Source organism: Bacillus sp. FJAT-29790, from assembly GCF_019039215.1.
GTDB lineage: Bacteria > Bacillota > Bacilli > Bacillales > Cytobacillaceae > Cytobacillus.
Window position 1 is genome coordinate 211,656 of record NZ_JAHNZZ010000001.1, and the last position, 42,380, is coordinate 254,035.

General features: G+C 38.8%; 37 protein-coding genes, 1 tRNA gene and 2 pseudogenes. 34 read left to right on the plus strand and 6 right to left on the minus strand.

What is annotated here, in order from left to right; genetic code table 11:
• The first annotated feature begins 308 nt into the window (after positions 1 to 308).
• Positions 309 to 1,673, plus strand: coding sequence for a TrkH family potassium uptake protein (locus tag BGM26_RS01025; protein ID WP_217037875.1), 1,365 nt, complete (start codon positions 309 to 311; stop codon positions 1,671 to 1,673).
• A gap of 171 nt (positions 1,674 to 1,844) precedes the next feature.
• On the opposite strand, the gene BGM26_RS01030 is transcribed toward BGM26_RS01025, so the two are convergent.
• On the minus strand, positions 1,845 to 2,195 hold the full coding sequence (locus BGM26_RS01030; protein ID WP_217037876.1) for a DUF3905 domain-containing protein: 351 nt from the start codon (positions 2,193 to 2,195) through the stop codon (positions 1,845 to 1,847).
• A 139-nt stretch (positions 2,196 to 2,334) separates the two neighbouring features.
• Here BGM26_RS01030 and BGM26_RS01035 point away from each other — a divergent pair, with 139 nt between their 5' ends.
• The 12 genes from BGM26_RS01035 to gucD all read left to right on the plus strand — a co-directional run bounded on the left by BGM26_RS01035 (position 2,335) and on the right by gucD (position 12,884).
• Complete coding sequence (locus BGM26_RS01035; protein WP_217037877.1) at positions 2,335 to 2,496, plus strand: hypothetical protein; 162 nt, start codon at positions 2,335 to 2,337, stop codon at positions 2,494 to 2,496.
• Positions 2,496 to 2,639, plus strand: a complete 144-nt coding sequence (locus BGM26_RS01040; protein ID WP_217037878.1) for a hypothetical protein — start codon at positions 2,496 to 2,498, stop codon at positions 2,637 to 2,639. The genes BGM26_RS01035 and BGM26_RS01040 overlap by 1 nt, the downstream gene beginning before the upstream one ends.
• A 315-nt stretch (positions 2,640 to 2,954) precedes the next feature.
• Positions 2,955 to 3,728 carry an IclR family transcriptional regulator gene (locus BGM26_RS01045; RefSeq protein ID WP_217037879.1) on the plus strand — a complete coding sequence of 258 codons (774 nt, stop codon included), beginning with the start codon at positions 2,955 to 2,957 and terminating at the stop codon, positions 3,726 to 3,728.
• Positions 3,729 to 3,743: 15 nt separating this feature from the next.
• Positions 3,744 to 4,517, plus strand: coding sequence for an SDR family NAD(P)-dependent oxidoreductase (locus BGM26_RS01050; RefSeq protein ID WP_217037880.1), 774 nt, complete (start codon positions 3,744 to 3,746; stop codon positions 4,515 to 4,517).
• 19 nt (positions 4,518 to 4,536) lie between these two features.
• Positions 4,537 to 5,472, plus strand: a complete 936-nt coding sequence (locus BGM26_RS01055) for a fumarylacetoacetate hydrolase family protein (protein WP_217040582.1) — start codon at positions 4,537 to 4,539, stop codon at positions 5,470 to 5,472.
• An 89-nt stretch (positions 5,473 to 5,561) separates the two neighbouring features.
• A complete protein-coding gene (locus BGM26_RS01060) occupies positions 5,562 to 6,563 on the plus strand; it encodes a C4-dicarboxylate TRAP transporter substrate-binding protein (RefSeq protein WP_254118888.1) in 1,002 nt (333 codons plus the stop codon).
• Positions 6,564 to 6,888: 325 nt separating this feature from the next.
• Complete coding sequence (locus BGM26_RS01065) at positions 6,889 to 7,428, plus strand: TRAP transporter small permease (protein ID WP_217037881.1); 540 nt, start codon at positions 6,889 to 6,891, stop codon at positions 7,426 to 7,428.
• The gene (locus BGM26_RS01070; RefSeq protein WP_217037882.1) at positions 7,425 to 8,708 is read left to right on the plus strand and encodes a TRAP transporter large permease; all 1,284 of its coding nucleotides are present in this window, start codon (positions 7,425 to 7,427) and stop codon (positions 8,706 to 8,708) included. Before BGM26_RS01065 ends, BGM26_RS01070 begins: the two co-directional genes overlap by 4 nt.
• 52 nt (positions 8,709 to 8,760) lie before the next feature.
• Positions 8,761 to 9,663 (plus strand): fumarylacetoacetate hydrolase family protein, encoded by a 903-nt coding sequence (locus tag BGM26_RS01075; protein WP_217037883.1) that lies wholly within the window; start codon positions 8,761 to 8,763, stop codon positions 9,661 to 9,663.
• 262 nt (positions 9,664 to 9,925) lie between these two features.
• Positions 9,926 to 10,234: a UxaA family hydrolase gene (locus BGM26_RS01080; protein ID WP_217037884.1), complete on the plus strand. Its 309-nt coding sequence runs from the start codon at positions 9,926 to 9,928 to the stop codon at positions 10,232 to 10,234.
• The gene (locus BGM26_RS01085; protein ID WP_254118890.1) at positions 10,218 to 11,393 is read left to right on the plus strand and encodes a UxaA family hydrolase; all 1,176 of its coding nucleotides are present in this window, start codon (positions 10,218 to 10,220) and stop codon (positions 11,391 to 11,393) included. The genes BGM26_RS01080 and BGM26_RS01085 overlap by 17 nt, the downstream gene beginning before the upstream one ends.
• A gap of 21 nt (positions 11,394 to 11,414) precedes the next feature.
• Positions 11,415 to 12,884 carry an alpha-ketoglutaric semialdehyde dehydrogenase GucD gene (gucD, locus tag BGM26_RS01090; RefSeq protein ID WP_217037886.1) on the plus strand — a complete coding sequence of 490 codons (1,470 nt, stop codon included), beginning with the start codon at positions 11,415 to 11,417 and terminating at the stop codon, positions 12,882 to 12,884.
• A gap of 143 nt (positions 12,885 to 13,027) precedes the next feature.
• On the opposite strand, the gene BGM26_RS01095 is transcribed toward gucD, so the two are convergent.
• A complete protein-coding gene (locus BGM26_RS01095) occupies positions 13,028 to 14,773 on the minus strand; it encodes a B12-binding domain-containing radical SAM protein (RefSeq protein WP_217037887.1) in 1,746 nt (581 codons plus the stop codon).
• Between the two features lie 130 nt (positions 14,774 to 14,903).
• Positions 14,904 to 16,598, minus strand: a complete 1,695-nt coding sequence (locus tag BGM26_RS01100) for an L-lactate permease (protein WP_217037888.1) — start codon at positions 16,596 to 16,598, stop codon at positions 14,904 to 14,906.
• A 316-nt stretch (positions 16,599 to 16,914) separates the two neighbouring features.
• Here BGM26_RS01100 and BGM26_RS01105 point away from each other — a divergent pair, with 316 nt between their 5' ends.
• The 12 genes and pseudogenes from BGM26_RS01105 to BGM26_RS01155 all read left to right on the plus strand — a co-directional run bounded on the left by BGM26_RS01105 (position 16,915) and on the right by BGM26_RS01155 (position 30,250).
• On the plus strand, positions 16,915 to 17,646 hold the full coding sequence (locus BGM26_RS01105; RefSeq protein ID WP_217037889.1) for a FadR/GntR family transcriptional regulator: 732 nt from the start codon (positions 16,915 to 16,917) through the stop codon (positions 17,644 to 17,646).
• A gap of 181 nt (positions 17,647 to 17,827) precedes the next feature.
• Positions 17,828 to 18,544 (plus strand): (Fe-S)-binding protein, encoded by a 717-nt coding sequence (locus BGM26_RS01110; protein ID WP_217037890.1) that lies wholly within the window; start codon positions 17,828 to 17,830, stop codon positions 18,542 to 18,544.
• A gap of 112 nt (positions 18,545 to 18,656) precedes the next feature.
• On the plus strand, positions 18,657 to 20,084 hold the full coding sequence (locus BGM26_RS01115) for a LutB/LldF family L-lactate oxidation iron-sulfur protein (RefSeq protein WP_217037891.1): 1,428 nt from the start codon (positions 18,657 to 18,659) through the stop codon (positions 20,082 to 20,084).
• On the plus strand, positions 20,084 to 20,803 hold the full coding sequence (locus tag BGM26_RS01120; protein ID WP_254118892.1) for a LutC/YkgG family protein: 720 nt from the start codon (positions 20,084 to 20,086) through the stop codon (positions 20,801 to 20,803). The genes BGM26_RS01115 and BGM26_RS01120 overlap by 1 nt, the downstream gene beginning before the upstream one ends.
• Before the next feature lie 307 nt (positions 20,804 to 21,110).
• A complete protein-coding gene (locus tag BGM26_RS01125; RefSeq protein ID WP_217037892.1) occupies positions 21,111 to 22,538 on the plus strand; it encodes a LutB/LldF family L-lactate oxidation iron-sulfur protein in 1,428 nt (475 codons plus the stop codon).
• Entirely contained in the window at positions 22,538 to 23,257 is a 720-nt protein-coding gene (locus BGM26_RS01130; RefSeq protein ID WP_254118894.1) for a LutC/YkgG family protein, read from the plus strand. The genes BGM26_RS01125 and BGM26_RS01130 overlap by 1 nt, the downstream gene beginning before the upstream one ends.
• Positions 23,258 to 23,418: 161 nt before the next feature.
• Positions 23,419 to 23,492, plus strand: a tRNA-Arg gene (locus BGM26_RS01135).
• Between the two features lie 349 nt (positions 23,493 to 23,841).
• Positions 23,842 to 24,855 carry a 2-oxoacid:acceptor oxidoreductase family protein gene (locus BGM26_RS01140; protein WP_217037893.1) on the plus strand — a complete coding sequence of 338 codons (1,014 nt, stop codon included), beginning with the start codon at positions 23,842 to 23,844 and terminating at the stop codon, positions 24,853 to 24,855.
• Positions 24,855 to 27,156, plus strand: a pseudogene (locus BGM26_RS01145) (thiamine pyrophosphate-dependent enzyme). Before BGM26_RS01140 ends, BGM26_RS01145 begins: the two are co-directional and overlap by 1 nt.
• Before the next feature lie 1,099 nt (positions 27,157 to 28,255).
• A pseudogene (locus BGM26_RS21870) lies at positions 28,256 to 28,579 on the plus strand (HAMP domain-containing protein); the annotation flags it as partial.
• A gap of 123 nt (positions 28,580 to 28,702) precedes the next feature.
• Positions 28,703 to 29,521: a methyl-accepting chemotaxis protein gene (locus tag BGM26_RS21875; protein ID WP_483297787.1), complete on the plus strand. Its 819-nt coding sequence runs from the start codon at positions 28,703 to 28,705 to the stop codon at positions 29,519 to 29,521.
• 207 nt (positions 29,522 to 29,728) lie between these two features.
• Positions 29,729 to 30,250, plus strand: coding sequence for a methylated-DNA--[protein]-cysteine S-methyltransferase (locus BGM26_RS01155; RefSeq protein ID WP_217037895.1), 522 nt, complete (start codon positions 29,729 to 29,731; stop codon positions 30,248 to 30,250).
• 230 nt (positions 30,251 to 30,480) lie between these two features.
• On the opposite strand, the gene BGM26_RS01160 is transcribed toward BGM26_RS01155, so the two are convergent.
• Positions 30,481 to 31,266: a carbon-nitrogen family hydrolase gene (locus BGM26_RS01160; RefSeq protein ID WP_217037896.1), complete on the minus strand. Its 786-nt coding sequence runs from the start codon at positions 31,264 to 31,266 to the stop codon at positions 30,481 to 30,483.
• Between the two features lie 309 nt (positions 31,267 to 31,575).
• On the opposite strand from BGM26_RS01160, the gene BGM26_RS01165 reads away from it, so the two are divergent.
• From BGM26_RS01165 to BGM26_RS01200, 8 genes are all read left to right on the plus strand, one after another.
• Positions 31,576 to 32,748 (plus strand): pyridoxal phosphate-dependent aminotransferase, encoded by a 1,173-nt coding sequence (locus BGM26_RS01165; protein ID WP_217037897.1) that lies wholly within the window; start codon positions 31,576 to 31,578, stop codon positions 32,746 to 32,748.
• A 433-nt stretch (positions 32,749 to 33,181) separates the two neighbouring features.
• Entirely contained in the window at positions 33,182 to 33,421 is a 240-nt protein-coding gene (locus BGM26_RS01170) for a Spo0E family sporulation regulatory protein-aspartic acid phosphatase (RefSeq protein ID WP_367949254.1), read from the plus strand.
• 293 nt (positions 33,422 to 33,714) lie between these two features.
• Complete coding sequence (locus BGM26_RS01175) at positions 33,715 to 34,869, plus strand: glycerate kinase (protein WP_217037898.1); 1,155 nt, start codon at positions 33,715 to 33,717, stop codon at positions 34,867 to 34,869.
• 30 nt (positions 34,870 to 34,899) lie between these two features.
• Positions 34,900 to 35,196, plus strand: coding sequence for a YciI family protein (locus BGM26_RS01180; RefSeq protein WP_217037899.1), 297 nt, complete (start codon positions 34,900 to 34,902; stop codon positions 35,194 to 35,196).
• A gap of 688 nt (positions 35,197 to 35,884) precedes the next feature.
• On the plus strand, positions 35,885 to 36,700 hold the full coding sequence (locus tag BGM26_RS01185; RefSeq protein WP_217037900.1) for an electron transfer flavoprotein subunit beta/FixA family protein: 816 nt from the start codon (positions 35,885 to 35,887) through the stop codon (positions 36,698 to 36,700).
• A 37-nt stretch (positions 36,701 to 36,737) separates the two neighbouring features.
• Positions 36,738 to 37,766, plus strand: a complete 1,029-nt coding sequence (locus BGM26_RS01190) for an electron transfer flavoprotein subunit alpha/FixB family protein (protein WP_217037901.1) — start codon at positions 36,738 to 36,740, stop codon at positions 37,764 to 37,766.
• Positions 37,759 to 39,054 (plus strand): FAD-dependent oxidoreductase, encoded by a 1,296-nt coding sequence (locus tag BGM26_RS01195; RefSeq protein ID WP_217037902.1) that lies wholly within the window; start codon positions 37,759 to 37,761, stop codon positions 39,052 to 39,054. Before BGM26_RS01190 ends, BGM26_RS01195 begins: the two co-directional genes overlap by 8 nt.
• Positions 39,054 to 39,338 (plus strand): ferredoxin family protein, encoded by a 285-nt coding sequence (locus tag BGM26_RS01200; RefSeq protein WP_254118898.1) that lies wholly within the window; start codon positions 39,054 to 39,056, stop codon positions 39,336 to 39,338. Before BGM26_RS01195 ends, BGM26_RS01200 begins: the two co-directional genes overlap by 1 nt.
• A 389-nt stretch (positions 39,339 to 39,727) precedes the next feature.
• Here BGM26_RS01200 and BGM26_RS01205 read toward each other — a convergent pair whose 3' ends face one another.
• Entirely contained in the window at positions 39,728 to 40,066 is a 339-nt protein-coding gene (locus tag BGM26_RS01205; RefSeq protein ID WP_217037904.1) for a hypothetical protein, read from the minus strand.
• A 230-nt stretch (positions 40,067 to 40,296) separates the two neighbouring features.
• On the opposite strand from BGM26_RS01205, the gene BGM26_RS01210 reads away from it, so the two are divergent.
• Positions 40,297 to 40,818 carry a hemerythrin domain-containing protein gene (locus tag BGM26_RS01210; RefSeq protein ID WP_254118901.1) on the plus strand — a complete coding sequence of 174 codons (522 nt, stop codon included), beginning with the start codon at positions 40,297 to 40,299 and terminating at the stop codon, positions 40,816 to 40,818.
• A gap of 97 nt (positions 40,819 to 40,915) precedes the next feature.
• On the opposite strand, the gene BGM26_RS01215 is transcribed toward BGM26_RS01210, so the two are convergent.
• A complete protein-coding gene (locus tag BGM26_RS01215) occupies positions 40,916 to 42,151 on the minus strand; it encodes an MFS transporter (RefSeq protein ID WP_217037905.1) in 1,236 nt (411 codons plus the stop codon).
• Positions 42,152 to 42,380: the final 229 nt, after the last annotated feature.

Sequence of the window (42,380 nt, forward strand, 5' to 3'; positions counted from 1 at the left end):
GGGGTCTCCCGCTTCCCTCTATTCCCGAAGGAGTCAAGTGCCCTCCGCTCCAATCAACTCAGATTATTGAATATTATCACATTAATAAAGCAACAAAGTTTACTACAACAGCCTAAAATAAAATACCCAAATGTTTAGCTGACAGGTACTTCATCAAACACATAAAACACTTGTACAAGTTTCTTTTCTGTATATTTCTTTTCCCCTTATATAAAAATAAAATAGTTATTTTTTAACTTATTACTTTCAAATGCATGCGATATTCATTATGATAAGGGAATATGAAAAAGATTGAAGGGAAATAATCCATGTGGAGTAGAGTACGAATTTTACTGGAAAAACTGTCACCTGCCCAGGTGATTTCAGGGTATTATTTACTGGCAGTAACTGTTTCAATTCTTTTATTTAGCATTCCAGCAGTCCATAGACCTGGGGTCGAAGTGGATTTTATTGATACAGTCTTTACAGCTGTCAGTGTGGTAAGTGACACGGGTTTGACTGTATTTAATATTTCAGAAACATATAGTGTGTTTGGGTATTTTATTATTATGCTCGTATTGCAATTCGGAGGCATTGGCATTATGGCCATTAGCACATTTTTTTGGATGATTTTGGGCAGAAAAATTGGCTTGCGCGAACGTCGCCTAATAATGGTTGACAATAATCAATTCGCATTATCGGGACTCGTTCAATTAGTTAGAGAAATCATCAAGATTATTCTCCTTATTGAGCTTATCGGGGCACTCATTCTTGGATTTCACTTCTTGAAATACTATCCGACCTGGCAGGAAGCGTTTCTTCAAGGCTTGTTTGCATCAGTTAGTGCCACAACAAACGCCGGGATGGATATAACAGGAGAGTCACATGCTCCTTTTGCAGGAGATTATTTTGTCCAACTGATAAATATTTTACAAATTATTCTTGGTGCCATTGGGTTTCCTGTACTCATTGAAGTGAAGGAATATTTATTTCGGAGAAAGTCCGATCTAAAATACCCTTTCCGCTTTTCATTATTTGCAAAATTGACGACATCGACATATGGAATTCTTCTCGTTTTGGGAACGATCCTTATTTTACTATTTGAATTTAAGCATTATTTTCAAGGTTTGCCTTGGCATAAAAGCTTTTTCTATGCTCTTTTTCAAGCAGCAACGACGAGAAGTGCCGGGTTAACGACAATGGATATTAATGAATTTTCAATGCCGACGCTCTTAGTCATGAGTATTTTCATGTTTATTGGCGGATCTCCGAATTCTGTTGGCGGGGGAATCAGGACGACGACATTTGCTTTGAATATGTTATTTATTTATCACTTTGCAAAAGGAAATCGCGAGATCAAAATTTTTAATCGAGAGCTGCATCAAGATGATATTATAAAATCACTGGCCATAACGCTATTGGCAATTGTAATGTGCTTTATTTCGGTTGTTGCTCTAAGTATTTCTGATAGCCAGCATCAGCTGATTGCGATTTTTTTAGAAGTTTGCTCTGCCTTCGGTACGGTAGGGTTGTCTATGGGGATTACCCCAGAACTTAGCATTTTTGGGAAATGCGTTCTAATGATATTGATGTTTATCGGAAGAATTGGTCTGACTTCCTTCTTATTTATTATTGGAGGCAATAAAAAGCAAGCAAATTATCATTATCCGAAAGAGAGAGTTATTATAGGTTAAATCTAAAATCCGAGGAGCGATCCCCGGATTTTTTTGTTTCAATAATAATAATATATATTTTTCGAGGGCGTCGCGTGCTTGTCGGGGGTGAACACTAAGGAAAGCTCCTTAGAATAAAAATCGCAGAAACAATCGGCTTTTTAATTTCCCAAAGGCGCTTCCTCTTTTTTGTTAGTCGGTTCCCCTACTCACATCCTTTGTAGGGTGCATAAATGGGTATGCTTTGGGAGGTTTTTTACTTTCTAGCAGCGCTTTGTTTTCTGCTGTATTCCAGCCAATATCATTTGTCGGATGAATCCATTCATCACCAGCCATTATGGAAGGATCAGTTTCAGCACTCCAATTTTCTAAAGGAGAATTTACAGACGCATAGAAGCTATCGCCAATCGTTACACCGAAAGAATTTTCAAATGGCGGTTCCATTTTAATGCCAGTATCCTTAAAACTAGGAGCCTCGATTTGATGTGGTAGTGTTTCATCAATTCCGATTGGTTTTGCAGCTTGCTTTTTCCTATTTTTCATTTGTACTCATTCCTTTTTTCTTATAGCTTTTGTTTAATAAAACAATTTATTTATTAAAAATAAGGAAATTATTATATCGAATGAAAGCAGGCAGGAAACGAACAATAAGAAGGTAATTTTGAATTAGGAGGAGTAAGAAATGGCGAAAAGAAAAGCAGAATTTGACGCAGCGGTTAAGCATAGCAAAACCCCGAAGAAAAACATTGATGAGTCTGAGTTCTCGGCAGAATTTAGCCAAGGAGAAAACCCGATGAAAGGGGCTAACAGAAATTCAAAGCAGGGAAGAAAGGGAAGATCTTAATGGATAAAAAAACCGACAAGAAACAAAGGGAAGTAGCTAATGTTGAATTTGGTATCGAATTTGGCGGAATGAATGCGAGTAAGTTGTATGAGATCCCTTTTATGAATCAAGAAAAGAGTAAAAAAAATAATAATAAATGCTAAAACATAAAAATTAAGCCTGACGGATCCGCCAGGCTTGATTTTATTTACTTTTCAGAAGCAGAATATAACGCGGTCCTTTCTGAGCTCGGTTCGAAATAGGCAAGGATCGTTGTTGCCTTTTTCTCGAGCACCCGTGGATTAGCCCTAATAGAAAGTTTCTCTTTCGATTTTTGGATAAGGATAAGTCGAATGTCCCAATTATTAAAAGAGTCAAAATATTCACTTGATTCCATAAAACATCCGTGATATATTTGAATCACAAAATAAAACCAGGTTTACTATAATAAACCAACATCTTAGGAAGGTCTTGATTACATGGAAAAAAAGTACTGGGTACCTGCAATTGAACGTGTTGATAAAATCTTAAACATTATTGCCTATCATCCTGCTGAATATCGATTGATAGATTTCTCAAATGAGCTAGCTATTAATAAGAGTTCTCTTTTTTCCCTTTTAAATACGTTGGAAGTTTTGGGTTGGGTTAAAAAAGAAAAAGATGATACGTATTCGCTTGGTATGAAACTGGGTATACTTAGTGCCTCTTATTTCAGGCAGTTTGATCTTATCAATACGTTTTCTCTGGAAGCGTTGACATCAATTGAAAAAGTGGATGAAACTTATCAGCTTTCAATACTTGATGGAAAGGAAATTGTTTATCTTGCAAAAAAAGAAGGTTCATCTCCTGTAAGAGTAGCCACTGACCCAGGAATGAAATTTCTTGCTCATGCGACTGCAATGGGTAAGGTTCAATTATCCCAATATACGTATGAGCAATTAAAAGGATTGTATCCCGATGAAACCTTGGAGCAGAAAACTAAATACACGGTAAAGAGTGTAGATGAGTTATGGCAACAAATCTTAAAGATACAAAAAGATGGGTTTATCAAAGAATATCAGGAAGCTGTAGAGGACTTTTGCTGCATTGCAGCCCCGATTATTAATCATGAAAATAGAATTATTGCAGCCGTTAGTGTAACGATTCTCTCTACAAATTGGGAGGATAAGCAAGAAGTTGCTCATGAGGAAATCATTAATTTGGCTAATAGAATATCTTTAAAAGCCGGCTTTTTGGCTCCAGTTAATTCTTAAAAGGGAGGAATCTACATGCGACTAAAAAACAAGACAATCTTAATTACTGGTGCCGGTTCCGGAATTGGAAAAGCAGCCTCTATTTTATTTGCTAAAGAAGGTGGGCATATAATAATTAATGATTTATTAAGCGAATCTGGAAATGAAACACTAAACGAAATTAAGGAGTTTGGGGGAAGGGCATCATTCATAAAAGCAGATGTTACAAAAGCAGTTGAAGTGGAACGAATGGTAAGTGATGCTCTTAGCATTGATGGGAAGATAGATATCCTTTTTAATAATGCAGGAATCTCCTGTGTCGGAGCTTTGCATGAAACTAGTGAAGAGTCATGGGATAAAGTAACAAATGTAAACATTAAAGGTGTTTTTTTGCCTAGTAAGTTTGTACTCCCTCACATGATGAAGCGAAAAGACGGCGTCATTATTAATATGTCGTCATGCATTGCAGAAATTGGACTTTCTCAAAGAGCGGCATATTCAGCAACCAAAGGGGCAATTCTTGCTCTTTCAAAATCGATGCAAGTTGATTATGCTCCTTACAATATTCGAGTGAATGCTATATTACCGGGTACCATCCTCACTCCTTTTGTAGAAAATTATTTGAAAAACTCGTATGAAAATGCTGAAGATGCTTTAAATAACATCAAAAAAAGGCAGCTAAGCGGTGATTTGGGGCGACCTGAAGATGTAGCAAAAGCAGCGCTATTCTTGGCATCTGATGAATCTAAGTTTATGATGGGCTCCCCGCTTTATATTGATGGTGGAGTAACATTTGGAAAAATGGCTTAAAAAGAATGGAGAGAAGAAAATGAAACTATTAAATTTTAAAGATCAAACAAATGATCGCTACAAATTTGGGGTAAAAACAGAATATGGTATCTTAGATGTTGAAAAAGCATGGAAGGCGACTGGTCAACCTTTAGATCTTCCACTTTCTTTAGAAAAGTGGTTAGAAGGGGATTCTTTATCGAAAGAGAAGTTCGAATATTTCGTAAAGTCGAATGGAAATAACAGCGTATTTTTACTTGATGAGAAGGATATTGAATTCGGTCCTTGTATTCCGAAAGGTTCGAAAATTATTTGTGTAGGATTAAATTATAGAAAACATGCGGAAGAATCAAATATGGAGCCTCCAGAGTCCCCGGTATTATTTAATAAATTCAGTAATGCTCTCGCAGGACATGGAGAAAAGATAGAACTTCCTGCGGATTCAAATAAAGTTGATTTCGAAGCCGAACTTGGAATTGTCATTGGTGAAAAAATAAAAAATGTTTCAAAAGAACAGGCCTTAGACTTTGTGGCAGGGTATTGCAACGTAAATGATTTATCGGCAAGAGATCTTCAGTTCCGAACTAATCAATGGCTTTTAGGGAAAAGTTGCGATGGCTTCAGTCCGATAGGCCCTTATTTAGTAACAGCAAATGAAGTCGGTAATCCTAATCAATTAAAGATAGAAACAATTGTGAATGGTGAAATCAGACAATCTTCGAATACATCAGATATGATTTTTTATTGCGATGAGATTATTAGTTATATTTCTAAATACATTACTTTAGAGCCTGGAGATATTATTTTAACGGGCACTCCAGAAGGCGTAATATTTGGTCTGCCGGAAAATGAGCAGATCTGGTTGAAAGAAGGAGATGAAGTAACCATCAAAATTGAAAAACTTGGTGAGTTGACAAACCAATTAACATCCTCAATAAAAATAGCGGAGCCAAAATCCTCAGTAGGAAATGTATGATGAATTTTGCGCTCTAGTTAATGACGGTACGAGGGTTACATAGTGAACTCCTGACATGCTTTCTATTATATATACAAGGGGGAAAAGATATGGATAAAAGGTTATCGTTGATATTGATGGTACTACTATTGATAGTTTTTACGGCATTTGCTGGTTGTAGTAAGGAAACAACTAAATCAGAGAGTGATGTATATACAGTTAAAATAGGCTATGAAAATCAGCCAGGTGAGCCATTGGATTTAGCGGCAAACGAATGGAAAAAACTTGCTGAAGAAAAAAGCAACGGAAAAATTAAGATTGAACTTTACCCTAGTTCTCAACTTGGTTCGAAGCAGGATGCAATCGAACAGATGAGGGCAGGTGCAAATATTATTTATATTGCTGATGCGAGCTTCTTAATGGATTTCGTCCCTGATATTGGAATTCTTTCAGCTCCTTATTTGACAGATGATTATGATAGTTTATTTAAATTAACTGACAGCGATTGGTTTAAGGGTTTAGAAAAAGATTTGCAGGATAAAGGTATCCATATCGTGACAACAAAATGGGTTTATGGGGACCGCCATTTGATTACGGATAAGGAAGTAAAAACACCGGAAGACTTAAAAGGGCTCAAAGTTCGAGTGCCCAATAATCCTTTACAGATAAAAATAATAGAAAAAATGGGAGCAACAGCCACCCCTCTACCACTTGGTGAGGTTTATCCGGCCATCGCTCAGGGTGTAATAAACGGTATGGAAAACCCTCTTCCTGTTATATATGGATCTAAAGTTTATGAAAATGCTAAGTACTTAGCTTTAACAGCCCATACGAATATGATTATTCAATGGATTTCTGGACAATCCTATATGGAAAAACTTCCAGAAGATATAGTGAAAGTTCTAAAGGAGACTGGCGATGAAACAGGTAAATTCATGGCCGAAAAAGTTAAAGAATCAGAGAAAAATGTTTTAAAAGACCTAGAAGGTTCTGGAGTGAAAATTACAGAGGTTGATAAAGAATTGTTTAAAGAAGCAATTAAATCGTTATATAAGGAAATGGATAATTGGAGTCCAGGGCTATATGACGAGGTTCAGAAATCTTTTAAATAAATTATAGAACTAACATTATAGATCGATAAAAGTTTTGTGAAAACTAGGTTATGTGGGATATGATCGTATTCCACATAACACCTCTTACATTGGCGAGTCTACTAAGAGACATTCCAATGAAGTAAAATTTATACAAAAAAAACGGAAGATTAAATGTTTCGTCAGCTTTCAAGTCTGAAGGTATTTCTGGGTTTCGAAAAGCAAGATAATTGTTACTTTGTCCATTTGTATAAAGAACTCTCTTAGATTTGTATGTCATGCTGCGTTCACTAGCAATCTATTATTACCATTTAAAATAAGGAATATCCAAATAAGGAGGAATCATATGCTGAAACGACTCGGTGGCTGGATTTCGAATGTAGATAACATTTTCGCTTCTATATCACTTATTTTAATTATAAGTGTGACAGTTATTGGTGTATTTATGAGGTATGTTCTAGGAGATCCATTGAAATGGACAGAAGAAATGACAATGGCCTTATTTGTTTGGTTTACTTTCCTCGGCGCAAGTGTTGTAACAAAGGAAGATGGACATGTTGGAATTGAATATTTTGTAGAAAAACTCAATCCAGTAATGCGAAAAATAGCCTTTTTATTCAGACAGATGGTTCTTATTTCTCTGAACGTTTATGTGTTTTTTTACCTGGGCATTCAGTTGACTGCACTCGCGACAGATAAACTAACACCTATCCTTAGAATTAGTTACATTTACATTGATGTTGCTGTAGTTTTAAGCGGGGTTTTTTCTACCATTCACATTTTATCTCATATGTTTAACATGAGTGATAAAAATAAAGCAGAATCAACATTAATTGAAAAAGATAACGAAAAACAATATGCACCTCAGAAGGAGGCGAAAGCATGAGTATTGCAATTTCTACTATATCATTATTTGCGTTGTTTTTAGCTGGTATTCCGGTTGCATTTGCGATTATTGGTAGCACTCTAATCTATTTTTTAATTTCCCAGCAAGTAGAACCGATGTTGTTAGTTCAAAGAATGATTGCTGGAATAGAATCAGTACCACTACTTGCCATTCCATTTTTCATAGTCGCTGGTGTTCTAATGAACTATACGGGAATTACCCGCAGAATAGCAAATTTTGCGGAAGTAATCACAGGACACCTTCCAGGGGGATTAGCCCAGGTTAGCGTAGTGCTGAGTACGATAATGGGAGGACTTTCAGGGTCTGGATTAGCAGATGCAGCTATGCAAGCGAAAATGATGCATCCAGAAATGAATAAAAAAGGGTACGATCCCGGATTTTCTGCTACTGTCATCGGAGCCTCCTCGCTTATTACACCATTAATACCACCTGGTATCGGGATGATTTTATACGGATATATTGGAAATGTTTCCATCGGAAAGCTCTTTATGGCGGGAGTTGTTCCGGGATTAATGACGTGTCTTTTAATGATGATTGCTGTCCATATCGTTTCTAAAAAACGAGGTTATTTGCCAATAAGAGAAAAAGTGGCACGGCCTAAGGAAGTTGCTATCGCTTCAAAAGATGCTATTCTAGCGTTAATATTGCCAGTCATTATTATCGGCGGAATCCGCATAGGTGTTTTTACCCCGACAGAAGCTGGGGCTGCTGCTATTGTTTATGCTTTGTTAATCGGGTTTTTATTTTATAGAGAAATGAAAATTTCACATTTGATGAAAGCGCTAAAGGAATCTGTTTCGACTTCCGCATCTATTTTGCTAATTATTGCTGCAGGGTCTGCATTTGGGTGGATTCTAACATGGGAAAGAATTCCTCATATTGCAACAGACTATGTAACTCAAGTTGTAAGCACACCGGTGGCCTTTCTATTAGTATTAAATCTATTTTTAATAATACTAGGAATGTTTATTGAAGGAAATGTTGCCATTATTATTTTAACACCATTGTTGATTCCGATGGGCGAGGCATATGGAATTGATCCTGTCCATTTAGGAATGGTCTTTTTGTTTAATATTGGAATAGGAACGATTACCCCACCACTTGGAACAGCGATGTTTACCGTTTGTTCCATAACAAAGGTTAAAATAGAGCATTTTTTAAAAGAGGTATGGCCAATGTACATTGTCTTATTTATCGCTTTAATGCTCATTACATTTGTACCGATGATTTCATTGTGGCTGCCGGGATTATTAAAGTGATTCATTTGTATCCAAACGGTAGGGTTATTAAACTGTCAAAAGGAGAAAAAACATGCGGATTATTCGATATGAAAATGAACAAGGAACTCCGATTTTAGCGGCATTAACCGATGATTCAAAAGTGTTTCCTCTTATTTTTAAGCATTTTTTCGAGTTGGTAGAATACGCAAAGGAGCGTAATCAGTCACCTTATTCTTTTGTTAAAGAAATGACACAAGATGAACTACCTTCGGCAATAAAGTTTGAGGATCTATCATTACTAATTCCGATTGAAGCACCAGAAGTATGGGCGGCCGGAGTCACATATGAAAAAAGTAAAGAAGCAAGAAATTATGAAGCGACAGATGGAAAGTTAGACGTGAACACTTTTTATGATAAAGTTTACGGTGCTGAGCGCCCAGAAATTTTCTTTAAGTCGACCGCTGCAAGAACAGTGGGACCAAATACAGAAGTATATTTACGTAGTGATTCAAACTGGCAAATTCCCGAACCGGAATTGGGTCTTGTGATTAATCAAGAAGGAAACATTTTGGCTTACACGATTGGAAATGATATGAGTTGTCGTGATATAGAAGGTGAAAATCCCCTTTATCTTCCGCAAGCAAAAATATGGAAGCAATCATGTGCCATTGGACCTTCTCTTCTGCTAGCAGAAACAGTTGAAGATGCTTATCAATTTGATATTATTTGTAGAATTTATCGTGACAATAAAAAGGTAGTCGAGGGAAAAGCGAACACTAGCCAATTAAAAAGAAGGTATGATGAATTAATTTCCTATTTATTAAGGGATAATGAGATTTTTGATGGAACCATCCTTTTAACAGGGACATGTATAGTTCCACCAAATGATTTTACTCTAATGGACAGAGATGTAATAGAAATTGAAATCCCTGAAATTGGAGTATTGAGAAACCCAGTGAAAGCACCAGCTAATAAACAGATCGCTCTTTATTAAAGGCTGTTTTCGTAAAGTTTGTTGTTTTTATAAGGGGATTTTTATTTAATAATCTGAGTTGATTGGAGCGGAGGGCACTTGACTCCAGCGGGAGATAGAGGGAACGGGAGACCCCACAGGCGGTAACGCCGAGGAGGCTCCCGTCCCTCCCCGCGGAAAGCAAGTGCCCGCAGCGGAAATCAACGGATAAACTTTGTAGGCTAAAACAACAATATATGCGAAGTCAGCCTTATTAAAATATTGATGAAGGAGCCAAATAATAATGATAAAAAACTATAAAACTATTTTGATGAAGCCGGAAGATTTAGTTGCAACTGCGCTAGAAAACATTCCGGCAAATGCTATTGTAACGGTGTCCTGCAGGGGGAAAAACCTTACTATTGAGCTATTAGAAGATATCGAATTCGGTCATAAGTTTGCAGTTACTCTGATTACAGAAGGAACAGATATTCTAAAATACGGTGAAGTCATAGGAAGAGCAAGTCAAAATATTGAACCAGGTGCCCACGTACATGTGCATAATATTGAAGGAATCCGAGGAAGAGGTGACCAAATTGAAATTAACAAATGATAATAAATTTTGGGGATATCGAAGACCAGATGGTAAAGTAGGTGTTCGAAACCATGTATTAATATTACCGACTATTACATGCGCAACACAAGCTGCAAAGCAAATTACAGAATTGGTTCATGGGACGGTTTCGTTTATCCATCAACATGGTTGTGCTCAAGTGGGAATAGATTATGAGCAGACATTTCGTACATATGTTGGGATGGGAGCAAATCCAAATGTTTATGGAGTAGTCGTTCTCGGACTAGGATGTGAAACGCATCAAGCTAGAAGTGTGGCTGGTGAACTGGCCAAAACGAATAAACCAGTAGAAGTTGTTTCTATCCAAGATCATGGAGGCACGTTAACGGCGATCGCAGAAGGAGCAAAGATAGCCGCAAAAATGGTCCAGGATGCATCTGCCCAACCAAGAGAGCTATGCGACATTAGTGAGTTAATTATTGGGACAGAATGTGGAGGCTCAGATGCCTGTTCGGGTATTTCGGCTAACCCTGCGGTTGGAGCCGTCAGTGATATGATTATTGAGCATGGCGGGACCGCCATTTTAGCAGAAACGACGGAGTTAATTGGGGCGGAGCATTTATTAGCAAATAGGGCAGTAGATGACAGAGTAGCGAAAAAAGCGTATGAAGTCATTAAGGCCATGGAAAAGCGTTCTATTCAAATGGGAGTGGATATCCGAACTGGAAATCCTAGCCCTGGAAATAAAAGAGGCGGCCTAAGTACGCTGGAAGAAAAATCTTTAGGAGCCGCTAATAAAGCAGGAAGTAAACAATTACAGGAAGTTATTGATTATGCTCAATCCCCAAATAAAAAAGGATTAGTTTGGATGGATACTCCAGGACATGATATTGAACAATTAACAGGGATGGTAGCGGGTGGAGCGCAAGTGGTTCTATTTACCACCGGAAGAGGAACACCTACAGGTTCCCCGATCGCACCTACTATTAAAATATCAACTAATACTGGCATATTTGAAAAAATGAGAGAAAATATTGATTTAAACGCAGGAACTATTATCGAAGGCACAGAAACGATCGATTCTGTTGGTATAAGGATTTTTGAAGAAATTGTTAAAGTTTCTTCTGGAAAATTAACGAAAGCAGAAATTTTGAAACAGCATGATTTTGGAATTTGGAGAATAGGACCAACTTTCTAATTAAGAAAAGGGGTAACAACCATGCAAACGGTATTTAAAGAAAAAACCTATAAAAATTTTATTGATAATGAGTGGGTAGAATCACTTTCTCAAAAAGTAATTAAAAGTATAAATCCAGCTAACAAGGAAGAAGTAGTCGGTTATGTTCAAAACTCTACGAAAGATGATTTGGACAATGCAATGAATGCGGCCCACCAAGCGAAAAAAGCATGGCGTAAGCTAGGTCAGGCAGCGAGAGGTCAGTTGTTATTTAAAGTAGCAAACGTATTAGAAGAGAACCTTAACGATATTGCTGAAACTATGACGAGAGAAATGGGCAAAACGCTACCTGAAGCAAAAGGTGAAACGGCACGGGGTGTGGCAATTCTTCGCTACTATGCAGGAGAGGGAATGCGTAAAGAAGGGGATGTTATTCCTTCGTCAGATAAAGATGCACTAATGTTTACAAAGCGTACTCCTTTGGGTGTTGTAGGTGTAATTACTCCGTGGAACTTTCCTGTGGCTATTCCAATTTGGAAAATTGCACCTGCTCTAGTATATGGAAATACAATTGTATTGAAGCCTGCCTCTGAAGGTGCAGTAACAGCGGCAAAAGTTGTGGAATGTTTTGCTAAAGCGGGGCTTCCTAAAGGGGTGCTGAACTTAATTACGGGCTCGGGTTCAGTAATCGGGCAAGAATTAATTGAACACCCACTACTGAATGGGATTACATTTACTGGGTCCGAGACTGTTGGTAAAAATATATCGAAAGCAGCATCAGAGCGAGGCATTAAATTCCAAATGGAGATGGGCGGGAAAAATCCTGTAATCGTCACTAAAGATGCAAATATAGATTTGGCTGTCGAAGCAGTCATTAGTGGAGGATTCCGTTCTTCTGGACAAAAATGCACTGCATCGAGCCGGGTTATTATCGAAGAAGCAGTTTATGAAGATTTTAAAGAAAAGCTAATACAGGAAACGAAGAAAATCACTATCGGTAACGGCTTACATGAAGGTATTTGGATGGGGCCATGCGCGAGTGAAAGTCAGTTTAATACTGTGAAAGAGTATATTGAAAAAGGAAAAGCAGAGGGTGCCTCTTTACTTTTAGGTGGCGAAGAACTAAAAGGCGAAGAGTATGAGAATGGATATTACATTTCACCAGCTATTTTTGAAATAGCCACACCACATTTGGCTATTGCCCAAGAAGAAATATTTGGTCCCGTCATCGCCTTAATTAAAGCTGCTAATCTAGAAGAAGCTATTGAAATCGCTAACAATACTAAGTACGGCTTAAGCGCCTCCATATTCACATCTAACATAAACGCTTTGCTGGAATTTATTGATGAAATTGAAGCGGGTCTTGTAAGAATCAATGCGGAAAGTGCTGGTGTTGAACTTCAATCTCCATTTGGTGGAATGAAAGCTTCAAGCTCAGGTTCCCGTGAACAAGGAGAAGCAGCAAAAGAGTTTTTCACTGCTATTAAGACAATTTTTATTAAAGGATCATAATAGCGGATTAACGTCCGAGTAAGTTTTTTGCCTTTTTCTTTGCTGGGTAGGCGAAGAAGGTTATATAAATGCTAGTTGCTGTTTTGAAAAAATAAAATCAAGCCTGACGGATCCGCCAGGCTTGATTTTTACTTTACTTTACTTTACTTTTCGGGAGTAGAAAATAACGATGTCTTTTCAGAGCTCGGTTCGAAAAAGGCAAGGATAGTCGTTGTCTTTTTCTCGATCTTTCCTTCAGTAAAATATTTGTCTAAATCAAATGTTAGTTTTTCAATTAGTGTGTGCTTATATATATCCTTTTCGTTAAGCCCTAGGTTGGCGAACTCTTTGCCTAAGCGGGCTGGGTCCTGTAAGATGTCCTGATAAATTGAGGATCTTTCGGATTTTTCGTAGCTGGATTCCCACCATGGTTTTCTTGGTTTATATTTTTGCCTGGAAAGATAATCATATTTCATCAGGCCTTCAATCACATCTAAGTTGGTAATCTTGCTATATTCAAGAAATTCATAGAGGCGTTTGTACAAATCCTCTAATTGATGCCCGATTCTGGACCAGCCTTGTTGCTCCCAATAACTTCCGAAATCTTGAAAGAAGTCGAATGGAGATGGAAATGCATGTGAAACAAGATATTCAATCGTAAAATCCATCCGATGAGCATTCCAATATTTTTCAAGGACATCTTCAACTTGTTTAATTTTTATGATGTCATCGAACGATAGGACATTATTTCCGAGCATTTCATATGGGGAGTGATCCATATAAATATATTGGTGCTGTTCTGCTCTCAATCTTAGTCCTGTTCCCCTTAACAATTTTAAGAAGCCAAGCTGTAATTCCTCAGGTCGCATCGCAAAGACATCATTAAATGTTCTTTTGAAGGAATGGTAATCTTCTTCAGGAAGCCCAGCAATTAAATCGAGATGCTGGTCAATTTTCCCACCGTCCTTAACCATCGTAACAGTACGTGAGAGCTTTTCGAAGTTTTGTTTCCTCATGACAAGCTCGTTCGTATAATCATTCGTTGACTGAACCCCAATTTCAAATCTAAATAACCCAGGTGGTGCTTCCTTATTTAAAAATTCGATAACCTCAGGCCTCATAATATCAGCTGTTATTTCAAATTGAAATACCGTTCCAGGCAAATGCTCATCAATAAGAAACCGAAACATTTCCATGGCATAGCTTCTGCTGATATTAAACGTCCGGTCAACGAATTTAATTGTTCTCGCGCCATTCTTCATTAAATATCTAATATCTTCTTTTACTTTTTCTCTGTCAAAATACCTAACACCTACTTCAATAGAAGAAAGGCAGAATTGACAGCTAAAAGGGCAGCCACGGCTTGTTTCTATATAAGTAACTCGTTTAGAAAGATGAGAGATATCCTCTTCAAATCTGAAAGGGGATGGCAGATCGCGGAGATCCAGCTTGTTTCGCTGTGGGTTTATTTTGATCTGGCCGTCTTTTCGAAAGGCAACACCAGGAACAATTTCAAACTGTGTTTGTTCTGTGAGCTCAGTTAATAATTGTTTGAACGTTTCTTCTCCCTCGCCAATGACAATAAAGTCGAATTCATCTACATTTTCCATCCAATCCTGAACATCGTAAGACACTTCCGGTCCGCCAACAATAATCTGAATGGAAGGATTAATTTTTTTAATCATTTTACAGACTTTAATCGTTTCTTCAATATTCCAGATATAACAGCTAAAGCCAATAATAGCAGGCTTTTTCCGAATGAGGTCAGTCACAATGTTCATGACTGGATCATTAATCGTGTACTCTGCAATTTCAATATCGAACTCTGGCTGTGCATATGCCTTCAAATAACGAATGGCTATATTTGTATGAATATATTTAGCATTTAACGTCGAACAAATAATTTTCATTATAGGAACTCCTTTAAAGAGTATTAAAACAACAACATATTATTATAACCTATTGTAGACAAAATGGATAGTAAAGAACCCCCTCACAGAAAGAAGCCCACTCCGTAAAAAGGAGCGGGCTTCTAATAGATTAAGGTATCATCCAAGAAAAAACAGTATGCTGAAGGTATGTCATAATACAGATAAGTAAAACAAGGAATAGGCTATGTTTTATTGTAAAGCGGAATAAATCTGCTTCTTTTCCAGCAAGGCCCACAGCTGCACATGCCACAGCAATTGATTGTGGAGAAATCATTTTCCCTGTTACGCCACCAGAAGAGTTTGCTGCTATTGCTAATACTGGATCCATACCTACCGAAGTTGCGGTAATTTTTTGTAGTGCGCCGAATAATAGGTTTGCGGAAGTATCCGAGCCTGTAATGAACACGCCTAGCCATCCAAGTAATGGAGAGAAGAATGGGAATAGCATCCCGGTTTTAGCAAGGCTCATTCCAAGAGTCGTACTCATTCCAGAGGAATTCGTAACATAAGCAAACCCTACGACTGCACCGATCGTAATAATCGGATATTTCAACTCATTTAGTGTTTCGCCGAAGGTAATGGCAAAGTTTTTCCATGAAATTTTAACAATGAATTTAGAGATAAATGCTGAAATTAAAATCGCTGTTCCAGCTGCCCCAAGAATTTCAAGTTTAAATATAGCTCCGACCGTGTCTCCGGCAGCATTAATAATTTTATTATGTAGACCGGGTACTTCTGGTAAGAAGGTCAGTGAACTTCCGATATTGTTGATGCTATTCAAAATGACATTTGGTCCCTCATATTGACCTATCAATGCCTTTTTCACAGCTGGAATTCCCCATAAGGAAATAATGCCAGTTAGGATAAGGAAAGGCGACCATGCTTTAAAAATTTGTCCGCCAGTATAAGAAACCTCTTTCTGATAAGAGATTTGCCTAGCAGCAGTAGCTGCCATTTCTTGCTCGGCAGGGAATCGATAAATCGTTTTTGGCTGCCAAAATTTTAAGAAGATAGCTAATGCAAACAGAGACACTATTGCGGATAGAATATCAGGAAGTTCAGGTCCCAGAAAGTTAGATGATAGATATTGGGTAACTGCAAACGAAACACCCGACACAAGGATCGCCGGCATAATCTCCCATGCTTTTTTAAATCCTGTCATAATGACTACTAAATAAAAAGGAATAAATACAGATAAGAAAGGAAGCTGCCGTCCAACCATTTTTGAAATTTCCATAGCAGGAATACCTGTCGGACCTTCCACCGCAATAATTGGGATCCCGATCGCCCCGAAAGCAACTGGTGCTGTGTTGGCAATTAAACAAAGCCCAGCAGCATAAAGGGGATTAAATCCTAGCCCAACTAACAATGCGGCTGAAATTGCAACAGGAGCTCCAAATCCAGCTGCCCCTTCAAGGAATGCACCAAAAGAAAAGGCTACTAGAAGAGCCTGAATACGACGGTCTTCTGTTATGGACAAAACAGAGCTTCGGATAATATCAAACTGCCCTGTTTTTACGGTTAATTTATACAAAAATACAGAAGTAATGATAATCCACCCAATCGGGAGAATTCCATAAACAGCTCCCTGAGTGGCTGACATGAATACCATATTTGCCGGCATTTTAAAAGCAACTACAGCAATGACCATAGCGATTAGTAAAGTAGTAATCCCCGCTATATAGCCTTTCATTCTTTTAATTGCTAAAGCCCAGAAAAAATACAAAATTGGGATGAGTGCCACTACAGCAGATAAAGCAAGATTATCTCCAACTGCAGTAAAATTTTGAGTAAATGTCGTCAAACCTATACCCCCATGTTCAATTTAATAGATTTCCTAATCATCAAGTACAGTATCCAAATTACCTCTTCCCATAAAGTAATCGGTTACAATTAATTAAAAACAAGATGATTAGGTCATCAGATGACTTGATAAATTACAGTATATTTCTTTTATTCGAAAAAGACAATCTCCTTTATTGCAATTTGTGAATAATTAAAGAAATTTCTTTAAAAGGAACTGTTTACTATACGACTATAATTTGTTGTAAAGTGTTATAATCTGAATAATAATAAGCGTATTCAGAAATAGTTGGGACGGAAATACTGGGGGGAATCAATTGAAGTACAAAAAAATTAAGCCAAAAAAAATATATGAAGAAGTAACTGAAACCATTTATGAAATGATTCGTACTGGACAGTTAAATCCTGGTGACAAGCTGGATTCTGTTCAACAACTCGCAGAGAATTTTCAAGTTGGGCGCTCGGCCATCAGAGAAGCTTTATCAGCTCTAAGAGCAATGGGACTAGTTGAAATGAAACAGGGTGAAGGAACATATATAAAAGGATTTGGTTCCGAGCAAATTACTTTCCCGCTTTCGACAGCAATCCTAATGAACATAGAGGATGTTGCAAACTTGTTGGAAGTAAGGAAAATCATTGAGTCTGGTGCAGCTGCCTCTGCTGCAAAGAAAAGAACGTCTGAAAATCTGAAAGCAATGGAATCGGCATTAGAGGAAATGAAAATTGCGAATGGCAATGAGGAGTTGGGCGAACATGCGGATTTTCAATTTCATCTAGCAGTTGCGGAGGCATCTCAAAATCTGCTACTCTCCAGTCTATTAAATCATGTATCAGGATTAATGCAAGAGACAATGAAGGAAACAAGGCGACTTTGGCTTTTTTCCAAACGAACAACAACAGAAAAATTGTATGACGAGCATATGAAAATTTATGTAGCGATATCTAATCAGGATGAAAATAAGGCAAGCTCAGCTATGCTTGAGCATTTGGGGAATGTTGAGGAAATCCTCGGGAAATATTTTGAAGAAACAAATAAAAATGAAAAATAAGATGGTATTTGCGCCTGATTATAGAGGCGCAATTTTTTTTCAAGAACAAGTATTACCTAAATTTACACAATAATAAGATTATGATAAAATTTAATAGTCGTCTGATGACCGGTTGACTAGTGGTTTATTTACATTTAAAGTAGAAAATATGAAACTGCTTTTTAAAGAGAGGATGAATTCTATGAAAGTAACTCTTTTTGCTACATGTTTAGTGGACATGTTTCAAAGTAATGCGGGAAAGGCCACAGTAGAATTATTAGAACATCTAGGCTGTGAAATTGATTTTCCAGAATCACAGGTTTGCTGTGGGCAGCCTGCTTATAACAGTGGTTATGTGAAGGAATCAAAAGAAGCGATGAAAAGAATGATCGACACATTCCAGCATGCTGAATATGTCGTATCGCCATCAGGTTCATGTACATATATGTTTCACGAGTATCCGAATATTTTTAAAGATGATCCTGTTTGGGAGCCAAAAGCGAAAGCGCTTGCAGACAAGACATACGAATTAACTCAATTTATTGTTGATGTTTTACAAGTTGAGGATGTAGGTGCAAGGTTTGATGGAAGAGCAACGTTTCATACTTCCTGCCATATGACGAGATTACTAGGTGTAAAAGAGGCACCAATGAAGCTATTAAGAAATGTATCGGGGCTTGAATTCACTGAGCTTCCAGGGAAACATAATTGCTGCGGTTTCGGAGGGACGTTCTCTGTGAAAATGGCGCAAATTTCTGAACAAATGGTAGATGAGAAGGTTCAGCATGTGGAAGAGACGAAGGCAGAATATTTAATCGGCGCAGACGGGGGCTGTCTGATGAACATTGGGGGAAGAATCGAACGGAAAGGATTGCCGATTAAAGTGTTGCATATTGCGGAAGTTTTAAACAGTCGCTGAGAAATATAAGACGGACAGTTCAAGAGTAAACGAGCTTTAAAATGTCCGTTAACGATGAATAATTACGAAAGACCTTAGCTCGTATATGCTTTTGGAAAAGGGGGAATATCAATTGTCTATGAAAATAGGAACCGATGATTTTAAGAAACGGGTAGATGACGGGATTCAAAATGCCTTCATGAGAGGCGCCGTTTCTGGAGCACAGGAAAGGCTTCGGACTAGACGGATTGATGCAGCTGAAGAACTTGGCAACTGGGAAGAATGGCGATCACTCGGAGAGGAAATTCGTCAACATGTTTTGGAGAACCTTGACTTTTATTTATATCAACTAAGTGAAAATGTGGCAAAGAGAGGCGGCCATGTTTTCTTTGCTGAGACTGCCGAAGAAGCGAGCCAGTACATTCGTGAAGTCATTGAAAAGAAAAACGCTAAAAAAGTTGTAAAATCGAAATCAATGGTTACAGAAGAAATCCATTTGAATGCTTGTCTAGAGGATGCTGGCTGTGAAGTAATTGAGACGGACTTAGGAGAATATATTCTACAGGTTGATGACCACGATCCGCCTTCACATATTGTGGCGCCTGCATTGCACAAAAATAAAGAGCAAATAAGGGATGTTTTTACGGAAAAGCTAAACTATAAAAAGTCAGAAAAGCCTGAAGAATTAGCTTGGCATGCACGGGAGATGCTTCGCCAGGAATATTTATCAGCTGATGTAGGAATTACAGGCTGCAATTTTGCTGTGGCTGAAACCGGATCGATTTGTTTGGTGACAAATGAAGGAAATGCAGATCTTGTGACAGCTTTACCGAAAACGCAAATCACTGTCATGGGTATGGAGCGGCTAGTTCCAACATATGAAGAGATGGAAGTCCTTGTAAGCCTTTTAACTAGAAGCGCCGTTGGTCAAAAGCTAACAAGCTATATTACCGTACTGACAGGTGCAAGAGATGAAGAAGATGTTGATGGGCCAGAAGAGTTTCATCTAGTCATTGTTGATAATGGGCGCTCAAATATTCTCGGCGGGGAGTTCCATTCGATTCTTCAATGTATCCGCTGTGCTGCATGTGTAAATGTTTGTCCTGTTTACCGACATGTAGGCGGACATTCATACGGTTCTATTTACTCAGGTCCAATCGGAGCAGTCCTATCCCCACTATTGGGCGGATATGATGATTATAAAGAACTTCCGTATGCATCGACTTTATGTGGTGCCTGTACTGAGGCATGTCCAGTAAAGATCCCGCTTCATGAGCTGTTACATAAACATCGTCAAGTTATCGTCGAAAAAGAGGGCAGAGCGCCGATATCCGAAAAACTAGCGATGAAAGCTTTTGGTCTCGGAGCCGCGTCCCCATCTCTTTATAAACTGGGCACTAAAATTGCTCCTGCAGCGATGAATCCATTCACTGTCGGTGATAAGATTTCTAATGGACCTGGGCCATTAAAGGCTTGGACAGAAGTCCGTGAATTCCCGGCACCGAATAAAGAGAGATTCCGCGATTGGTTTAAAGATCGTTCTAAAGGAGGCGACAAATAATGAAAGGTACGATCCAAAATCGAGATTTGTTCCTGAGCAAAATTGCAGGACGTTTAGGAAGAGAAAAAGTGTCTGCAGGAGTTGAGAGACCAAACTGGAACTTTACTCCACAGGACGAAGTCTTAAAGGGGGCAAATTTAGATGAACTGCTCGAAGTGCTTAAGGCACAATGCAAGAATATACACACGGATATCTTTGTTACCGATAAATTGGGATTATCCAAAGCGGTAAAAAATATCGTTTCCGACTATGGCAGTGGACCAGTTGTGACTTGGAAAGATTCTCGCTTCGATGAGTATGGCCTATCTCCACTATTCCAACAATTATGGCCTGAAGAAAACGTCGAGTTTCATGAATGGGATTCGTCCAGAGGAGAGGAAAATGTCAAGTTTGCAGAACGTGCAAATGTCGGGATTACAGTTAGTGATATTACCCTTGCTGAATCAGGCACAGTCGTTCTTTTCAGCAGCAAAGATAAAGGAAGAACCGTAAGTTTCTTGCCTGCAAAGTCTGTGATCATTATTCCGAAAAGTTCGCTAGTTCCGAGAATGACACAAGCAGCTCGGTTAATTAGAGAAAAAGTTAAAAAAGGCGAACATATTGCTTCTTGTATTAACTTTATTACAGGTCCTAGCAATTCCGCTGACATTGAAATGAATCTCGTCGTTGGCGTTCATGGGCCGTTTAAAGCGGCATATATAGTGGTGGAAGATTTATAATATTACGAACTAAAGGCTGATTATATACGATAATCAGCCTTTAGTCTCTTTTGTTTTAGAGTATTTCTAAAGTACGATATTATGGGAAAATTCCCACTAGTTATCTGATGACCAATTGACTAGTGATTTATTTATGATTAAAGTAGATTAATATGAAAATTGTTTACCCTAAATCACAGATTTGCTGCGGGCAGCCTGCAAGGGTTAAAGTCTTACATAATACAGGAGATAACCAGCTGGTGAAAAGGTGTCCCAATGAATTTTGCTAGATATTAGAAACAATTCCATCGCAAAGGGGGAGATCAAATTGCCAATGAAAATTGGAACGGAAGATTTCAATAATCGGGTAGATGCCGGGATTAATAATGCCTTTATGAGAGGCGCAGTTTCCAGTGCGCAGGATAATTTAAGTACAAGGAAACTGATTGCAGCGGAAGAGCTTGGCAACTGGGAAGAATGGCGTTCCCATGGGGAAGAAATCCGTCAGCATGTACTAGAAAATCTAGATGCTTATTTATATCAATTAAGTGAAAATGTAACAAACAGAGGCGGGCATGTATTTTTTGCTAAAACAGCTGATGCCGCGAATCAATATATTCGTGAAGTCATTGAAAAGAAAAATGCCAAAAAGGTAGTCAAATCGAAATCAATGGTGACAGAAGAAATTAATTTGAATGCCTGTTTAGAGGATGCTGGCTGTGAGGTCATTGAAACGGATTTAGGAGAATACATTCTTCAGTTGGATGATCATGATCCACCCTCACATATCGTGGGTCCTGCAATGCATAAAAATAAAGAGCAAATTAGGGATGTTTTTGCAAAAAAGCTAAACTATAAAAAATCAGAGAAGCCTGAAGAGTTAGCTTGGCATGCCAGGGAAATGCTTCGGAAAGAATATTTAACGGCTGATGTAGGAATTACAGGCTGTAATTTTGCGGTTGCTGAAACAGGTTCAATCTGTTTAGTGACGAATGAAGGGAATGCTGATCTAGTGACAGCATTGCCAAAAACACAAATAACTGTCATGGGAATGGAAAGGCTCGTTCCAACCTATGAAGAGTTGGATGTCCTTGTAAGTCTCTTAACGAGAAGTGCTGTAGGTCAGAAACTAACAAGCTATGTTACTGTTTTAACCGGTGCAAGAGATGAAGGGGATGTTGATGGGCCAGAAGACTTCCATTTAGTCATTGTTGACAATGGACGATCAAGTATTTTGGGCGGGGAGTTCCAATCGATCCTCCAATGTATCAGATGTGCTGCGTGTGTAAATGTTTGTCCAGTTTACCGTCATGTAGGCGGACATTCCTACGGATCTATTTACTCAGGACCAATCGGGGCGGTTTTATCACCACTATTAGGTGGCTATGATGACTACAAAGAACTTCCATATGCATCAACACTATGTGGAGCCTGTACGGAAGCATGTCCTGTAAAAATCCCATTACACGAACTGCTTCATAAGCATCGCCGGGTGATCGTAGAAACGGAAGGCAGGGCACCGATTTCAGAAAAATTGGCGATGAAAGCTTTTGGACTTGGTGCGGCTTCCCCCTCACTTTACAAATTAGGATCGAAAATTGCGCCGTCTGCAATGAATCCATTTACAGTGGGAGATAAAATCTCGAAAGGGCCTGGCCCATTAAAGTCTTGGACAGAAATTCGGGAATTTCCTGCACCTAATAAAGAAAGATTTCGTGATTGGTTTAAAGATCGTTCGAAAGAAGGGAACAAATAATGAAGGGTACTATACAGAATAGAGAGGCCTTCCTTAGCGATATCGCGGGGCGCTTAGGGAGAGACAAGTTCGCCGTTGAAGTAGAAAGACCGAAATGGAAATATCAGCCTCAGGATGCAGTATTAAAGGATGCGGATTCGAATGAATTACTCGAGATTCTTAAAATCCAATGCACGAAAATACACACAGATTTCGTCGTTACTAACAAAATCGGATTAATTGAAACCGTAAAAAATATTGTATCCACCTATGGAGGAGGACCGGTTTTGGCGTGGAAGGATATCCGTTTTGAGGAATACGGGCTATCTCCGCTATTTACTCAAACATGGCCTGGAGAAAACGTAGAATTCCATGAGTGGGATCCGTCTAGGCAAGAAGAAAATATCAAACTTGCAGATGAAGCAAATGTGGGAATTACGATAAGTGATATCACGCTTGCTGAATCTGGGACAGCTGTTCTTTTTAGCGGCAAAGATAAAGGACGGACTGTAAGCTTTTTGCCAGCAAGCTCTGTAATAATCATCCCAAAAAGTACACTTGTACCAAGAATGACCCAGGCAGTAAGAATCATCAGAGAAAAGGTAAAAAGCGGTGAACACATTGCTTCGTGTATTAATTTTATAACTGGCCCTAGCAACTCGGCAGACATCGAATCGAATCTCGTCGTCGGTGTACACGGTCCGGTGAAAGCTGCTTATATAGTCGTGGAAGATTTATAATATAAAAACAGAGACTGATTTCTTCATTATCAGACTCTGTTTTTAGGAGAATTTCCTTGGTGGTTAAGAAGGAGATAGCTATCTATTGACCGATAAGTTAACTAATCAATAAAATATCATTGACTATATAGGAAAAGTGGATTTATAATAAATAAATTGATGTCTCAGTAGCTCAGCTGGATAGAGCGACAGCCTCCTAAGCTGTAGGTCGTGAGTTCGAATCTCGCCTGGGACGTATGAAAAAAGCGCAAACCACTAAAAATACGTGGTTTGCGCTTTTTTGCTTTTCAATTTTCTGCCGGAAACAACAAGCGAGGAAAAAACTAAAGGGAATTCCTCTGTTATAGTACATACTTAACGCTGTTATATAATTATGATTACGCTTTCAGTCATAGCAAATAAGGGGATTTTAAGATAAGTAAAATCTGTTTCAAATATTTCTTCGGTTGTTTAACATTTGTCACAGCGAAACTCAAAACATTCACCTAAAATAAAAAAAGGGGATATAGTTCCAACTTAAATTCAGTTGGTTCCTATTAGCGGTTGAATAAAATGAAACCGTAATGATTATAGGGAGTGAGAACATGTCAATCTTACCTAAGAAAAACGAATTAGGTTTTTTTGAAATACGATTGGAATCGATAGGGGGACTTGGTGCCAATCTGGCTGGAAAAATGCTCGCTGAAGCTGGGGTATTGGGTCTTGGCTTAAATGGATCCAACTTTTCTTCATACGGATCTGAAAAGAAAGGATCACCAGTGAAAAGCTTTGTTCGCTTTTGTGATCATGATGTTGAAATTCGGGCACATAGTCCGATTGAACAGCCGCATGTTGTTGGTGTTTTTCATGAAGCATTGTACAAAACAGTGGATGTCGTCAGCGGCCTAAATCCAGATGGAATTTTATTAGTGAACTCAATTCGAGATTTTGATGATATAAAAAAGGATTTGAAACTGGAATACGGAACATTGGCGATTGTTGATGCGCTGCAAATCGCTGTCGAGGAAAAAACGAAAGTAAATACAGCGATGCTTGGCGCGCTATTCCGTATTTGTGATTTCCTTGATCCTGAAAAGATGAAGGATGTCATCAGAAAAACCTTTGAAAATAAATATCCGCATTTAGTCGAACCGAATATCCGTACTTTTGAGCGGGGATATAATGAAGTTCAATTTAAAACGTATGAAACACCTGTTGATGCATTAGGGAAAGAATTTACTCGAATTTTGCCATTACTTGGGTATGAGACTCAGGAAATTGGCGGAGTTATCACGGCTCAGGCGAATAGCGTTTTGAAAGATTTGAGCGGGTCAAGGCAAGGATTTCTTCCTCAGTTCCAACAAGAGCAATGCATTAACTGTGCCGCGTGTGACACCGTATGTCCGGATTTCTGCTTTGTATGGGAAGAAGGCGAGGATAAAAGGGGACGTAAACAAATGTTCCTACAAGGAATCGATTATCAATATTGCAAGGGCTGCCTGAAATGTGTTGAGGCATGTCCGACAAGTGCGTTAAGTGATCTACGTGAAACGATCGGCTACGCCGATTCACACAGGGTAAAACATAACTATCCTTATGTGGCAGGAGGGATTTCATAATGGCGATTCTAGAAGAAGAATTAAAAATAGCAAAAGCAGCGGACCAACTGACAACATTTGAGAGCGGGAACGAAATGGCCGCAATGGCTGCCGCCCAAATCGACTATCATATCATGGGGTATTTTCCGATTACACCTTCAACGGAAGTCGCACAATATTTGGACCAAATGAAAGCACGCGGGGAACATAACATTAAATTAATCCCAGCAGATGGAGAGCATGGTTCAGCTGGTATTTGTTATGGGGCCGCAGCAACAGGTGCACGTGTTTTTAATGCTACGAGTGCAAACGGTCTTATGTATATGCTGGAACAGCTTCCTGTTCAATCCGGAACACGCTTTCCGATGGTAATGAACTTAGTAACCCGTGCGATTAGCGGACCATTAGATATTCGTGGTGATCATTCAGATTTATATTTTGCGCTTAATACAGGCTGGGTCATTCTGACAGCAAGAACACCACAAGCTGTTTACGATATGAATATCATGGCTTTGAAAATTGCTGAGCATGCGAAGGTTCGCTTACCTGTAATGGTAGCCTACGACGGATTCTTTACTTCCCATCAAAAACGGAAAGTGAATTATTTTAAAGATAGAAAGATCGTTCAGCAATTTGTGGGTGAATGCCCAACAGACTATAACTTCGCCCGTGATCCGAAAAGGCCAGTGACCATTGGTGCCCATATGAACGGCGAAGATTTAATGAATACCCATTATCAGCAGTCTGAGGCCATGTATGCGGCTGGTGATATTTTTAAAGAAGTCGCAGCTGAATATGCAAAAGGCAAAAGTCTCAGGCCGTGAATATCCAGTTCTCGATCTATATGAAATGGAGGATGCAGAAGTAGCTGTATTTTTATTGAATTCAGCTGCAGAAACGGCAAAGGATGTCGTCGATAACCTCCGAAAAAAAGGGGTCAAAGCAGGTGTTATCAGTCCAAACATCATTCGTCCTTTTCCGGCAAAGGAAATTCGGGAAGCGTTGAAAAATGTTAAATCATTGCTAATTGGGGAACGTGCTGATTCTTATGGCGGAAATGGGCCGAACCTAACCCATGAAGTGAAATCTGCTCTGCAGGAGGACCATGAAAACAAAACGATCGTCCAAAGCCGCGTGTTTGGCCTTGGAGGAAAAGATTTTTATGCTGATGATGCGGAGACTTTCTTTAGTGACGCGATAGATGCAATGGAAAAGGGCTATGCCGAGAAACCTTTTGATTATTTTGGGCATGTCCCAGGGAATAATGGGCAGACCCTTGCACCAGTTATTGTACCTCAGCATGGAGAAATCTATAATTCAGGCTTAATTCATGTTGAAAAAGACGAAGAAACAAACAAGTTAAAAGTGAAAATTCCCCCATTACGGGCACTTACCACAAAACCAAAACGGATTGCTTCGGGCCATGGAGCTTGCCCTGGATGTGGTATATTCACAGGTCTTGAGTTATTCTTTAAAGGCATTGAAGGCGATATCGTTGTGTTGTTCCAAACAGGTTGCGCATATGTAACAACGACAGCTTATCCATATTCTTCACATAAACAAACGATGATTCATAATCTGTTCCAGAATGGAGCCGCAACACTATCAGGTACTTTGGAAGCCTTTTTAGAATTAAAGGAACGTGGAGAAATCAATGTTTCTGATGATGCAACATTTGTAATGGTTACAGGTGACGGCGGTATGGACATCGGGATGGGCTCTGCGATCGGCACAGCCTTAAGAAACCATAAACTGATTATGCTCGAATATGATAATGAAGGTTATATGAATACAGGATCGCAAATGTCCTACTCGACACCAAAGGGACATATGACAAGTACGAGCAATGTCGGACGGGCGCAAAAAGGAAAAGGCTTCCACCATAAGGATACAGCGCAAATCATGGCTGCAACGAACATCCCTTACGTATTTACTGGAGCTGAAGCGTTCCCGCAAGATTTAATAAAGAAAGCGGCCAAGGCCCAGTGGTATGCACAAAATGTTGGCACTGTATACGGGAAAATTCTGATTACATGTCCGCTAAACTGGAAGTCTGATGACCGTTACGGAGAGAAAATTATCGAGGCTGCTGTCAACACCTGCTTCTTCCCGCTTTATGAGGTTGAAGAAGGAACAACAACGATTACTTATCATCCGGAAGAAAAGAAAAAGAGAGTTCCTCTCTCTGAATGGTTGAAATATATGGGGAAAACCAAACATTTATTAAAAGAAGAAAATCGAGAATTGTTTGCTGAAATGGAAGAAGAAATAGAAATGAGATGGCAGCGTTTGAATGCCAAACATGAAAATCCATATCTGTAACAAGGAAAAGCAAAGTACACTTGTGTACTTTGCTTTTTTAATATTGGCATTGTTAAATAATGCAATTTTGATAGAGGATTCGTATCCGAATCGTAAACTTTGCAAAATAGAACCTGAAAATTTGCGAATAGATTGCAGAAACTTGCAAAGATATTTTTTTAAAAATGCCGTTTTCTAAAAGATTGTTGCTTTTATCACCAATGAAAACGGTGAGTGGATTGGAGCGGAAGGCACTTGACTCCTGCGGGAGACAGAGGAAAAGTCGAGACCCCGCAGACGGAACGTCGAGGAGGCTCGACTTCCTCCCCGCGGAAAGCAACGGGCATTGTTTATTCCCGATAACAACAAACTCTACGAAACAGCCTTAAGAAAAGAATAGCAGGCAAAAGCGCTAAATAGTAATCTGATTAAATAAAAGAATTTCGAAATGGAAACTATCCCTTTTAATGTATATTTGTTTCAACTATAATTAAATAAAAAAATAGTAAAAATGTTAGATGTGATTATTTACTTTTGGTTCTATCGAATTATAACGAGTTAACATATCGGGGGAGGATATAGAATGAAAGGGGTAAAAAAGTCACGAGTGAAGAAGAAGGTAAAGAAACCAAACGAACTGTCAATAGAGAAAAGGCCTAAAAAGCGAGTAAGCTCGTTAGCCAATTTAAATCTTTGGAAAAAGTTGAAACTCGGCCAGAAATATGGTGTCGCATTATTCGTAACCATTGGTCTATTTACGATTTCAACAATTATTACTTTTGTGCTTTTAGACATTGCCAATACAAAAATGGAAATCGTGGAAGAGACTGGTGACCGAGCAATCAAGATTACTGAAGCAACTGCTGTTTTTCATCAAAAAGGGAGTATAATCGGGAACTATATTATTGATCCAACGCCAAAACATTTAAGCACTTTTGATAATCTTACTGAGCAACTCAATGCACTGAAGAGCAAGATAACACCTGCTTTAACTTCATCAGAAATGAAACAATTATTTTACGAAATTGACGATAATGATAAGCAAATTACTGCTTTGTTTCACGAAGTAATCGCGCCAGAAGTAAAGCGTCAAAATATTAGTGGATATCGGATTGGTAAGATGAATGCAGATACTCGTATTACTCGAACCGTAATACAATTAGAAACATTAGGTGATCAGCTGAAAAATGAACAAAAAAGTGCCGTATTTGGTGCTAAATCGGGATTAATTTCAACATTAATTGTTCTAGGCGTCTCCATCGTTATCTCGGCAGCCTTAGGCATCGTCAGCATCCTATTCATTGGAAAAATTATTTCCAAACAACTCGGTCAAGTTGTTCATCTTTCAAATGAAATAGCTGCTGGAAATCTACACGTTCAAACAATCGAAATTGATGGACAAGATGAAATAGCTGAATTAAGCAAAGCAACGAATACTATGAAAGAAAATTTGCAAATAATGATACAGGAAATTTCAGCTGTTTCTCGAAATGTAACCGAACAGAGCGGTGAATTAACGATTGCTGCGAATGAAGTAAAGGCAGCTAGCCAGCAAGGAGCTTCGACAATGCAGGAGCTTGCAAGCGGAGCTGAAGAACAGGCCAACTCTGCCACAGGACTTGCCAGAATGATGGACGAATATTTGGTAAAAGTCGAACGAGCTACGAAAAGTGGTTCAATCATTCAGACTGCCTCAAATGAAGTATTATCAATGACAAAAATAGGCGACACACTTATGCGAGAATCCCAAGAACAGATGGCCATCATTAATGAGATAATGAAAACATCGGTTGAGCGCGTGAACGGTCTCGATGAGCAGACAAAACAAATCACTACGCTTGTTAAAGTCATTCATGAAATTGCTGGTCAAACGAATTTGCTTGCATTAAATGCAACGATTGAAGCAGCGAGGGCTGGGGAGCATGGAAGAGGGTTCGCAGTGGTCGCTGACGAGGTTCGTAAACTTGCTGAGCAAGTATCCTTTTCAGTTGCAGATATTACGACCATTGTAAAGGGTATTCAAACGGAGTCAAATCATGTTGTATCTTCCTTGCAGACAGGATATTCCCAAGTTGAAAAAGGGACAGGACAGATTCAGTTGACAGGTGAGACATTTAAAAAGATTTATGAGGCTGTTAATCTTATGTCCATAAATGTGAATGACATATCTACGAACCTAGCGGATGTTGCTGACAGCTCGGCTGTTATGAATCAATCGATTGAAAATATTGCAGCCGTTTCAGAGCAATCGGCTGCCGGCATTGAACAGACAAGCGCAGCCATTACTCAAACGAACCATTCAATGGAGGAAATTTCTGATAATGTTCAGTCTTTATCAAGTCTGGCTGACCAAATGAATACGATGATTTCCAGATTCAAACTTTAACTTTATTCAGCAGAAGTCTCCCGCTTCTAAAAGTGTAGAGATGAATGCAAAAAGGTATCCAATTCAGTGGGGGTTCAATCCTTGGCTGAATAAAGTTAAGCCTCCGGCAGATGCCTCAGATTTTATAAAGGAATTTATCGAGCAAGCTAAGGTAAAAAACTGGGCGCAAATACGCCAAGGCGAATTTGATATAAAGGGGTGGGGGCAGTGGCCAAGCGGAAATACTCGATATGTGAAACGCCCTTAGGTGACATCTACATGGTGGTTAACGATGATATACTTGCGGCTGTCTATATAGGTAAAGATGATTTTTTGAAAATGGAAAAAGTTGATGAATTAATTCCAGATAAAGAAGATCACCTATTAAAAGAAGGCGTGAAGCAGATTATCGAATATTTTAATGGGACGAGACGACAATTTAATCTTCCAATTGAACCTCGAGGGACGAGTTTTCAAGAAGCAGTCTGGAAAGAACTATGCGATATTCCATTCGGCGAAACGAGAAGCTACCAGGATATTGCCAGCCAAATTGGCAATCCGAAAGCTGTAAGGGCGATAGGGCAGGCAAATAAAGCAAATAATCTCCCGCTTGTCATTCCATGTCATAGGGTTATCGGGAAGAACCAAAGCCTTACCGGATATGCTGGAACTCGTACGGATATAAAAGAAAAACTGCTTAATTTGGAAGGGGCAGTTTATAAGCCTTCTGTTGGGAAGGGTAGCCTTTAAATTTTTTAAAGGAATTATCGAGCAAGCTAAGGTAATAATCTGGGTGCAAATACGCCAAGATGAATTTGATATAGAGGGTCAGTAGTTAATGCTTGAAATAGCGAATAATTGAGAAAAGAGCAGGACAAGCCTACCGAAACCTTAATTCGGGCAATAATTCCTTCACTTAACTCTAAAAGCCTCTTTATTTGCGAAAGAGGCTTTTAGCAGTTGTAGAGAAAAAAGAATTCTTAATTATAAAACTCTGGCCTTCGATCAGAAAAGATGGGGATCATTTGACGAACATCCTTCACCATATCCAGGTCTATTTCTTCTTGTAAGATTTCCTCCGCTTCTGATGCTTCAGCAATTACTTCTCCCCAAGGATCAATGATCATCGAATGGCCGGCAAAATGATTGTTTGAATCCGAACCTGCACGGTTGCATGCAATGATATAGCACTGATTTTCGATCGCTCGTGCGATTAAAAGGGAACGCCAGTGGAAAAGGCGGGTAAGCGGCCATTCAGCCACAACAAATACCGCTTCTGCACCCTCGGTCGTATGCGCTCGAACCCACTCAGGGAAACGAATATCATAGCAAATTAAGCCAGCGAATAATCGGTTTTCCAGTGAAAATAAACCCTTTTTCTCCCCTGCGGTTAAGTATAAATGTTCATCCATTAGCTTAAATAAATGGAGCTTGCTGTAAAGGTGAACAGTTTCACCACTTTTGTTAACAATGGGCATTGTATTTAAGAAACCGTTTTCCGTTTTATTAGCAACGGATCCGCCAACAATATGAACATTATTTAGACTAGCTTGTTCTTGAAGAAAATCCAGACTGTTTAAAGCATTTTCATCAGCGATCTCATCCAATCTTGTTAAATCATATCCTGTTGTCCATAATTCAGGCAGGACCAAAATATCGGGATTACTCTGAGAAGCTTCAATGATTCGTTTTTTTACTGTATCAAAGTTCTGCTGTGGATCACCAAATGCAATATCCATTTGCAGACATGCTATTTTCAATTTCACCTTTATCCCTCCGTCTATGTGTATCATTATCCTATATGATAGAATGATAGAGGATAAAATTCAATATTCGAAAAAAATATCTTTACAATTTTCCAAAAACGTACTATCATCTTTGACTAGTTTTTGATTATTTTATTTTTTGGCCTTGTTAATGGATAATGTTGATAAATGCATATTAGCGGGGCAATTTTGCCTGGAGAGAGCCTTTTTTGCGAATGCAAAACCCGCCTCTCGGAAGGTAAATCGAACCCGCGACTAGATCACAATATTGTTTAACAGCGCCTATATTTGAAAAGCAGGTGGAAATAGATGAAGAATTATCCGCAGTCAGATTTATTAAAACGTTTACCGAAGCAGTTTTTTGCTTCGCTTGTAGCTAAAGTCGGGGAGCATCTTGAACAAGGACATGACATCATTAATCTTGGGCAAGGGAACCCTGATCAGCCTACACCAGAACATATCGTCAAAAGTCTTCAGCTTGCTGCTGAAAATCCAATCAATCATAAATATTCTCCTTTTCAAGGTTATCGATATTTAAAAGAAGCTGCTGCTGAATTTTACAAAAGAGAATATGGAGTAGAAGTCGACCCTGATAAAGAAGTGGCAATTTTGTTTGGCGGAAAGGCAGGATTAGTTGAACTTCCGCAATGTCTATTGAATCCGGGTGAGACTGTTCTTGTTCCTGACCCGGGATATCCAGATTATTGGTCGGGAGTTGAACTGGCGAAGGCGAAAATGGTGACGATGCCTCTAAGGGAAGAAAATAACTTTTTGCCGGAATTTGATGAGCTGAACGCGGAAGACCTCGACGCTGCAAAGCTGATGTTTTTAAATTACCCGAACAATCCAACAGGAGCTGTTGCTACAAAGGACTTTTTCAGTAAAACGGTTGAATTGGGGAGAAAGCATGATATTTGTATTGTCCATGATTTTGCCTATGGAGCGATTGGCTTTGATGACAAGAAACCCGTGAGCTTTTTACAGACTGAAGGGGCAAAAGAGGTTGGTATTGAAATCTATACGCTCTCAAAAACATATAATATGGCAGGCTGGCGCGTAGGATTTGCAGTAGGTAATCCAAGTGTAATCGCGGCGTTGAATCTTTTCCAAGACCATGTGTACGTCAGTTTATTCGGTGCTGTCCAGGAGGCAGCAGCAGCGGCGCTCACCGAGTCTCAGCAGTGTGTAAGGGAACTTAATGCTATGTATGAAAGCCGCAGAAATGTTCTCATATCTGGTCTTCAGGAAATCGGCTGGGATGTCAAATCGCCAGAAGGCTCTTTTTTCGCTTGGTTAAAGGTGCCAGTAGACTTTACTTCTATGGAATTTGCTGATTATTTGCTCGAAAAGGCTCATATCGTTGTGGCACCTGGAATTGGATTTGGTGAATGGGGAGAAGGTTTTGTTAGAGTTGGACTTTTGACATCAGAGGAAAGGTTAAAAGAAGCCATTCAGCGAATTGAACAGTTAAATTTATTTTGAATTAAATAATTTACAAATAGGGGAAATCCCAGTAATAATCCTTAATAATTTGAAAAATAAATAGCTAATCTTAAAATTCCCTTTGCCATTTAATTGGTGAAGGGATTTTTTAGATCATAAGATTAGAATGGCTATTAGATTCTCGATTTTTGGAAAAATATAATTATTGTGATTCCTACTATAAATATAACATGAAATTTGGTAAAAAAACCAAATTAAGCACAATGAAAATGTTGAAGAAAACGATCAAAGTATGTCGAAATACCTATGTGAAAAACCTTGAAAACTGTCGATAAATTTAATTTTAGAAAAAAATTGTCTAATTTTGCGAATCTATTTACATTTATAGAAATTCTTGTAATAATGCTTCAAGTGATCATTAATTTAATAGGAAAAAAACTATAGAATAAAGGATAGGATGGAGGAAGTACGGGTGTGTCAAAAGGGCAAAAAAATGTTGACTCAAATTCAAGAAATGAGAGAAAAAATGATAGATTCAGCTGAAAAAAATGGATTTACGAGCGAGGATACAATCCGTTGCAGCCAAGAACTCGATCAATTAATTTTCGAGTATCAATGTATTTTACGACAAGATCAGGAGCGAAAGGAAGAAGTAAAGTTTTCCTTCAAGCAAATGATTATGGGTTGGCCAAAGCAAGTTATAGAAGCATAAAATCTGAAGGTCAAAAAAACAAATGGTTGCTATGCCATATTAACATGATGGTTATTATAACCAACAAATTGTTGAGACCGTTTCGGATTTTATTAGAGATGGTACATCACTTATATAGGGTGATGTATTTCTATGTTTTATAAGATTCTATATTATCCATTTTTTACTGCAACAAAAAAGTATATGATTCACAATAACTAATAAAAAAAGGATTCTTTGAAAATGTTATTATTCCCTTGTTGATTTATATCGGAATTATATAAAATTTTATTCAGAGAGGAGAGGTGCTTATTATGAAAGTTTTAATTGCAATCGATTCTTTTAAAGGGAGCGTTTCATCTATAGATGGCAGTAAGGCTATTTCGTTAGGTATAAAAGATGTTTATCCCGAAGCGGAGATTTTGACACTTCCTTTAGCGGACGGTGGGGAAGGTACGGTTGAGACGTTGGTACAGGCAACAGACGGACAATTGATTGAAAAAGAAGTAACAGGACCGTTAAATGAAAAATTAAAGGCGGTATACGGCATTTTAGGAGATGGAAAAACAGCAATTATTGAAGTCGCTGCGGCATGTGGATTACCGCTTGTTCATCCTGACAAACGAAATCCAACCGTAACCACAACATATGGTGTGGGAGAACTTATTTGTGACGCAATTGCTAAAGGATGTCGCGAATTTGTAATTGGACTTGGCGGCAGTGCCACAAATGATGCAGGTGTCGGAATGCTTCAAGCTTTAGGCTATAGCTTCTTAGATCAACACAATGAGGAGGTAGGCTTCGGAGGAGGAAACTTGCAAAATATACATAGAATTGTAGCTGCCGATGTACTTCCCGAATTACAGGATTGTACTTTCAAAGTGGCTTGTGATGTAAATAATCCGCTTTATGGTCCAACCGGAGCCGCTTATGTTTTTGGTCCTCAAAAAGGAGCAACAGCGGAAATGATCAAAGAACTTGATAAAGGGCTTGAAAACTTTGCGCGGATCGTACTTCATGAGTTATGTATTGATATTCATAACATTGTTGGCGCAGGAGCTGCTGGCGGCCTTGGAGCAGCGTTTGCCGGATTTTTACAGGGACATCTTCAGTCAGGAATTCAATTAGTTTTAGATTTAATTGGAATGGAAGAAAAAATAAAAGATGCGGATTTCGTAATTACTGGCGAAGGAAAATTGGATGGACAAACATCAATGGGGAAAGCGCCACTTGGAGTAGCACAACTAGCACAAAAGTACCAAGTACCCGTTATTGCATTGGCTGGTGGGATTACTAAAGAGGCAGCTATATTAAATCAACTTGGTATCACTTCTTATTTTTCCATTGTGAATGCACCAATGACATTAGAAGAAGCACTGGAACCGAGAGTAACATGTAATCATTTACGCTCAACAACAAATCAGATATTCCGATTAATTCAAGCAGTTCGAACAGGTGTAAAAATATAATCGATAACCAACGTTAAAGGGTGATTACTAATGAAGTACTTTGCAGTTTTTTTATCGATGTTAAATCAAGAGAAGAGTAAAGAGTACCGTGAACAACATCTTCACTATTTAGATCAGAAACGCCGGGAAGGAAAAATATTTGCCAATGGACGATTTGTTGACGGTACTGGGGGATTAGTCATTTATCAAGCTGACTCATTCGCAGAAGTAGAACAGATCGCAAAACAAGATCCCTATATTGTCCACGGAGCGAGGAATTTCGAAATTCATGAATGGGAAATGGTCAGCAACGCCGTTTTATCCAGCATGAATGGGCGGACCGACTAGAGAACGGCCGTGCTTTTTATATCAAATTATCATTGTGAAAGAAAGGGTATAACTGAAATTAAAGCATGGCAAATCTTAATGTCATATAGTAATGAGCATATATTGTATAAAAAAGGATGGATAAAGCTGATAAATTTCTGCTTTTGACTATCCTTTTTATTATGCTTATATAATGTGTGAGAATATTAAATTTTTGATAGACAGGAAAAGAATACAAGCATGTGAGATTTGTCATAGTTATATCTGAACTTTCCTAATAAAATAAATAATAAATTAACCTCTACATCTAATGTAAATCTCATCTTTGTTTTTTCTTCTTTTTTGCATATAAGGTTTCCACAGAACGCACAAATTCTAAACAGACTCTAGCATTTGCTTAAAGATCTATTAAATCCTCATACACCAAGAATATATTTTACTATCATCACCTAAATACATACGAGTAATTAAATTTCAAAGTAAAACCGCATAAAAGATGGAATGAATGTGGACAGGCATTCTGCCTACGATTGTGTCATTATTATCAATTTGTTAGTACTATGCGTGTGTTGCGAAACATATATCGTAATACATAGCTTTTTAAATATACATTAAAGGAAGCGCCTTCAAAAGGCGGAGTTAATAGGTAAGAACCGTTTTTTTTCATGGCGCACCAAGCTTTTCCAATTAAGAGGAGGGAATTTCATTCATGCACATTGTCGTCTGTGTCAAGCAAGTCCCAGATACAAAAATTATTAAAATTAATCCAAAAACAAACACACTCGACCGCCGAAGTGCTCCGGCAATCTTAAATCCTTATGATGCCCATGCTGTTCAGGAGGCTGTCAAGATTAAAAAGATGGTAGGAGGCGGTACAATTTCTGTCTTATCAATGGGTCCGCCCCAGGCGACGGCTGTCATCAAAAAAAGTATTGAGATTGGGGCTGATAAAGGATTTCTTATTTCAGACAGGGCATTTGCGGGTGCGGACACATTAGCAACTAGCTATGCTTTATCAAAGGCACTAGAAAGAATTTCGAAAGATCAGCCTGTCGATCTCGTTATTTGCGGCCTGCATGCGATTGATGGAGACACTGGACAAGTCGGTCCTGGAATTGCACGTAGAATGGATATTCCTCCTGTTACAAATGTGATAGAGGTGACAGAGTTTAATGAAAAAGAAAAAACAGTCCTTTTAAAGAGGAAAATATCAAATGGCTATGAAATGATCCAAGCTGAGTACCCTTGTCTCTTGACAGTTGGAAAGGAGATCAACGAAATTGATTATTCTGCAATGCCGAATATGATCAAAGCAGCAAGATATGAGCCGATTATTTGGTCTGTTAGCGATCTTGAAAATGTAGACAAAGTACAATTGGGGCTAAAAGGATCACCAACGATTGTCGGAAAAATGTTTACACCTCCAAAGCCAGAAGGCGGAAAGAAGCTGGAAGGTAATTCGGACGAACAAGTGAAGGAACTAATCGAACTGTTAAGTGATAAAAAGGAATTATTTTTTTACTAACCGTTAATCTATTAAATCGTACTAAGGAGGGGTCTGCATGTTAGAAGAATACCGGGGGGTTTGGGTATTCATTGAGCAAAATGAAGGGGAAATCGAAGGCGTATCTAAAGAGCTTCTAGGGGCTGGAAGAGTATTGGCCGATAAGCTAAGCGTACCGCTTGCAGGTGTATTATTGGGCTATAATGTTAAATCTTTATGCTCAGAAATCATCTCATTCGGGGCTGATGAAGTATACGTCATCGACCACCCTGTTATGAAGGATTATCGGACGGAATCATACATGAGAGGCATTATGCTGCTTGCAGAAAAATATAAACCAGAAATTTTTCTTTATGGTGCCACACCAAATGGAAAAGACCTTGCTAGTGCGGTTGCTACCGATCTTAGTACAGGTTTAACCGCGGATACAACGATGCTCGATGTCGATTTAGAAAGTCGATTGCTTGAAGCAAGTCGGCCAGCATTTGGCGGTAATATCATGGCCACTATATTATGTAAAAAACATCGTCCGCAAATGGCTACAGTCAGACCTAAAGTAATGAAAGCCCTTGAGAGGGATTCCGCGAGAACAGGGAAAATAATTGCAGAAGAAATATCGTTAAAAGAAGAAGATATGCGTACAAAAGTGCTTAAAATTGTGAAAGATGTCACAAAAACAGCCAGTTTATCTGAGGCACATGTAGTTGTCGCAGGCGGCAAAGGGCTGGGGGATTTGCAAGGGTTCCAGCTTATCCATGAATTGGCGGAAACGATTGGGGCTAGTGTCGGGGGAACTCGGGATGTTGTTGAGGCAGGGTGGTTGCCGCATGAACTTCAAATTGGGCAGACAGGGGAAACGATTACACCAAAGGTTTATTTTGCAATTGGGATCTCAGGTGCGATCCAGCATATTGTCGGAATGAAAAATTCCGAGTTGATTATTGCAATTAACAAAGATCCGAACGCGCCGATATTTGATGTTGCCACATATGGAATTGTCGGTGATGCTATGGAAATCGTCCCTAAATTAATCGAACAATTTAAGGAGCTGCGTAAAGAAAAGGGCGGTGAAGTTAGTTATGTCTGAGAAATTTGATGTTATTGTTGTCGGTGCAGGACCGGCTGGAACATCGTGTGCTTATAATTGTGCAAAAAATGGGTTGAAAGTTTTACAGATTGAAAGAGGAGAATATCCAGGTTCCAAAAATGTTATGGGTGGCGTAATATACCGTAAGCAAATGGAAGAAATCATCCCTGAATTTTGGAAGGAAGCGCCGTTAGAAAGACCTGTTATTGAGCAGCGCTTTTGGATGATGGACAAAGAATCGGCCGTTACATTCGGATATAAAGGGCTTGAATGGGGAGTCGAGCCTTACAATAACTTCACTGTCCTTCGTGCCCCATTTGACCAATGGTTTGCCAAAAAAGGGGTAGAGCAAGGTGTATTGCTAATAAATGAAACTGTCGTGCTGGAATGTATAGTGGAAAACGGAAAAGTGGTCGGCGTCAGGACAGACCGCCCAGACGGAGATGTGTTTGCAGATGTCGTCGTATTGGCTGATGGGGTCAATTCCCTTCTGGGGAAACAGCTTGGCTTCCATAAAGAATTCCGTCCAGATGAAGTTGCATTAACAGTAATGGAAGTTATCAATCTGCCAAAAGAAAAAATTAATGACCGATTTAATCTGGAGGATAATCAGGGCTGTACAATTGAAATTTTTGGAGACTCTACAAAAGGAAACCTCGGAACAGCCTTTATTTACACAAATAAAGAAAGTATTAACATCGGGGTTGGTACAACGCTTTCAAGTATGATTAAAGCTAAGCTAAAGCCTTATGATCTACTAGATTATTTAAAGACGCATTCAATGGTAAAGCCGCTGATTGCTGGCGGAGAATCAGCAGAATATTTAGCTCACCTCATTCCGGAAGGAGGTTATCATTCTGTTCCAAAGGTGGCAGGCAATGGTGTGCTACTCGTTGGAGATGCGGCCCAGCTTGTTAACGCCATCCATAGAGAGGGATCCAATATGGCGATGTCATCGGGGAAAATGGCGGCTGAAACGATTGTCGAGGCGAAGAAAAGGAATGACTTTAGTGAATCCAGTTTAAATAAATATCGGGAAGCATTAAACAACAGCTTTATTATGAAGGATCTGGAAAAATATAAGGATGCGACCCACACATTTGAAAACTATCCGCAATATTTCAAAGAGTATGTGCCGATGATGAACCGTGCGGCAAGCAAGTTTTTCACGGTAGATGGTACATCGAAAAGAGAGAAGCAGAAACAAATAATGCGTAGCATAACAGGAGAAAAAGGAACAATTAAAGTGCTTCAAGACATGTATCGTGCATGGAAGGCGGTGAAATAATGTCAACTAAAACGATTGAAGAAAAGCAGTATTTACTTCGTTTTAAGGCAGATACGAAATCGCATTTAACAGTAATGAACCACGATATTTGCATGACACAATGTCCCGATAAAATCTGTACAATTTTCTGTCCAGCAGAAGTATACAAATGGGAAGGCTTAAGGATGCAGGTCGGATATGAAGGCTGTCATGAGTGTGGAAGCTGTCGCATTGGCTGTCCTTATCAGAATATCAAGTGGGAATATCCAAAAGGCGGACATGGGATTGTTTTTAGACTTGCTTAGTGCAAGCGATAGAGGATTAAGATAATTAAATTAATAATAGTAATAGCTCCCTCTCAAGAGTTGGAGCTATTTTTCTGTTTGAATCATTATTTGTTGGTCGACATACGTAAAACTTGTCCTTTATGATGGGAGGAACAACTAGTGAGGTGAAACGACTTTTACATACCGGGTCTGGAGCACACGCTCATGAATGCTTTAGATATTGAAATCGCTAGTTTGGAGAAAATAAAGGCTATGAATTTAAATTATTAAACATTCATAGAATATTATTTAATCGCTTTTGGTGGGTTTTTAAAGTGAAGAACAAGCAAAAGGATTGTACTATATGTATGTTTTTTCACATGAAGGATCAAAAAAGGGAAAAGCTAAAATGAGGGGATCAGAAGAGGTTAACCAATTCTCTCTAGTAAATTTGTTGAAAATAACTGATCATTTCGTCCGTATCTTTCTAATTCATTGGCGTGTTCATATGCCTTATGGATGCAATCAAATATCGAGGATGAATAGCAGGGGGGATTCCATGCAAAGCAGCCATTGGAATCTGATGAATAAACGGTAACTTTCCAGCAGTAATATTCTGTCTCTAAATCTTTTAGCTGTCCTTCTAAGGCGATAAGCCAATGTGAATGCTTTAATTGGCTGCTCGCAAAGGTTTCTTTCAAACAATTTAAATCATTTGTTCCCATAGGGATCGGCGCCTTTTGATAAAAATCTTCATACATATACATAAATCTTCCCTCCTAACTTGTAATAGGTTTTGATTGCAGAAAAATAAATAACATGGTTTCTCGTAAAATTGTATTCTATCTTTATTATATGGCAATTATCGAAAAAAATTTCACTCGAATTGTTAAAACTTTGCGAATATTATTTTATGTAAAGCTTATGATATGCGTCACTACGTAAGAAGTTACATTCCATTATAATCTTGTCATAATAATTAGAGAGGAGAATCGTTATGGAAGGCTGTATGAGTTCGATGATGGGAAATGATCCAATTCAACTTTGTGAAGGGTTAAAACAGCTTAAGGAGGAGCATCCGCCACTTCTTGATATGCTTAAGGGATTATTGGAGCTTTCGACGGACATAGAACAAGAACAAAGTCCTGCCGTTTTTGCTGAATTAATAACGAAAGTAAAATCATTCATAAATGTGCTTGATCCTCATTCTCAGCGGGAAGAGGGCGTTCTTTTTCGGATGATGGAGCAGTATCTTGGGAAAGGCACCGGGCCAATTGCGGTTATGGAATACGAACATGATCAGGCAAAAAGCTTTATAGGCTCCTTTTTAGAAAATGCGAAGCAAGCAGAACAAATGAAGGAAGCAGAGATGATCGTGAATGCTGGCCTTATAAAAAATGCTTATTATACCCTTGTTGAGCATTTTGCAAAAGAAGAAAAGATCCTTTTCCCAATGGCAGAAAACATGCTATCAGATGAGGAAAAATTAGACCTGCTTAAAAGAATAAACGGAATATAAAAAGGAGGGACCAGTCCCCTCCTTTTTCCTTTTTACGTATAAAATTTAGATTCCAGGCCTGTTGATAACTTTTATTTAAGCCAGCTTCGTCTAAGCCTTAACCTTGATTCCATTCGTTAACCTTCTGATCGGATGGAAGCAGCAGTGCTGAAAAACCAAGCAAAGGTAAGCAACCGGCAAGAATCATTGTATTAGAAAGTCCGATCAAATCAGCTGAATAGCCAAGCACAATGGAACCGATTGCGCCCATTCCAAAAGCAAAGCCAACTGTCAAGCCAGCCATCGTGCCAATTTTACCTGGTACAAGCTCTTGGGCATATACAACTGTTACTGAGAAACTTGACATAAGAATAAAGCCTGTAAGTATTAAGAGACAAAATGCAACGACAGGCGATGCGAATGGAATGGCAATGGAAAGTGGTGCAGAGAGAATCATCGAAAGAATGATGACTTTTTTCTTTCCAAACCGGTCTGCAAGCGGTCCGCCAAAAAAGGTCCCAAGCGCCCCAGCGACTAAAAAGGCAAATAAAAAGATTTGAGATTGCCTAATTGTGAATGAATAGTTATCAATAGCGTAAAAAGCATAATAATTTGTCATTCCCGAAACATACCAAGAGCGGGCAAAGATTGAAAACAAAATCAGAAAAAGCGCAAACCAGACAGCTTTTGAAATTCGTTTCTGATTAGCTGCGGAACTTTTTTCCTTACGGTTACCCGGTTTTTGGTCTAAACGAAGGGTTCTTGTATACCAAAAGGCAATATAAACAAGTAATCCGACGGCAAGAGCAGCAACCCCAGTAAACCAAGCTGCGCCAATTTGGCCAAGGGGAACTAAGATTAAATACATAATGAGCGGGGCCATTGCCTGACCAGTGTTGCCTCCTACTTGGTAAATGGATTGAGCAAGCCCGCGGCGGTGGCCAGCTGCCATATAGGCTACCCTAGACCCTTCCGGATGGAAAATGGCTGAACCAAGCCCAATGAATAGGACAGAAATAACAACTAATTCAAACCTAGGGGCAAGTGCAAGGCCAAGAACACCAAACGCCGTAAATGTTAATCCGATGGGTAATGCAAACGGCATCGGTTTTTTATCCGTCATCATACCAATTATCGGCTGTAGGATGGAGGAGACAATATTTAAAGAGAATGCGATAATTCCAAGCTGCGTAAACGTAAGCCCCATAGACTTTTCCAGAATCGGAAACATCGCAGGAATAATGGCCTGAATCGAATCATTCAATAGATGGCAGAGGCCGATAATAAATAAAATTCTATATGCAGTATCACGATTTTGTGATAGTGCTTGGGCCGCCGCTGCTGTGCTGCTCATAATAAGGACTCCTTTAAACGAAATATAATATAGACCAGACGAGAAGTTTAATGTGACACGCTAAAACATAAGATTGGAAAGATTAAAAAAATTCTTTTTTATCAATATGAATATACCATATTATAGGAGTTAACGAAAAGTATATGCTTTATTTTAAACCAAGGACTGGTTTGGATGGTATACTTTATAAAGATAGGCTGTTTTCGTAAAGTTTGTTGCTTTTATAATT

What these genes read in the sequence shown, in the direction of transcription:
- BGM26_RS01025 (WP_217037875.1), top strand. Translation starts at nt 309, where the DNA reads ATGTGGAGTAGAGTACGAATTTTACTGGAAAAACTGTCACCTGCCCAG.
- BGM26_RS01030 (WP_217037876.1), bottom strand. Translation starts at nt 2,195, where the DNA reads ATGAAAAATAGGAAAAAGCAAGCTGCAAAACCAATCGGAATTGATGAA.
- BGM26_RS01035 (WP_217037877.1), top strand. Translation starts at nt 2,335, where the DNA reads ATGGCGAAAAGAAAAGCAGAATTTGACGCAGCGGTTAAGCATAGCAAA.
- BGM26_RS01040 (WP_217037878.1), top strand. Translation starts at nt 2,496, where the DNA reads ATGGATAAAAAAACCGACAAGAAACAAAGGGAAGTAGCTAATGTTGAA.
- BGM26_RS01045 (WP_217037879.1), top strand. Translation starts at nt 2,955, where the DNA reads ATGGAAAAAAAGTACTGGGTACCTGCAATTGAACGTGTTGATAAAATC.
- BGM26_RS01050 (WP_217037880.1), top strand. Translation starts at nt 3,744, where the DNA reads ATGCGACTAAAAAACAAGACAATCTTAATTACTGGTGCCGGTTCCGGA.
- BGM26_RS01055 (WP_217040582.1), top strand. Translation starts at nt 4,537, where the DNA reads ATGAAACTATTAAATTTTAAAGATCAAACAAATGATCGCTACAAATTT.
- BGM26_RS01060 (WP_254118888.1), top strand. Translation starts at nt 5,562, where the DNA reads ATGGATAAAAGGTTATCGTTGATATTGATGGTACTACTATTGATAGTT.
- BGM26_RS01065 (WP_217037881.1), top strand. Translation starts at nt 6,889, where the DNA reads ATGCTGAAACGACTCGGTGGCTGGATTTCGAATGTAGATAACATTTTC.
- BGM26_RS01070 (WP_217037882.1), top strand. Translation starts at nt 7,425, where the DNA reads ATGAGTATTGCAATTTCTACTATATCATTATTTGCGTTGTTTTTAGCT.
- BGM26_RS01075 (WP_217037883.1), top strand. Translation starts at nt 8,761, where the DNA reads ATGCGGATTATTCGATATGAAAATGAACAAGGAACTCCGATTTTAGCG.
- BGM26_RS01080 (WP_217037884.1), top strand. Translation starts at nt 9,926, where the DNA reads ATGATAAAAAACTATAAAACTATTTTGATGAAGCCGGAAGATTTAGTT.
- gucD (WP_217037886.1), top strand. Translation starts at nt 11,415, where the DNA reads ATGCAAACGGTATTTAAAGAAAAAACCTATAAAAATTTTATTGATAAT.
- BGM26_RS01095 (WP_217037887.1), bottom strand. Translation starts at nt 14,773, where the DNA reads ATGAAAATTATTTGTTCGACGTTAAATGCTAAATATATTCATACAAAT.
- BGM26_RS01110 (WP_217037890.1), top strand. Translation starts at nt 17,828, where the DNA reads ATGAAAGTAACTCTTTTTGCTACATGTTTAGTGGACATGTTTCAAAGT.
- BGM26_RS01120 (WP_254118892.1), top strand. Translation starts at nt 20,084, where the DNA reads ATGAAAGGTACGATCCAAAATCGAGATTTGTTCCTGAGCAAAATTGCA.
- BGM26_RS01130 (WP_254118894.1), top strand. Translation starts at nt 22,538, where the DNA reads ATGAAGGGTACTATACAGAATAGAGAGGCCTTCCTTAGCGATATCGCG.
- BGM26_RS01140 (WP_217037893.1), top strand. Translation starts at nt 23,842, where the DNA reads ATGTCAATCTTACCTAAGAAAAACGAATTAGGTTTTTTTGAAATACGA.
- BGM26_RS21875 (WP_483297787.1), top strand. Translation starts at nt 28,703, where the DNA reads ATGCAGGAGCTTGCAAGCGGAGCTGAAGAACAGGCCAACTCTGCCACA.
- BGM26_RS01165 (WP_217037897.1), top strand. Translation starts at nt 31,576, where the DNA reads ATGAAGAATTATCCGCAGTCAGATTTATTAAAACGTTTACCGAAGCAG.
- BGM26_RS01175 (WP_217037898.1), top strand. Translation starts at nt 33,715, where the DNA reads ATGAAAGTTTTAATTGCAATCGATTCTTTTAAAGGGAGCGTTTCATCT.
- BGM26_RS01180 (WP_217037899.1), top strand. Translation starts at nt 34,900, where the DNA reads ATGAAGTACTTTGCAGTTTTTTTATCGATGTTAAATCAAGAGAAGAGT.
- BGM26_RS01185 (WP_217037900.1), top strand. Translation starts at nt 35,885, where the DNA reads ATGCACATTGTCGTCTGTGTCAAGCAAGTCCCAGATACAAAAATTATT.
- BGM26_RS01190 (WP_217037901.1), top strand. Translation starts at nt 36,738, where the DNA reads ATGTTAGAAGAATACCGGGGGGTTTGGGTATTCATTGAGCAAAATGAA.
- BGM26_RS01195 (WP_217037902.1), top strand. Translation starts at nt 37,759, where the DNA reads ATGTCTGAGAAATTTGATGTTATTGTTGTCGGTGCAGGACCGGCTGGA.
- BGM26_RS01200 (WP_254118898.1), top strand. Translation starts at nt 39,054, where the DNA reads ATGTCAACTAAAACGATTGAAGAAAAGCAGTATTTACTTCGTTTTAAG.
- BGM26_RS01205 (WP_217037904.1), bottom strand. Translation starts at nt 40,066, where the DNA reads ATGTATATGTATGAAGATTTTTATCAAAAGGCGCCGATCCCTATGGGA.
- BGM26_RS01210 (WP_254118901.1), top strand. Translation starts at nt 40,297, where the DNA reads ATGGAAGGCTGTATGAGTTCGATGATGGGAAATGATCCAATTCAACTT.
- BGM26_RS01215 (WP_217037905.1), bottom strand. Translation starts at nt 42,151, where the DNA reads ATGAGCAGCACAGCAGCGGCGGCCCAAGCACTATCACAAAATCGTGAT.